This window comes from Streptomyces sp. LMG1-1-1.1 (genome assembly GCF_040815545.1).
GTDB lineage: Bacteria > Actinomycetota > Actinomycetes > Streptomycetales > Streptomycetaceae > Streptomyces.
Genome location: NZ_JBFPNH010000013.1, coordinates 56,410 through 113,375, shown reverse-complemented (window position 1 = coordinate 113,375; position 56,966 = coordinate 56,410). Strand labels below are relative to the sequence as shown.

The 56,966-nt window shown below is 72.6% G+C and carries 50 protein-coding genes (2 of these 50 only partly in view); 36 read left to right on the top strand and 14 right to left on the bottom strand.

What is annotated here, in order from left to right:
• Positions 1-698, bottom strand: partial view of an ATP-grasp domain-containing protein gene (locus tag MRBLMG1_RS05265; RefSeq protein WP_367821203.1) — the 5' portion only. 655 nt of this gene lie to the left of the window's left edge; 698 of the gene's 1,353 nt are visible here — the first part of the coding sequence; it begins with the start codon at positions 696-698; its stop codon lies off the left edge, out of view.
• Positions 699-1,310: 612 nt separating this feature from the next.
• On the opposite strand from MRBLMG1_RS05265, the gene MRBLMG1_RS05260 reads away from it, so the two are divergent.
• The 18 genes from MRBLMG1_RS05260 (at position 1,311) to MRBLMG1_RS05175 (ending at position 22,306) form a co-directional block, all read left to right on the top strand.
• The gene (locus MRBLMG1_RS05260; protein ID WP_367821201.1) at positions 1,311-2,330 is read left to right on the top strand and encodes an ATP-grasp domain-containing protein; all 1,020 of its coding nucleotides are present in this window, start codon (positions 1,311-1,313) and stop codon (positions 2,328-2,330) included.
• 315 nt (positions 2,331-2,645) lie between these two features.
• Entirely contained in the window at positions 2,646-3,785 is a 1,140-nt protein-coding gene (locus MRBLMG1_RS05255) for a transcriptional regulator (RefSeq protein WP_367821200.1), read from the top strand.
• A gap of 67 nt (positions 3,786-3,852) precedes the next feature.
• On the top strand, positions 3,853-4,773 hold the full coding sequence (locus MRBLMG1_RS05250; protein ID WP_367821199.1) for a phytanoyl-CoA dioxygenase family protein: 921 nt from the start codon (positions 3,853-3,855) through the stop codon (positions 4,771-4,773).
• Positions 4,774-4,910: 137 nt separating this feature from the next.
• A complete protein-coding gene (locus MRBLMG1_RS05245) occupies positions 4,911-5,414 on the top strand; it encodes a GNAT family N-acetyltransferase (protein WP_367821197.1) in 504 nt (167 codons plus the stop codon).
• On the top strand, positions 5,414-6,343 hold the full coding sequence (locus tag MRBLMG1_RS05240) for a TauD/TfdA dioxygenase family protein (RefSeq protein ID WP_367821195.1): 930 nt from the start codon (positions 5,414-5,416) through the stop codon (positions 6,341-6,343). Before MRBLMG1_RS05245 ends, MRBLMG1_RS05240 begins: the two co-directional genes overlap by 1 nt.
• 92 nt (positions 6,344-6,435) lie before the next feature.
• The gene (gene argE / locus MRBLMG1_RS05235) at positions 6,436-7,635 is read left to right on the top strand and encodes an acetylornithine deacetylase (protein WP_367821193.1); all 1,200 of its coding nucleotides are present in this window, start codon (positions 6,436-6,438) and stop codon (positions 7,633-7,635) included.
• Between the two features lie 65 nt (positions 7,636-7,700).
• A complete protein-coding gene (locus MRBLMG1_RS05230; protein ID WP_367821192.1) occupies positions 7,701-9,143 on the top strand; it encodes a hypothetical protein in 1,443 nt (480 codons plus the stop codon).
• Positions 9,140-10,396 carry a hypothetical protein gene (locus MRBLMG1_RS05225; RefSeq protein ID WP_367821190.1) on the top strand — a complete coding sequence of 419 codons (1,257 nt, stop codon included), beginning with the start codon at positions 9,140-9,142 and terminating at the stop codon, positions 10,394-10,396. Before MRBLMG1_RS05230 ends, MRBLMG1_RS05225 begins: the two co-directional genes overlap by 4 nt.
• Positions 10,393-11,709, top strand: a complete 1,317-nt coding sequence (locus MRBLMG1_RS05220) for a cation:proton antiporter (protein ID WP_367821188.1) — start codon at positions 10,393-10,395, stop codon at positions 11,707-11,709. The genes MRBLMG1_RS05225 and MRBLMG1_RS05220 overlap by 4 nt, the downstream gene beginning before the upstream one ends.
• Positions 11,710-11,755: 46 nt before the next feature.
• Entirely contained in the window at positions 11,756-12,496 is a 741-nt protein-coding gene (locus MRBLMG1_RS05215) for a hypothetical protein (protein ID WP_367821187.1), read from the top strand.
• Positions 12,497-12,577: 81 nt separating this feature from the next.
• Positions 12,578-14,344: a hypothetical protein gene (locus tag MRBLMG1_RS05210; protein ID WP_367821185.1), complete on the top strand. Its 1,767-nt coding sequence runs from the start codon at positions 12,578-12,580 to the stop codon at positions 14,342-14,344.
• 51 nt (positions 14,345-14,395) lie between these two features.
• On the top strand, positions 14,396-16,042 hold the full coding sequence (locus tag MRBLMG1_RS05205; protein WP_367821183.1) for an AMP-binding protein: 1,647 nt from the start codon (positions 14,396-14,398) through the stop codon (positions 16,040-16,042).
• Positions 16,039-16,638, top strand: coding sequence for a GNAT family N-acetyltransferase (locus tag MRBLMG1_RS05200; RefSeq protein ID WP_367821182.1), 600 nt, complete (start codon positions 16,039-16,041; stop codon positions 16,636-16,638). The genes MRBLMG1_RS05205 and MRBLMG1_RS05200 overlap by 4 nt, the downstream gene beginning before the upstream one ends.
• 85 nt (positions 16,639-16,723) lie before the next feature.
• Positions 16,724-17,491: an alpha/beta hydrolase gene (locus MRBLMG1_RS05195; protein WP_367821180.1), complete on the top strand. Its 768-nt coding sequence runs from the start codon at positions 16,724-16,726 to the stop codon at positions 17,489-17,491.
• A gap of 5 nt (positions 17,492-17,496) precedes the next feature.
• The gene (locus MRBLMG1_RS05190) at positions 17,497-18,453 is read left to right on the top strand and encodes a cupin-like domain-containing protein (RefSeq protein ID WP_367821178.1); all 957 of its coding nucleotides are present in this window, start codon (positions 17,497-17,499) and stop codon (positions 18,451-18,453) included.
• A gap of 50 nt (positions 18,454-18,503) precedes the next feature.
• Entirely contained in the window at positions 18,504-19,709 is a 1,206-nt protein-coding gene (locus tag MRBLMG1_RS05185) for an ATP-grasp domain-containing protein (RefSeq protein WP_367821176.1), read from the top strand.
• Positions 19,706-20,965, top strand: a complete 1,260-nt coding sequence (locus tag MRBLMG1_RS05180) for an MFS transporter (protein WP_367821174.1) — start codon at positions 19,706-19,708, stop codon at positions 20,963-20,965. Before MRBLMG1_RS05185 ends, MRBLMG1_RS05180 begins: the two co-directional genes overlap by 4 nt.
• A gap of 114 nt (positions 20,966-21,079) precedes the next feature.
• Positions 21,080-22,306, top strand: a complete 1,227-nt coding sequence (locus tag MRBLMG1_RS05175; RefSeq protein WP_367821172.1) for an ATP-grasp domain-containing protein — start codon at positions 21,080-21,082, stop codon at positions 22,304-22,306.
• Between the two features lie 97 nt (positions 22,307-22,403).
• On the opposite strand, the gene MRBLMG1_RS05170 is transcribed toward MRBLMG1_RS05175, so the two are convergent.
• A complete protein-coding gene (locus tag MRBLMG1_RS05170; protein WP_367821170.1) occupies positions 22,404-23,189 on the bottom strand; it encodes an SDR family NAD(P)-dependent oxidoreductase in 786 nt (261 codons plus the stop codon).
• A gap of 151 nt (positions 23,190-23,340) precedes the next feature.
• Here MRBLMG1_RS05170 and MRBLMG1_RS05165 point away from each other — a divergent pair, with 151 nt between their 5' ends.
• Both MRBLMG1_RS05165 and MRBLMG1_RS05160 read left to right on the top strand, forming a co-directional pair.
• Positions 23,341-24,714 carry a hypothetical protein gene (locus tag MRBLMG1_RS05165; protein ID WP_367821169.1) on the top strand — a complete coding sequence of 458 codons (1,374 nt, stop codon included), beginning with the start codon at positions 23,341-23,343 and terminating at the stop codon, positions 24,712-24,714.
• A 65-nt stretch (positions 24,715-24,779) separates the two neighbouring features.
• Complete coding sequence (locus MRBLMG1_RS05160) at positions 24,780-25,250, top strand: hypothetical protein (protein WP_367821167.1); 471 nt, start codon at positions 24,780-24,782, stop codon at positions 25,248-25,250.
• A gap of 177 nt (positions 25,251-25,427) precedes the next feature.
• On the opposite strand, the gene fusA is transcribed toward MRBLMG1_RS05160, so the two are convergent.
• Complete coding sequence (gene fusA, locus MRBLMG1_RS05155) at positions 25,428-27,428, bottom strand: elongation factor G (RefSeq protein ID WP_367821165.1); 2,001 nt, start codon at positions 27,426-27,428, stop codon at positions 25,428-25,430.
• A 290-nt stretch (positions 27,429-27,718) separates the two neighbouring features.
• Positions 27,719-28,126, bottom strand: coding sequence for a VOC family protein (locus MRBLMG1_RS05150; RefSeq protein ID WP_367821164.1), 408 nt, complete (start codon positions 28,124-28,126; stop codon positions 27,719-27,721).
• Positions 28,127-28,518: 392 nt separating this feature from the next.
• Between MRBLMG1_RS05150 and MRBLMG1_RS05145 the strand changes: the two genes are divergently transcribed.
• Together MRBLMG1_RS05145 and MRBLMG1_RS05140 are read left to right on the top strand one after the other, a co-directional pair.
• The gene (locus tag MRBLMG1_RS05145; protein ID WP_414721489.1) at positions 28,519-29,154 is read left to right on the top strand and encodes a nucleoside/nucleotide kinase family protein; all 636 of its coding nucleotides are present in this window, start codon (positions 28,519-28,521) and stop codon (positions 29,152-29,154) included.
• A 145-nt stretch (positions 29,155-29,299) separates the two neighbouring features.
• Entirely contained in the window at positions 29,300-29,662 is a 363-nt protein-coding gene (locus tag MRBLMG1_RS05140) for a peptidoglycan-binding domain-containing protein (protein WP_367821160.1), read from the top strand.
• A gap of 20 nt (positions 29,663-29,682) precedes the next feature.
• On the opposite strand, the gene MRBLMG1_RS05135 is transcribed toward MRBLMG1_RS05140, so the two are convergent.
• Positions 29,683-30,420, bottom strand: a complete 738-nt coding sequence (locus MRBLMG1_RS05135) for a CTP synthase C-terminal region-related (seleno)protein (protein WP_367821158.1) — start codon at positions 30,418-30,420, stop codon at positions 29,683-29,685.
• Positions 30,421-30,516: 96 nt separating this feature from the next.
• Here MRBLMG1_RS05135 and MRBLMG1_RS05130 point away from each other — a divergent pair, with 96 nt between their 5' ends.
• The 4 genes from MRBLMG1_RS05130 (at position 30,517) to MRBLMG1_RS05115 (ending at position 34,164) form a co-directional block, all read left to right on the top strand.
• Positions 30,517-31,041, top strand: a complete 525-nt coding sequence (locus MRBLMG1_RS05130; RefSeq protein ID WP_367821156.1) for a tetratricopeptide repeat protein — start codon at positions 30,517-30,519, stop codon at positions 31,039-31,041.
• 12 nt (positions 31,042-31,053) lie between these two features.
• Positions 31,054-31,935 (top strand): LysR family transcriptional regulator, encoded by an 882-nt coding sequence (locus MRBLMG1_RS05125; RefSeq protein WP_367821154.1) that lies wholly within the window; start codon positions 31,054-31,056, stop codon positions 31,933-31,935.
• 49 nt (positions 31,936-31,984) lie between these two features.
• Positions 31,985-32,944, top strand: a complete 960-nt coding sequence (locus tag MRBLMG1_RS05120) for a hypothetical protein (RefSeq protein WP_367821152.1) — start codon at positions 31,985-31,987, stop codon at positions 32,942-32,944.
• Positions 32,945-33,021: 77 nt separating this feature from the next.
• Positions 33,022-34,164: an aminopeptidase P family protein gene (locus tag MRBLMG1_RS05115; RefSeq protein ID WP_367821151.1), complete on the top strand. Its 1,143-nt coding sequence runs from the start codon at positions 33,022-33,024 to the stop codon at positions 34,162-34,164.
• Positions 34,165-34,215: 51 nt separating this feature from the next.
• Here MRBLMG1_RS05115 and treZ read toward each other — a convergent pair whose 3' ends face one another.
• A complete protein-coding gene (gene treZ, locus MRBLMG1_RS05110) occupies positions 34,216-35,967 on the bottom strand; it encodes a malto-oligosyltrehalose trehalohydrolase (RefSeq protein ID WP_367821149.1) in 1,752 nt (583 codons plus the stop codon).
• Positions 35,968-36,028: 61 nt separating this feature from the next.
• Complete coding sequence (locus MRBLMG1_RS05105; RefSeq protein WP_367821328.1) at positions 36,029-36,979, bottom strand: GNAT family N-acetyltransferase; 951 nt, start codon at positions 36,977-36,979, stop codon at positions 36,029-36,031.
• A 292-nt stretch (positions 36,980-37,271) separates the two neighbouring features.
• Here MRBLMG1_RS05105 and MRBLMG1_RS05100 point away from each other — a divergent pair, with 292 nt between their 5' ends.
• The 3 genes from MRBLMG1_RS05100 (at position 37,272) to MRBLMG1_RS05090 (ending at position 39,805) form a co-directional block, all read left to right on the top strand.
• On the top strand, positions 37,272-37,820 hold the full coding sequence (locus tag MRBLMG1_RS05100; protein WP_367821147.1) for an FHA domain-containing protein: 549 nt from the start codon (positions 37,272-37,274) through the stop codon (positions 37,818-37,820).
• Positions 37,821-38,041: 221 nt separating this feature from the next.
• Positions 38,042-39,217, top strand: a complete 1,176-nt coding sequence (locus MRBLMG1_RS05095; RefSeq protein WP_367821145.1) for a cytochrome P450 — start codon at positions 38,042-38,044, stop codon at positions 39,215-39,217.
• A 105-nt stretch (positions 39,218-39,322) separates the two neighbouring features.
• Positions 39,323-39,805 carry a hypothetical protein gene (locus MRBLMG1_RS05090; RefSeq protein WP_367821143.1) on the top strand — a complete coding sequence of 161 codons (483 nt, stop codon included), beginning with the start codon at positions 39,323-39,325 and terminating at the stop codon, positions 39,803-39,805.
• 34 nt (positions 39,806-39,839) lie between these two features.
• Here MRBLMG1_RS05090 and treY read toward each other — a convergent pair whose 3' ends face one another.
• On the bottom strand, positions 39,840-42,209 hold the full coding sequence (treY, locus tag MRBLMG1_RS05085; protein ID WP_367821142.1) for a malto-oligosyltrehalose synthase: 2,370 nt from the start codon (positions 42,207-42,209) through the stop codon (positions 39,840-39,842).
• Between the two features lie 90 nt (positions 42,210-42,299).
• Here treY and MRBLMG1_RS05080 point away from each other — a divergent pair, with 90 nt between their 5' ends.
• Complete coding sequence (locus MRBLMG1_RS05080; protein ID WP_367821327.1) at positions 42,300-43,538, top strand: MFS transporter; 1,239 nt, start codon at positions 42,300-42,302, stop codon at positions 43,536-43,538.
• On the opposite strand, the gene glgX is transcribed toward MRBLMG1_RS05080, so the two are convergent.
• Complete coding sequence (gene glgX / locus MRBLMG1_RS05075; protein WP_367821140.1) at positions 43,507-45,627, bottom strand: glycogen debranching protein GlgX; 2,121 nt, start codon at positions 45,625-45,627, stop codon at positions 43,507-43,509. The two genes, MRBLMG1_RS05080 and glgX, sit on opposite strands and share 32 nt — an antisense overlap.
• 140 nt (positions 45,628-45,767) lie before the next feature.
• Between glgX and MRBLMG1_RS05070 the strand changes: the two genes are divergently transcribed.
• The 4 genes from MRBLMG1_RS05070 (at position 45,768) to MRBLMG1_RS05055 (ending at position 50,187) form a co-directional block, all read left to right on the top strand.
• Positions 45,768-46,619, top strand: a complete 852-nt coding sequence (locus MRBLMG1_RS05070) for a Tat pathway signal sequence domain protein (protein ID WP_367821138.1) — start codon at positions 45,768-45,770, stop codon at positions 46,617-46,619.
• A gap of 53 nt (positions 46,620-46,672) precedes the next feature.
• On the top strand, positions 46,673-48,013 hold the full coding sequence (locus MRBLMG1_RS05065; protein ID WP_367821136.1) for a copper amine oxidase: 1,341 nt from the start codon (positions 46,673-46,675) through the stop codon (positions 48,011-48,013).
• Positions 48,014-48,123: 110 nt separating this feature from the next.
• Positions 48,124-49,374, top strand: a complete 1,251-nt coding sequence (locus MRBLMG1_RS05060) for an SAV2148 family HEPN domain-containing protein (protein ID WP_367821135.1) — start codon at positions 48,124-48,126, stop codon at positions 49,372-49,374.
• Between the two features lie 87 nt (positions 49,375-49,461).
• Positions 49,462-50,187 (top strand): 3'-5' exonuclease, encoded by a 726-nt coding sequence (locus MRBLMG1_RS05055; RefSeq protein ID WP_367821133.1) that lies wholly within the window; start codon positions 49,462-49,464, stop codon positions 50,185-50,187.
• Positions 50,188-50,210: 23 nt separating this feature from the next.
• On the opposite strand, the gene MRBLMG1_RS05050 is transcribed toward MRBLMG1_RS05055, so the two are convergent.
• The 3 genes from MRBLMG1_RS05050 to MRBLMG1_RS05040 form a co-directional block, all read right to left on the bottom strand.
• Positions 50,211-52,058 carry an alpha/beta fold hydrolase gene (locus MRBLMG1_RS05050; RefSeq protein ID WP_367821131.1) on the bottom strand — a complete coding sequence of 616 codons (1,848 nt, stop codon included), beginning with the start codon at positions 52,056-52,058 and terminating at the stop codon, positions 50,211-50,213.
• A gap of 339 nt (positions 52,059-52,397) precedes the next feature.
• Positions 52,398-53,228 carry an alpha/beta fold hydrolase gene (locus tag MRBLMG1_RS05045; RefSeq protein WP_367821129.1) on the bottom strand — a complete coding sequence of 277 codons (831 nt, stop codon included), beginning with the start codon at positions 53,226-53,228 and terminating at the stop codon, positions 52,398-52,400.
• 45 nt (positions 53,229-53,273) lie between these two features.
• Entirely contained in the window at positions 53,274-54,131 is an 858-nt protein-coding gene (locus MRBLMG1_RS05040; RefSeq protein ID WP_367821127.1) for a phosphotransferase enzyme family protein, read from the bottom strand.
• Positions 54,132-54,389: 258 nt separating this feature from the next.
• Here MRBLMG1_RS05040 and MRBLMG1_RS05035 point away from each other — a divergent pair, with 258 nt between their 5' ends.
• On the top strand, positions 54,390-54,944 hold the full coding sequence (locus MRBLMG1_RS05035; protein WP_367821125.1) for a DUF1697 domain-containing protein: 555 nt from the start codon (positions 54,390-54,392) through the stop codon (positions 54,942-54,944).
• Positions 54,945-55,019: 75 nt separating this feature from the next.
• Positions 55,020-55,658 carry a DsbA family protein gene (locus tag MRBLMG1_RS05030; protein ID WP_367821123.1) on the top strand — a complete coding sequence of 213 codons (639 nt, stop codon included), beginning with the start codon at positions 55,020-55,022 and terminating at the stop codon, positions 55,656-55,658.
• 24 nt (positions 55,659-55,682) lie between these two features.
• On the opposite strand, the gene MRBLMG1_RS05025 is transcribed toward MRBLMG1_RS05030, so the two are convergent.
• Both MRBLMG1_RS05025 and MRBLMG1_RS05020 read right to left on the bottom strand, forming a co-directional pair.
• The gene (locus MRBLMG1_RS05025) at positions 55,683-56,570 is read right to left on the bottom strand and encodes a D-alanyl-D-alanine carboxypeptidase family protein (RefSeq protein WP_367821121.1); all 888 of its coding nucleotides are present in this window, start codon (positions 56,568-56,570) and stop codon (positions 55,683-55,685) included.
• 181 nt (positions 56,571-56,751) lie between these two features.
• Positions 56,752-56,966, bottom strand: the 3' end of a protein-coding gene (locus tag MRBLMG1_RS05020; RefSeq protein ID WP_367821120.1) for a sirohydrochlorin chelatase. Its footprint extends 529 nt past the window's final position; only the last 215 of its 744 coding nucleotides appear in the window; its start codon lies off the right edge, out of view; its stop codon occupies positions 56,752-56,754.

Below are 56,966 nucleotides of genomic sequence, written 5' to 3'. Positions count from 1 at the left end.
TTGGCGGTGACGTTGCGGAAGCCGACCACGCCCTGGTGGACGAGGGCTTCGACGCTGACCTCGGGCCCGTAGACGCGCTGCTCGACCAGGTAGCGGTCGGCGCCCTCGTACGGGGCGCGCTGGCGGGACTCGCTGGCCCCGGCGGTGTGCTCCCAGAGGGCGTGGGCGTCGTCCTCCGGTTCGAGCAGCTGAACTCCGAGGCTGGCTTGGCGGTTGGCCGGCTTGATCACGCAGGCGGCGCCGTGTTCGGCGCGGAAGCGCTCGACCGCGTCCGGGCCGTGGACGGAGGCCCACCGGGGCTGGGGGATACCGGCCTCGTCGGCGACGGTGCGCAGCCGGGCCTTGTCGCGGAAGACCCGGGCGGCGGGGAGCCCGGCCCCGGGCAGGCCCCAGGAGTCGGCGAGCGCCGCGGCGGCGACCACGGCGTACTCGACGGCGGGGATGACGGCCCGCACGTTCTGCGGCCGGGGAAGGGCGGCGACGAGCCGTTCCGGGTGTTCCTCGTCCTGGGTCGGGGCCTCGATCAGGGCGGCCACGCAGCGGAAACGGGCGGCCAGTTCCTGTGCGCCGCGGGCGGCGATGACGCTCGGCTCCTCCAGGATCAGCACCGACCGCTCCGGGAGGCGTTCCTCGAGCTCGGGCAGGATCCAGGCGCCGTAGCCGACCAGGACATGGGTGACGGTGTCGGTCAGGGACATCAGAAGTGCCTCGGTCACTGGGAGGAAGGGCGGAGATCGGTGAAGAGCGGCCGGAAACACGCCGAGACGAACAGCAGTGGAACGGAGCAGGCAGTGGAACGGAGCAGGGCGCGAACACTGCGACGAAGGGAATGCTGCATCTCGGGCATGACGGTACGCCGGATGCGCCCCCCGCGATCGTTCAGGACGGTACCTGAAACGGCCTGATCTTTAACCGGTTCGGTCAAGTTCCGCAAGCGTGCGCCCCATCTCTGTCAACTCTCGGTCGAGGGCGTGGATCCCGTGGCCTCCCGGGCTTCCGCGCACAGGCCGGCGGTCGTTGACACCCGTCGCGCGCCGCTGCTCTCATGACGCCGCGTCAACGGCTTTGAGCGATCGCTCGGCCGGACGGATCTCAAGAAAGCGTGCGTGGGGGATGTTCCGCATTGTCCGAACCCGGCGGGTGTCGCCGTGACCCTGATCGTCATCGGGGCCAACCCGGAGGTCGCCCGGGCAGCCGAGACGCTGCCGGGTGACGTTGTTCACGTCCAGCTGCCCGGTGCTCCTGCGGGGGAGGGGACTTCGCCGGTTCTCACCGTCGACTTCCGACGGGATTCGGACTTTCTCGAGTTCGTGGATTCGACGCTCCGACCGCTGGCTCCGACCGCCGTGGTCTCGCTGACCGAGCTGGGCCTGGAACCGGCCGCGGCCGCGGCCGAGCGGCTCGGCTGCCTCGGCGTCTCGCCGGCCGTGGTGCGCGCCACCAGGGACAAGCTGGAGATGCGGCGCATCCTGGAGCGCAGGGCGCCGCACCTGAACCCGGCCTTCGCCGCCGGCGACGACGCCGAAGCGGTGGCTCGGCTGTTCGCCGGGCATCCGCTGGTGGTGGCCAAGCCGGTGGACGGCGCGGGCTCGATGGCGATCCGGCTGCTGGAGCGGCCCGAGCAGCTCCCGCCGGAGAACCGCACCGGCGGGACCCTCCTGGAACAGTTCGCCGGCGGACGTGAGTTCAGCGTCGAGGCCTTCTCCGAGGGCGGCCGGCACACCGTGGTCGGGATCGCCGAGAAGGGCACGACGGACGGCTTCGTCGAGGTCAGCCACCTGATGCCGGCGCCCTCACTGGACGCCGCCGGGCGGCGGCTGGTGGAACGCGCGGTCGCCGAGCTGCTGGACGCGGTGGGCCTGACGGACGGGCCGAGCCACACCGAGGTGAAGCTCGACGGTGAGCGGGTCGTCGTGATCGAGACGCACAACCGGCCCGGCGGCGACGGCATCGCCGAACTGGTGCGGCTGACCACCGGGATCCACTGGCGGCGGGTCGCGCTCGGCTGGCCGATCGGCGAGGGCCTGCGCCGCGAGGAGGCCGCCGCGGGCGCCGCGGCCAAAGTGTTCTTCACCGCGGCGCCGGGCCTGGTGGAGCGGGTCGCCGAGCAGCCCGAGCTGGGCCGCGGCCGGGTGGTGGACTGGGAGGTCTCGGTGTCGGTGGGGGACCTGGTGCAGCCGCTGCGCTCCTCGGCGGACCGGCTCGGGGTGGCCACCCTGGCGGCTGACGGGGTGGCCGAGTGCGTTGCCGCAGTGGCCGAGCTGACTGCCGTTCAGGTGGTCGTCACCCGACCGGTGGAGTCGGCGGGAGCAGATCAGGCCGAAAGCTGACTTGACGCGGCTTTCAACTCGGGCCAGAGCCCGTCTCGGTGTGCAGGATCGCGGCATACACCTCGACAACTTCACCACGGGATATGAACATGTGCAGGCTTCGTGCTCATCACGTGACACTGCGGTGCGGGCCGATCGGCAGCAGACCAGCGCTACGTGACCGGGCGTGCCGGCCAGATCTTCGACCCATATGACCCGTCGGTCCCACAAGGCCCGACGGGCGCAATCCCGCAATCGGCGGAAGAAAGGCGACAGCAATGCCGTGCCCCGAACTCTCGTGGCAGCCAGCCCGTACCGACTCGCGGGGTGCGTGAGATGTCGCAGTCGCACGCCGGGGCGCTCGTCCCGGCCTCTCCCGTACCGACGGGCCATCAGGCCGCCGTCGGCACACTGGCCGAGGTGCCGGCTCCGCGGGTGACCGCCGTCCCGGTGGCCGCCCTGCTGCCCGGTGAGTCGCCGCGCTCGGACGGGCTCGACCGGGAGCACGCGGTTCGGCTCGCCGACGTGGACGGGCCGCTGCCGCCGATCCTGGTGCGCCGATCCGACATGCGTGTCATCGACGGCATGCACCGCCTGCTGGCCGCCTGCGTCCGGGGGCAGGAGACCATCGACGTCGAGTTCTTCGAAGGGTCGGCCGAGGACGCCTTCCTGCGTGCCGTGGAGGCGAACACCGCGCACGGCCTGCCGCTTTCGCTGGCGGACCGGCGGGCGGCGGCCGAGCGGATCATCGCCTCGCACCCCCAGATGTCCGACCGGGCGATCGCCCGGGTGTCCGGGCTGGGCGCGAAGACGGTGGCCGGAATCCGGCTGCGTTCAACTGACGCGGATCCGCAGTTGAACACCCGGGTCGGACGCGACGGGCGGGTCCGCCCGCTCAGCAGCGCCGAGGGCAGGCGGCGGGCCGCCGAGGTCATCGCCGAGAAGCCGAACGCCTCACTGCGGGAGATCGCCCTGATCGCCGGGATCTCCCCGGCCACCGCGAGCGACGTGCGCAAACGTCTCCAGGCCGGTCGACTGCCGGTCGGCGGCGGCGAGGCGGGCACCTCGGCGCGCAGCGGCGGACCGCGGGCCGAGGCGTCGGACGGCCCCGCGCCGACCGTGCTGCGGCCGAAGGACACCTGGGTCCTCCGGGCGGCCCCGGCGCCGGTGGCGCTCGCCCCGGCCGCGCCCACGCTGGCTCCGCCCACTCCCGCCCAACTGCTGGAGAAGCTGCTGCGCGACCCCTCGCTGCGGCTGAAGGAGGAGGGCCGGCACCTGCTGCGCCTGCTCCAGCAGAACGCCGCCGCCGAGTGGTCCGGACTGAGCTCCGCCGTCCCGCCGCACCGCGCCGCGCTGGTGGCCGATCTGGCCTGGCAGTACGCCGCCAGTTGGCTGGAGTTCGCACAGGAGTTGGCTCCCGCACGCCCGGCCGTCGATTTCCGGAAAATGCAGCGTCCGGGGGCGTTCCGAGAATAAACACGGAACCTTTTGTTCCCCTTGGGTCCGCTGATAATGTCGCCGAAGCGCCGGAAAATAATTGGACGTGGGAGCTGCAATGATCAACCCCGACTTCGCGATCAGCGACGAGGATGTGGAAAGCTTCAGGGAGCACGGCTTCCTGAAGCTCAAGGGAATCTTCTCCCAGGAACTCGTCGAGCACATGCGGAGCCTCAGTGGTTCTCAGGTGACGTCGCCCACCGACAACTACGGTGCCGGCTTCAGCAAGCTGAAGTACGACATCGGGAACGACGACCCGACGATCCTCTCCCTCATGGGTGACCCGGCCTTCTCCGCCGCGATGAAGCAGCTCACCGGTGCGCAGCTGTTCTTCACCCAGGGCCTCGGTTTCGAGCTGGAGAAGAACAAGAGCACTGGTTTCCCCTGGCACGTCGGGACCCAGAGCTTCGGCTTCCAGCGCCGCGAGGACCTCGGCTTCACCATCTGGACGCCGCTCACCGAGATCCGGGCCGAGGAGCAGGCCGGCGGCATGAAGTACGTCTCGAAGAACGTCTTCTCGGGCGAGTTCGTCTACCAGCACATCAACATGCTGCCGGGCTTCATGCGCAACGAGATCGCGGCCGGCAAGGAGATCGGCTACGACGACTTCCACAAGCTGAAGAACAACCTCCTCAACTCGCCGGAGATCAAGCCGCTGCTCGACTTCTCCGCGGTCGAGGACGACTTCGAGCCCGGCGACGCGCTGATCTTCGACAAGTACGTGCTGCACCGCAGCGTCCCGCTGGGCGAGGGCCCCATCTCGTCCCGGCTGGCCTACGCGCTGCGCTTCTCCTCGATCGACGCCCGCTGGGACGAGTCCCGGGTCGAGGCGCTCGCCTTCCCGCGGGTGACCTTCGACTACAACGTGGGCAGCGACTTCAACGAGGTCGTCGGCAAGGCGGACGGCGACCGGGTCTACGAGAGCCCGCACTTCGACGGCACCCGTGAGGCCCGCACCCTGGCCTGAGCCGCGCCTCCCGCACGGGCATCGGGATCCCCTTCGGACCCCGGTGCCCGTGCGGGCCGTCGCGCTGTCCGCAGAACGCCGCGGACCGTCGCCGAACGCCGCGGACCGCCCCCCCAGAGACAAGGACTCGAAGACCCATGGCAAGCGTCGGGAACGGCACCCGGATCACGCTGCGACCGGCCCTGCCTGCCGACGGCGGGCAACTGGCCGAGATAGCGCGCGAGGCGTACGGGAAATACCTGGCCGAGCTGGACGAGCCGCCGGCGCCGATACTGCTCGACTACGAGAAGGTCGCCGCCGCGGGCCGCACCTATCTCGCGGTGGAGGCGGACGAGGTGCTCGGAATGGTGACGGTCGAGCCCAGTGATCCCCATCTGATCCTGCGCAATCTCGCCGTCCGGCCGTCCCATCAGGGGCGCGGAATAGGTCGGCGGCTGGTCTCCCTGGTCGAGGAAATGGCGCGGGACGCGGATCTGCGCGGAGTCCGGCTGTGGACCCGCGCCGAAATGAGCGACAACATAGCCTTTTATAAAGGGCTCGACTACGTGTACACGCATTCCGAGGAGACCGTGAATGCGCGTCGCGTCTTCTTCATCAAAGACCTGAACCCGGCTGCAGACCGAAACGGGAGTGCACAGTAGTGGCCCTCGAATACACGCCCATAGCGAACCGCCTCGCCGCCACCTTCGCCGCGGAGGTGAAGTCTCCGAACCTCACCTCGGAGACCATCCGAGAATCGGGCCGGGCGATCTACGAGACGTACCTGGAGCACAAGGTCCTGGTGTTCCGTGCCCAGGACATATCGGCCCGCACTTTCGCCGATTTCGGCACCATCTTCGGGCGCCCGGAGGAGCACCACGTGCTCAAGCTCCGCCACCCCGAGGAGCCGACCCTCACCTGGCTTTCCAACCAGAACGAGCCCGGCCGGAACAAGGAGATGAAGACCTCCGGCCAGGGCTGGCACTCGGACTACTCGTACAAGCTGGTGCCCGGCAGCGCGACCATGCTGCACGGCCTGGAGATCCCCGAAACCGCCGGCGGCGACACCCTGTTCGCCGACGCCGAGGCCGCCTTCGCGGCGCTGCCGGAGGAGCGCAAGGCGTACCTCCGCACGCTCCGGGTGCGCCACCAGTACCGCTGGTCGCCGGACCGCGAGGACCCGTGGGCCCGCTGGAAGTACATCGGCCCCGAGGAGCGCAAGCAGACCCCGGAGATCACCCACCCGCTGGTCCGCCGCCACCCGGACACCGGGCGCGAGACGCTGTTCATCCAGCCGCGCATCATCGGCAGCGTGATCGGCATCGACGGCCTGCCGGAGGACGAGAGCACCGCGTTGATCGAGGAGCTGATCGCGCACATCACGAGTGACCCCTTCGTCTACCGCCACAAGTGGAGCCCGCTCGACGTGGTGGTCTGGGACAACCGCTGCGTGCTGCACTCGGCCACCACCAAGGACCTCGACGAGAAGCACGTCCGGCGGCTCCTGCGCCTGACCACGGCCGGTTCCGCGGTCACCCCCTCGCTCCCCGAGGTGGGCCACAGCCGGCGTTCGCCGAACTCCTCCGACTGACGGTCCGTCGGTCACCCGTGCGGGGCGCCCGGTTACGGGCGGGCGTCCCCGCTCCCGCCCCAAGTCCGTCCTCGACGCGTCAGCGAGTCATCATGTCTTCGGGATTCCCGGTCAAGAGCACCGGCAACGAGTTGTACGCCCACATGCTGGGCATCCTCGACCGGCTGGTGGGCTTCGACACCACGAGCCACAACTCCAACCTGGAACTGATCGGCTACGTCCAGCGCCTGCTGTCGGCCAACGGCATCGACAGCCACCTGCACTTCAACGAGGACCGGACCAAGGCCAACCTGGTGGCCACAGCCGGGCCGGCCGGTGACGGGCGGCGCGGCATCCTCTGGTCCGGCCACACCGACACCGTCCCGGTCACCGGGCAGGCCTGGACCGCCGACCCGTTCACGCTGCGGGTGACCGAGGACCGGGCGATCGGCCGCGGCACCGCCGACATGAAGGGCTTCCTGGCCTGCTGCCTGGCGCTGCTGTCCACCGTCGACCAGCAGGCGCTGCCGATCCCGGTCACCCTGGTCCTCACCTACGACGAGGAGGTGGGCTGCGTCGGCGCTCGCAGCCTCGTCGAGGAGATGCGGACCTGGACCGGCGAAGTGACCGGCTGCGTGGTGGGCGAGCCCACCGGCATGCAGGTGGTGGTCGGCCACAAGGGCAAGCAGAACTACCGGCTGCGGCTGACCGGCGAGCCCAAGCACGCCGCGCTCGCGTCCCAGACCGCCAACCCGATCGTGTCGGCCGCCGAGTTCATCGGCTTCGCCGAGTCGCTCAACGAGCGCTTCCGTGACTCCGGCCCGTACGACGAGCGGTTCTCCATCGGCCACTCCTGGATCAACGTCGGCCGGATCGAGGGCGGCCTCAAGGCCAACATCGTGCCGGGCGACTGCACGGTGGAGCTGGAGATCCGCAACGTGCCCGACCACCCCTGCGCGGACATCGCCGACGAGCTGCGCCGGTACACCGAGGGCGAGTTGCTGGCCGCCATGCGCAAGCGCTACGCGCCGGCCGAGGCGGTGCTGGAGCAGCTCTCCGACACCCCCTCCTTCGCGATGGAGCCGGACCACGCCTTCATCGCCCGCGCCACGGCGGCGGCCGGGCAGGACGCCGAGCCGGAGTACGTGCCGTTCGGGACCGAGGCCGGGTTGATCCGGGGCATCGCCGGGCTGCCGACCGTGGTGTGCGGCCCCGGCTTCATCAGCGAGGCCCACACCGCCGACGAGTTCGTCCCGCTGGATCAGCTGCGGCGCTGTCTGGCGCACCTGCAGGCGATCGCGGCGACTCCCTGAGCGGAGCCCCCGCGCCGCACCCCGGTGCCCCGTACCGCCAAAGCCGACCGAGAAGAGAGCCCCCCATGACGCAGCCTTCGCACGCCCCGCTCGTACCCCGCTCCGGGCTGGGTGCGGACTACCTGGCGCACCTCGCCCGGCGCGGCACCGGCCCCGAGGAGCTGATGCGGCAGGTCGTCGCCGACGAGCTGGTCGCGGTCGCCTACCGGGGCCGCTACCTCCCCGCCCCGGTCTTCGTCACGGCCGCCGAAAGGGCCCGGCTGGCCGCCGACCTGGGCACCGTGCACACCCTGCTGACCCAGCTCCCGGAGCGGCTGTTCGGCGGCGACGCCGGCGCCCTGGCCCGCGGGGTCGGGATGACCGAGACCCAGGCGTCGGTGGTCGAGCGGGCCACCAAGGCCGGGCAGCCGCTGCTCCCGTTGGCCCGCTCCGACTGCTACCGCGACGCGGACGGCTTCAAGCTGCTGGAACTCAACATCACCAGCGCGCTCGGCGGCTTCGAGAACGCCGACATCTGCCGGGCGATGCTGACCCACCCGGCGCTGGCCGAGTTCGCCGCCGAGCACCGGCTGGACTACGTCGACACCCTGCGCGGCATCGTGCAGACCCTGTTCGCCGAGTGCGCCCCGCACATGGGCGACGGCAGCCGCCGGCCGGTGGTCGCGCTGGCCGACTGGCCGGAGAGCTTCAAGAGCTACGAGCCGCGGCTGAAGGTGATGGCGGCGCTCTTCGACGGCTTCGGCATCGACGCCGTCCCCTGCCACGTCGGCCAGATCAGCGAGCGCGGCGGGCACTTGGAGGTGCACGGCCGGACCATCGACGTGGTCTACCGCTTCTTCCTGGTCGAGGAGATCGCCACCCCCGCCGACGCGGAGCTGGTCGCGCCGGTGCTGCGCGCCTTCGAGGACGGCCGGATCGGCCTGTTCAGCCGCCTCGACGCCGAGCTGTACGGCAACAAGGGCGCGCTGGCGATGCTCTCCGACGACGAGAACCGGCACGCCTTCTCGGCCCAGGAGCGGGAGGTCGTCGACCGCTTCCTCCCCTGGACCCGGCACGTGCGGCGCACCGCCACCGACCAGGCCGGCCAGGAGATCGACCTGGTGGCGCACGCGGTGGCCGAGCAGCACGACCTGATCCTCAAGCCGACCCTGCTCCACGGCGGCACCGGCGTGGTCCCCGGCTGGACGGTCTCCGCCGAGGAGTGGCGGGCCCAGCTGACGTCCGCCGTGGACGGCCCGTACGTGGTGCAGCGGCGGATCCGCCCGGTGCCCGAGCTGTTCCCCGCCAACGAGGGCAGCGGCTCGCAGGAGCTCTACCTCAACTGGGGCGTCTTCGCCACCGACCCCCAGGTCACCGGCGGTGACGGCTACAACGGCTGCCTGGTGCGCGGCAGCACCAACCCGGAGGTCGGCGTGGTCAGCATGAACGGCGGGGCCCGGGTCGCCTGCTCCCTGTACCAGAAGGCCGACGAGGACGAGTCCTCGGAGCCGGGCGGGGCGACGTCATGAGGATCGCGGTCGTCGACGGCTACTCGACCGGACGCGCGCTGGTCTCCGCGCTGCGCAACCGGGGGAGCGCCTGCATCCATGTGCAGAGTTCGCCGGAGATGTCGGAGTACTTCACCCGCGGCTTCGAGCCCGGGGACTACGAGACCACCCTGGCCGGCGGCGGCGAGCCGTCCGAGCTCGCCGCCGAACTGACCCGGTTGGGCGTCCGACGGGTCGTGGCGGGCACCGAGTCCGGGGTGATCCTGGCGGACACCCTGGCCCACCTGATGGGCTTGCCGGGCAACCGCCACGAGACCATCGCGGCCCGCCGCGACAAGGTGCTGATGGGCCGGGTCGCGGCCGCCGCCGGGGTGGCCACCCCGCTCGGCGAGGCCTTCGACGACGCGGCCGAAGCCGAGGCCTGGTACCTGGAGCGCGGCCTGAGCGAGGCCGTGGTGAAGCCGCCGAGCAGCGCCGGCACCGACAACGTCCGCTTCTGCCGCACCCCGGCCGAGGTGCGCGAGGCCTGCCGGGTGGTGCTCGCCGCCGCCAACCTGTACGGGCAGCGCAACTCCGTGGTGCTGGTCCAGGAGCGGGTGCACGGCGTCGAGTACTACGCCAACACCGTCTCGCACGAGGGCGTGCACCGGGTGGCCGAGCTGTGGCGCTACACCAAGCGGACCGGCGGCTCCGGCTTCCCGATCTACGACTACGAGGAGCCGGTACCGGTCGGTTCGGCCGAGGCCGCGCCGCTGCGCGCCTTCGTCGGTGCGGCACTGGACGCGCTGGGCGTGGTCTCCGGGGCCGCCCACACCGAGGTGATGATGACCGCCCGCGGGCCGGTGCTGATCGAGACCGGCGCCCGGCTGGGCGGCGGCACCTCGCCCGCCCTGGTGGAGAAGTTCTCCGGGACCTCGCAGACCGCGCTCTTCGCCGACTCGCTGATCGACCCGGCCCGGCTCGCCGCCTTCGACGACAGCGCGGTCACCTGGTCCCGCGCGGTGCGCAACGTCGCTCTGATCAACCACGAGGCGGGGATGGTGCGTTCACTGGACTGGACGGCGGAGCTCGAAGCGCTGCCCACGCTGGTCGGTCTCACCCACGGAGTCCGGCCCGGTGCGCTGCTGGAGGCCACCACCGACCTGATCAACTCGCCCGGGTACGTCTACCTCGCCGCCGAGGACCCGGCGGACGTGGACCGCGACTACCGAGCGCTGCGGGCCCTGGAGCAGGGCGGCCTGTACCTCGGCGCGCCGGTGCGGAGAGGGGTGTGACGGTGCTCGCCATCGCGCCGGTCCCCGGCATCGACAACCACCAGATGCTGGTGCTGCTGCTGCAGATCGGCCTGTTGCTCGGGGTGGCGACCGGCCTCGGCCGGCTGGCCGTCCGGTTCGGCCTGCCCGCCGTGGTGGGCGAGCTCACCGCCGGCGTGCTCCTCGGACCCTCACTGCTCGGCAACCTGGCCCCCGGCCTCTCCGCCTGGCTGCTGCCCCGCGAACCCGGCCAGATGCACCTGCTGGGCGCGGTCGCCCAGTTCGGCGTGCTGCTGCTGGTGGGGATCACCGGCGCGCACATCGATCTGGGGCTGCTGGTCCGCCGCCGGCGGGCGATCGCCTGGGTGAGCGCCGGCAGCGTGCTGCTGCCGCTGGCGCTCGGCTTCGGCCTCGGCTTCGTGCTCCCCGCCGCGATGATGGGGAACGCGGGGGACCGGCCGACCTTCGCGCTGTTCATGGGCGTGGCGATCGCGGTCAGCGCCCTACCGGTGATCGCCAAGACCCTGCTGGACATGGGGCTGCTGCACCGCAACGTCGGCCAGATCATCATCGGTTCGGCCGCGGTCAGCGACATCGTCGGATGGCTGCTGCTGTCCGTGGTCGCGGCCATGGCCACCTTCGGGCTGCGGATGACCGTGGTCGCCGAGTCGGTCGGCTACCTGCTGCTGGTGCTGGCCGTCGCCGCCTTCGTAGCCCGCCCGCTGATCCGGCGGATCCTGCACCCTGTGGAGCGCGCGGCCGGACGGGAGCTCAGCCTCGCGGTCATCGTGGTGCTGATCGTGCTGTCCGCCGCGGGCACCCACGCGCTGGGCATGGAGCCGATTCTCGGCGCCTTCCTGTGCGGCATCGTGGTCGGCTCGCTCGGCAGTGAGAGCCGCCGCTCGCTGGACTCCATGCGCACCTTCGTGATGGCCACCCTCGCCCCGCTCTTCCTCGCCACCGCCGGCCTCCAGGTGGACCTCTCGGCGCTGCGGGACCCGCAGGTCATGCTGGCCGGCGCGGTCACCCTGGCGGTGGCCATCGGCGCGAAGTTCGCCGGCGGCTACCTGGGCGGCCGGGCCGGACGGCTCGACCGCGGTGAGTCGCTGGCCGTCGGCGCCGGGCTGAACGCGCGCGGCGTGGTGGAGATCGTGCTCGCCTCGGTGGGCCTGCGGCTCGGCGTGCTCACCTCGGCCTCCTACAGCGTCGTGGTGCTGGTCGCGGTGGTCACCTCCGTGATGGCGCCGCCGATCCTGCGCCGCACCACCGGGCGGATGGCCAAGACCACCGCCGAGATCGAGCGGGAGCGGGAGTTCACCGCCCAACCCGCCTGAACATCCGTCGGCCCCACCCGACCCGCCTGCAAGGAGCCGTGACCCCGTGACGGTCGAGGACATCGCGTACGTAGAGCTGTACACCAAGGACAAGGTCCGGGCGGTCCGGCACCTGGTGTCGGCGCTGGGGTTCACCCGGGTCGCCGACTGCGTGGAGGTGGACCGCAGTTCGGTCCTGCTCCGGCAGGGCGCGGTCCAACTGGTCGTCACCTCCGGTCGGGGCACCTGGCGGTTCCTGTCCGACCACGGGGAGGGCGTCGCCGACATCGCCCTGAACTGCCGCTCCGTCGAAGCCGTCCAGCGCGCCGCGCTGGTGGCCGGCGCGAGCGTGCGCCGCTCGGCGCACGGAAACCCGGTCGTGGCCGGACCCGCCGTCTTCTCCCACACCCTGCTCCCGGCGAGCCCGGACGGCGGCCTCGCGCTGCCCGCCGGGCGGCGTTGGGCCGCCACCCCGGGCGCACCCGCCCACCCGACCGGCCAGGTCCACGGGTTCGACCACCTGGCGATCCGCTGCCCGGCCGATCGCCTCGCAAGCTACGCGGCCTTCTGCGAAGGGGCGTTGGGCCTCGTGCCGAGCTCCCCGGCGGAGCGGGAAACCGGTGGTTCCACCGTGCTCAGCGGCGGATCGGGCCGGGCGAGCCTCGTCCTCAGCGCCGCGGCCTGGAGCGAGCCCGGAGTCCACCGGATCGTCTTCAGAAGTGCACCTTCCGATCTTTCAACTCCACTGGAAGGCAAGGAATATGGTGACCCCTGGAGTTACCTGTTCGAGCGTCATGCGCTCGTGTAGCCTCGTCGACGTGGCCGATCGCATCGCGACCGGCCCTTCTGCTGATACTCCCGTCGGGTCGCACGCGCGGGGAGGAGGGTCGTGATATCGACGATCTCCGGCGACGCTTTCACCGCCGCCTCGGCAGCGACCGACACCCTGCTCGCCGAACTCACCAGGAGCGGACGCATACCCCTCCGGCTCGCCTGGTCCCGGCTGACCCCGTGGGAGTCGATCCTGGTGCAGCACGTGCTGGGCCGGTCGGACGTCGAGTTCGTCGCCACCGCCGAGCCGCCCGCACCGGGCCTGGTGCCGGTCACCCGGTCACCGCTGGCCGGACTGAACCTCTGGGGGCCCGGCGAGCTGCCCGAAGCGGGCGCCGAACGGCTCGGCGGCCTGCGGGTGCCGCAGGAGCTCCTCGACATGGTGGCCGAAGAGACCCGGGTGATCGAGGCCCGGGAAGCCGCCGACCGTGCCGAGGTCGAGGCGCTGCTGCGCGAGTGGGAGAAGAACGGCGAACTCGACGGCCGACTGGTCCGGCTCGCCGACTGGGTCGAGCGGGTCGAGACCGTGTACATCCTGATCGGCCGCGAGGTCTTCTCGAAGTCCGACGCGGGAACGAACACCCTGACGCGGGAAGGCCTGCTGGCGAACCTCCGGGAATGTCCGGTCGACACCTGGCGGCCGGCCGACCGGCTGTTCGTCGTCCTGGCCTACGCGCTGTTCCTCAGCGGCCGATCGGTGCGGTTCGAGGAGTTCAACGGACGCCAGCTCTCCGCCACCGGCGTGCGGCAGTTCCTGCTCGACCGCAACGCCCAGTACTGCGCCGCCCTGGAGCGCGATCCCGGCAACCCCGCGGCCCTGCCGCTGCTGGAACTCGCGCAGCTGATACGTGAGTTGATGCACCAGGTCGACCGCTCGCAGCTGATGCGCTACCGGCGCATCAACGGCCTGACCTTCGTCAAGAACGAGCACATGCTGGAGTTCCCGCTCCCGCGCGACCCCCAGGCGATGCCCGACCTGATCGCCCGCCACGGGCAGTCGAACCTCGGCGTCACCCCGAGCGGCGACGTCCGCGAGGACCTGCGGGCGATGACGGTGGCCGCCGTCGCCCTCGACGCCGAGGCCGCGTCCGAGGAGGTCCGCCGCGAGCACAGTGCGGTCGGCGAACTGCTCGGCGCGATCGTGCTGTCGTCGATCGTGACCACCGACTCCGACTACGGCATGAGCAGCTCGGTGCGCGACCTGAACGCCCTGCGCGGCGCGCAGCCGGGCGGGCCGGACGGCGTGTTGGCGCTGAAGAAGGGCGACTTCTTCTGCTGCTGCCTGCCGAACCCCACCCGGATGGCGCACGTCGGCGAGGAGACCGGCCCGATCATCTGGCGGGCCGCCCAGCGGATGATGTACAACCGCTGGCACTTCGCGCCCGGCGAGTACGACCGGACCGAGATCCCGGAGAAGCGGCACTACTTCTTCCCGCCGCAGATCCCGGACATCGCCGAGCACTCCGAGTTCCACCACGGGGGCCATGTCGCCTCCCGGGTGCGCTACACGCTCCGTGCGCCCGGCGCGCAGGTCTGGCACCCGCCGTTCAGCGCGTTCGGCCGCGGCTACCGGGGCTGCTACGACATCCGGCTGGTCCGGATGGAGGGCCCGCCGTTCACGATGACCGAGCTGGTCGACGCCGTCCGGCACTGCTCGCTGGTCGACGAGATGTGGCGCACCCTCGCCGAGGGCCTGCAGGACGGCACCCTGCCGGTCGGCCCGGTCGGCGGCTTCGACAAGGCCTGGTACGCGTCGCAGGCCTGGGAGCGGCTGCGCCCGTATGCTCTGGCCGCCGGCGACCTGGCCGGTGTCTCGCCTGCCTGACCGCAGCACCGTCATCCCATCCTCTCCCCACCCTCCAGGAGGACCAGCACCGTGGCTGATCAGAGCGCGGGCTCCACTCTCGACCTCAGCGCGCCCGTCCCCGACACGCTCAGCACCGTCGCCATGACGGAGTGTCAGGACAGTGTGCACCGGATCAGGTTCCGGGTCGGCGACGAGCTCCGTTCGCTGACCCTCGCCGAACTGGACCGCGGTGCGGCCCGGGTGGCCTGCCACCTGCACGCCGCCGGGGTGAAGGCCCGCGACCGGATCGGGATCACGTCCCGCAACCGGATCGAGTGGGTGCTGCTCGACCTGGCCGTGACCAAGCTCGGCGCGGTGGTGGCCGGCCTTGAGCCCGGCCGCCACCGGCCGGAGCAGGTGATCGCCGACTTCGGTCTCACCCTGCTGTTCGCCGAGGACGGGCCGGAGGAGGACGGCATCCTGGACATCGCCACGGTGGCGGCCTGGGCCGAGGACGCCCAGGCCGACCCGGCGTCACTGCCGGCCCGCCTGCCGTACGACCCGGCGGACGTCTTCGCGATCAAGCAGACCTCGGGCTCCACCGGCGTGCCCAAGGGCCTCGAGGTGACGGTCGCCAGCGTCAACCGGTCGATCGCCGCCGTCCAGGAGATGTTCGACCACCGCGACGGCGACAACGTGCTGGTCTTCCTGCCGGTGCGCTTCCTCCAGCAGCGCTACTGGATCTACTCGGCGCTGGCCCACGGCCACGACCTGACCCTGGCCGACCGGGCCAACGTGATCGAGGTGGCGCAGGCCACGAGTCCGACCGTGATCATGGGCGTGCCGGGCTTCTACGAGCAGGTCAAGGCCCGGCTCGAGGCAGCCGGCGCGCCCGCGGACCCGGACGGCCGACGGGCCGCGGTGCAGGCCGAACTCGGGGGCCGCATCCGCTACCTGTGGACCGGCTCGGCCCCGGCCGGCCGGGCCATGCTGGACTTCTTCAACGACTGCGGCGTCCCGCTCTACGAGGGCTACGGCCTCAACGAGACCTGCATCGTGGCCAAGAACCACCCCGGCGCGTACCGGGTCGGCAGCGTGGGCAAGGTGCTGCCGCACAAGCGGATCCGCTTCGACCGGGACGGCATCCTCATCGTCGGGGGCCTCGACCCGGTGAACACCCGCTACACCTGGTGCGGGCCGGGCGCCAACGAGAAGACGTACCTGCCCACCGGCGAGGTCAAGACCTTCGACATCGGCCACGTCGACGAGGACGGCTTCCTCTACATCGACGGCCGCGTGGACGACATCGTCACCCTCAGCGGGGCGCTGAACATCCTCGTCCCGGCGGTCGAGGAGCGGCTGCGCGAGCTGCCCGAGGTGCACGACTGCGCGGTCTTCGGCGACGGCAAGCCGTACCTGACGGCGGTGGTCTCGCCGGCCGCCGCCGACACCGACCCGGAGGCGCTGGCCGCCGCGATCGGCCGTCTGAACGACGAACTGCGCTACGAGCAGCGGATCTACGGCGCGGTGGTCGCGGGGGAGCGGTTCTCCGTCGACAACGGCCTGCTGAACGCGCAGTTCAAACTGGTGCGCAAGGAGATCAGCCGAGTGTACGGCGACGATCTCGACCTGGTGTACCAGAAGCACACCGTGTACAACGACGGCACCGAGGACGGACTGCCCGTCCTGGTGACCGCAGCGGTCGGCCGACCGCGCACCGACAAGTCGGAGGAATGATGGGCTGGGAGAAGCTGGCGGACACGGTGCTGTCCAACGACCGGGTGACGCTGCGTCGGGTCCGGATCGGTGACGTCGAGGAGTTCTCGCGGATCGTGTACGAGCCCGAGACCTGGGAGTACTTCGTCACCCGGATCGCCACCCCGGAGGACCTCGAAGGCTTCGTCGAGACCGCGGTCAAGGACAGCCTGAACGGCACGCGGATCGTCTACGCCATCGTCGACAACGCCACCGGCCGTATCGTCGGCTCCAGTGCGTACGGCAACCTGGCCAAGGCCGACCGGCGGGTCGAGATCGGCTGGTCCTGGGTCTGCTCGGCCGCCCGGCGCACCGGTATCAACCGGGCCGCCAAGCTCGCCCTGCTCGACCACGCCTTCGGCGAACTCGAATGCGAGCGAGTGGAGTTCAAGACGGACGTGCTGAACGCCGGGGCCCGCCGCGGGCTGGCCGGGATCGGCGCGACCGAGGAGGGCGTGCTGCGCAGCTTCAACTACATGCCCGGCGGCCGGCGCCGCGACGTCATCTACTACAGCATCCTTCGCGACGAGTGGCCCACCGTGCGCACCGAGCGCTTCGGCGGCCTCACCCGGGGCTGACCGGGCTCCTGCCGGGCATCTCCGGCCCCATCCGGAGACGACCCGGCTCCTGCCGGGCATCTCACCGCAGTTCACCAAGGGGGACATGCACACCGTGGACACCGAGGACTTCGTCTTCGAGGGCAACGGCCAGAAGCTGACCGCGACCCGGACGGCTCCGGCCGACGGCTCGCGACCGGCCCTGCTGGCCCTGCACGGCCTCGGCGAGACGTCGAGCCGCCACCGGATCCGCTACCTGCTCGAAGAGCTGGAGCCGACCGGCCTCGGCTGGCTCAGCTTCGACTTCTCCGGCAACGGCGACAGCACCGGACTGCTGCGCGAGTCCACCCTGCGCGGGCGGCTGGCGGAGACCCGGGCCGCCGCCGCCCACCTGGACCAGGACCGCGGACCCGTGCTGGTCGGCACCAGCATGGGCGCGCACCTGGCCGCCACCCTGGTGCCGCACCTGCGGCCGCGCGCCCTGGTGTTCTTCTCTCCCGCGGCCTACCCGGCGTCAGCCGCCGACTCGCCCTTCGACGGCAGCAGCCTCGCCCGGCCCGGCAGCTACCCCGACTCGCCGGCCTACGCCGGCCTGGCCGACTTCGACGGCGACCTGCTGATCATCGGCGCCGCCGAGGACCAGGTGGTCGCCCGGACCGTCGTCGAGGGCTACCTGGACAGCGCCAAGCGGGCCCGCTCGGCCGAGGTCCTCTGGCTGGAGGGCTACGACCACTTCGTCCACCGCCGGCTGCCCGACGAGCCCGCCGACCGGGAGCGCGTGGTGCGGACGATCCTGCGCGTGCTGTCGGCCTCGGTCTCGATCCCGTCGCCCAGGCCGGCGACCGACCCGGCAATCGACCCGCAGAGGAGCTGAACACGATGGCGATCGAACCCAACTACCTGAAGCGGCGGGACCTGGACAGCCTTCGAGCGGTGGAGGCGGCGTTCACGTCCGGACCGCTCGCCGACGCGCTGGAGACCGCACCCGACATCGAGCGCCGCACCGGCCTCACCCGCGAGGAGTTCGCCGGCGAGTACCGCGCCAAGGGCCGCCCGGTCGTCCTCGAGGGCTACGCCGCGAACTGGCCGTCGGTGCGCGGCTGGAGCTTCGACAGCCTTGCCGAGCGCTGCGGGGACGTCCCCGTCGTGGTCGACAGCTACAGCAGCGCGGCGGCGAAGAAGACCACCTTCGCCGAGTTCGTCACCATGCTCAAGGAGAGCGCCGGCACCGGTGCGGCCCCGATCTACCTCCAGGAGTGGTACTACAAGACCACCACCCCGGAGCTGGCCGACGACATGCCCGAACTGGACATCGCCCAGTACGACTTCCGGCGCAACCTGTACGGCGACGCGGCCTCCATCAACCACCAGCTGTGGCTCGGCCAGCAGGGCGGCATCACCCGACTGCACCAGGACTCGTACTCGGTCGACGTGCTGCACGCCCAGATCGTCGGCGAGAAGCTCTGGTACGTCATGGGCCCCGACGCCGAGCTGCTCCCCGGTCCGGACGGCGAGCTCGACGTCCAGGCCCTGCTCGACTCGCCGGCCACCCAGCTCACCCGCTTCGTGCTCAAGCCGGGCGACGTGCTCTACCTGCCGGCCTGGTGGTTCCACCGGATCGTGCTGCTCAGCGACTCGATAGGGCTCGGCCGCAAGGCCCTGGACGAGGCCAACCTGCAACTGCACGTCCGCCAGCGGATCGGCGAGCTGCTCGCCCTCGCCCTCAACCCCGAGGAGCTGAAGGTGACCCACTCGGAGCTGTTCGACGTGGTGATGGCGCGCGGCCGGGCCCTGGCGCACCAGATGGACATCGATCTCTCCCGCCTGCGCCAGTAGGACCCGGGATCCCGAGGTCCGAGTACTCGAGTTCTGGAAAGGCAGTTCCCGTGACGGGACGACACGTACTGTTCGTCGGCGGGCCTGGGCACGAGGTGCCCAAGGCCCGTCGGCTGGGCCTGCGTTACTCGATGGTCCAGATCCCCGAGCGGGACGACGCCGACCACCGGGCGGGCGCGGAGCACTACGCCGTGCTCGACTACCGGCAGTGGGAGGAGATCCTGCCGGTGGTCCGGGAATGGCACGCCGCCGACCCCTTCGACGCGGTGCTGTCCTTCACCGAGTACGGCCTGGAGCCGGCCTCCCGCTGCGCGATCGACCTCGGCGTGGCCGGCGACAACCTCCAGGCGGTCCTGGCGACCCGGGACAAGACCCGCACCCGGGAACTGCTCGACCGCCACGGCCTCAGCCCGGTCCGCCACCGGGTGTGCGCCGATCCGGCCGAGGCCGGCGCGTTCATGGCCGCCCTCGGCGGCGGACCGATCGTGCTCAAGCCCACCGCCGGCGGCCTCAGCGAGGGCGTGTACCTGGTCACCGAGGAGAGTCAGGTCGCCGAGCGCTGGACCTGGACCACCCGCTGGACGGACGGGCCGGTCCTCGCCGAGGAGTTCCTCGACGGGCCCGAGTACAGCGTCGAGTCCATCTCCCGGGACGGCAGCCACGAGATCGTCATGGTGACCGAGAAGCTCACCACCGGCGCCCCCGGCTTCGTGGAGCTCGGCCACCAGCAGCCCGCCCGGCTCGCCCCGGAGGTGCGCGAGGCGATCGACGCGCTGGTGCTGCGCTTCCTCGACCTGATCGGGCAGCGCACCGGCCCGGTCCACACCGAGCTGCGGGTGACCGCGGCAGGCCCCCGGCTGATCGAGGCGCAGACCCGGGCCGGCGGCGACCAGATCTGGGAGTTGACCGAACTGGTCACCGGCGTGGACGTGATCAGCGAGACCTTCGCCGGTCTGCTCGGCCTGCCCGCGCCCGCCCGTACCCCGCGCGCCCAGGGTGCCGCGATCCGCTTCCTCGCTTTCGAGCACACCACCGTCGGCGAGGTCCACGGACTTGAGGACGCCCGGCGGGCACCCGGCCTGGTGCGCATGGCCTCCACCCTGAGGCCCGGCCGGGTGCTCACCGACCTGGCCTCCTCCGACGCCCGGCAGGGCTACGTGATCTGCGCGGGCGAGTCCACCGCCGATGCCGTCGCCAAGGCCGAAGCCGCCCGCGACCTGGTCCGGCTCGAGCCCGCCGCGCAGCAGGCCGTATGAGCGAGCCGACCCCGGCCGACGCAGCCACTGCGGCCCGCAGCAGCACCCGTTCCATCACGCTGCACTACTTCATGACCAACATGGGCCTGTTCGGCCTGCTCTCCACGCTCGCGGTGTCGCTGACGGCGGCCGGCTTCAGCGGCGGGCAGACCGGCTTCCTGATCCTGGTCTTCACCATCGCCAACAAGGTCTCCAAGGTGCCGCTGGCGCGTTGGCTGGACCGGATCTCGGCGGCCCTGTCGGTACTGCTCGGCTGCCTCACCGCGGCGGTCGGCTTCACCGGACTGCGGATCGCCGGCGGACTGACCGCCACCGCCGTCACCCTCGCGCTGGCCGGCCTGGGCGTCTCGGTCAACGCCCTCGCGAGCAAGCAGCTGGCCGCCGAAGCCAGCGACCGCAGTGGGGACCGCGCCCGGCTGTTCTCGCTGATCAACATCGCGGTCAACGTAGCCTCCGCACTGGCCGCCCCGGTGGCCCTGTTCTTCGTCCAGCGCCACCAGCACGACCTGGTGCTCAGCGGAGTCTCGGCGGTCTACTGCCTGGCCGGCCTCACCACCTTCCTCAACTACCGCCGCCTGCGGATGGACGGCCGGGTCCGCGCGCCCGACTCGTCGCTGCGCGGCTACCTCGACATCCTCGCGCTCCCTGGCATGCGCTCGTTCATGCTGATCAACCTGCTCGGCTGGTGCTGCTACGGCCAGCTCTTCAACGCGCTGGCCCTGCACGTCTCCTCCGACACGAAGGCCACCGACCGCCTCGGCTGGCTGTACACGCTGAACGCGCTGCTCATCGTGGTCGCCCAACTCGGCGTCACCCGGCTGACCGAGAAGCTCTCCAAGGGCCGACAGACCATCACCACCGTCGCCGCCTACACCACCTTCGCGCTGGCCTTCACCACCGTCTACCTGATCCCCGGCTTCGCCGGCGCGGTGGTCGGCGTGGTGCTGTTCACCGTCGGCGAGATGATGTTCGTACCCACCATGGACGTACTGCTGCTCCGGCTGCTCGGCGACCGGAGCCGCGCCCTCGGCTACGGCGTCTTCTCGATCGGCAACGCCCTTGGCGAAGCCGTCGGCGGCGGCCTCGGCGTGGCGGTCTACCGCTGGCTCGGCGACGACGGGCGCGGCGCCGACTTCTGGCTGTTCGCCGCGGGGCTCGCCCTGCTCTCCGCGCTGCTCACCCAGCGGCTGCGGGTGAGCAGCCCCGGCCTGCGCGCGCTCACCGGCCACGTGAAGCCCGCGGTGGCCGTCGACTGACGATCCGGTCCGGGGCGGGCCGTCCGGGGCGATCCGTCCGGGGCGGGCCGTCCGGTGAACGGCCGACTCATGCTCCTGCGGCACCGAACAGTTCCACAAGGCGAAGGACGCGAGATGCGAGTACTGGTGGTGGGCACCAACCGGATGTGCCACGACCGACTGCACGACCTGGGACACGAACTGGTCCTGCTGATGCCCCGGGGCCGGGCCCGCCCCGAGGACGCCACCGGCGCCTACCGTCACACGGTCATCCTCGACGCCGCGGCCCCCGAGCTGTGGGTCGCCGTCGCCGAAGTACTGCACGCCGCCGCCCCGTTCGATGCCGTGGTCGCCTTCAACGAGCACACCTACCGGATCGTCGAGGCCGTCGCCGACCGGCTCGGCGTCCCGACCGTGGTCGACGTCGAACTCTTCGAGCGGGTCCTCGACAAGTCCCGCACCCGGGAGATCCTCGACCGGCACGGCGTCCCCGGCTGCCGTCACCGGCTCGCCCGCGACCGCGAGTCGGTCCGCACCGCGGTCGCCGCGATCGGCCTTCCCTGCATCGTCAAGCCGGTGGACGGCGAGGCCAGCGCAGGCGTGGCCCGGATCGACACCGCCGACGACCTGGACGCCGCCCTGCAGCGCCTCGGCGAGCAGCAGCTCGGGCGCGGAGTCATCGTCGAGGAGTTCCTGGTCGGCGAGGAGTTCAGCGTCGAGGCCATCTCGACCGGGACCCGTCACCACGTCCTCGCGATCACCAAGAAGTACAAGGACGCCCGGACCTTCGTCGAACGCGGCCACCTCGTCCCCGCCCCGCTCGCCCCGGCCGCCGAGGCCGCGATCACCGCCTACGTGGAGCGGGTGCTGGACGCCCTCGGCTTCCACGACTGCCCCTCGCACACCGAGCTCGTCCTCACCGCCGACGGCCCGCGGGTCATCGAGACCCACAACCGGATCGGCGGTGACTCGATCATGGACCTGGTCGAGCTCGCCACCGGCGTCGACGTGCACGAGCTGGTGGCCCGGCAGGCCGTCGGCGAGGACGTGTCCCCGCTGCTGGCCGCCGCCGGCACCGAAGCGCGTGCGGCCGCCGTCTGGTTCGCCGACCCGTCCGGACCGCCGAGCAACACCCTCACCGAGATCCGGGGAGTGGAGGAGGTCCGCGGCCTGGCGCACGTCCACCGGGTCGACCTGCTCAAGCAACCCGGCAGCCCGCAGACCACCGTCCGGCAGAGCTCCGACCGCTCCGCCGCCGTCCTGACCGTCGGCGCCACCGCGGCCGAAGCCCTGCACCACGCCCAGGCCGCGGTCGCCGCCCTCCGCTTCCACTACACCTGGACGCCCGAGGCGACCGACTGACCCCCGTACGCCTCCACCTGCGGGGCTACCGCCCCCGCTACCCGCCCACCGCCCGGCATCGTCCCAGCTCGGACCCCAAATTCCCCTGCTGGAGTACCTAGTGGACCGAGAAGCCGCCGTCCACGAAGAGAGACTGGCCCGTGACGTACGCGGAGGAGGCGCTCGCGAGGAAGACGGCGGCGCCGGCGAAGTCGTCGGCGAGGCCGTTGCGGCCGACCATGGTGCGGGCGGCGAGGGCGGCGACCTTGTCGGGGTCGGCGGAGAGGCGGCGGTTGAGGGCGGTCATCACGAAGCCGGGGACCAGGGTGTTGGCGGTGACGCCGTACGCGGACCAGGCCTCGGCCTGGGAGCGGGCGAGGGATTCGAGGGCGCCCTTGGAGACCCCGTACGCGCCGCTCTGGACGAAGGCGCGGTGCGCCTGCTGGGAGGTGATGTGGATGATCCGGCCGAAGCCGCGCTCGGCCATGCCGGGGCCGAAGCGCTGACCGAGGAGGAAGGGGGCCTCCAGGTTCACGGTCATCGTGGTGTCCCAGACCTCCTCGCCCAGCTCGCCGAAGGGCGGGCGGAGGTTGATGCCGGCGGAGTTGACGAGGATGTCCGGCTCCCCGAAGACCGCCGCGGCCGCCTCCGCCCCGGCCTTGATCCCCTCGCGGGTGCTCAGGTCGGCGCTCACCCAGTCCGCCCGACAGCCGTCGGCCGTCAACTCGTCCACGGTGGCGGCGAGTTCCGCCTCCTTGCGGGCCACGATCACGACGCTCGCCCCGGCGCGGGCCAGGGCGCCGGCGATGGCCCGGCCGATGCCGGAACTGCCACCGGTGACGAGGGCGGTGCGCCCTTCGAGGGAGAACAGCCCGGAGAGATAGCCGCCGGGGGTGGTGTCCATGGTGTCGCTCCTCGTGTCGTACGGCCCCGGCCCGTCCGCGTGCGGTGGAGGGCGGGTACACGCATCTTGGCACACGGCCGCCCGCCGCCCACCCGTGTGATGATCTTCCTTTCGTGAGGTGGATCCGTCGGGGATCCCGGGGGAGGGAACCATGGGAAAGACGGACGCCAACGGCGTCGACCTGTCCGGCGTCACCGGCAGGCTCGTCCAGACGGTCGACCTGGAGAAGGGCCCCGCGCCGCAGGCGATAGCCACCGACACCCGCAACGGGTACGTCTTCGTCCTCCAGATGGAGAGCGGCAGCCAGACGGACACCGAGCAGGGCAACATGCGGCTCAACCGCATCGACCGACTGACCGGCGAGTTCCTCGACTCGATGCAGCTGAAGGGCTTCGGGCACGGCATCTCGATGGGCGTGGAGCCGCAGGGCACCGACACGTACGTCTGGACCGAGGTCGGCCCGCTGCACCTCACCAAGAGGGCCGACGGCACGGTCAAGGCCGCCTTCGGCAAGGCCGTCACGCGGTTCCTTTACAAGAAGGACGCGATCCTCGACGGGAACTCCACGGAGCTGAGGAAGTTCACGCCGCCCGGCAGCACGGCGGGCACCGGGCCGTCGATCGACCCGGTGAACAACCTCCTGTGCGTCATGTACCACCAGAGCGGAAAGCGGCGCTTCACCCGCTACGACCTCGCCGCGGCCGCCGCCGGCAACTGGGTCCCGGTCGGCACCACCTTCGTCATGCGGGACTGCGACGGCCTCCCCGAGACCTGCGTGGACGAGGAGGCGACGCCCGCCGTGCCGTCGCGCTACCCCCTGGAGCCCACGCTCACCTCCCAGGGCTACACCGTCCTCGGCGACGTCCTCTACTGGTACCAGTGGGCGCCGTACCTCTACGACGACGACCCGGCGACGCTCCCCGTCGACGGCTTCCCCGGGGTCGCCTTCCTCACCTCGTACTCGTGGACGACCGGCGAGCGGTTCGACCGGCAGGTCGTCACCAGCGCCGACGGCCTCACCCGGCGCGAGCCCGAGGGCGCCGCCGTCGAGGTCGACCCCGCGACCGGGGAGACCCGACTGCTCTTCGGCTTCAGCAACACCGTGCCCGGCAGCACCACCGCGCGGGACGTCACGATCAGCTGGTACCCGACGAAGCCCGCCGTCGACGGAGTCAAGGTCCTCGCCGACTGGGAGGACCTCACCCTCGCGCCCGGCGTCTCGCCCGGCACCCAGCCCCCGCGCGGACGCCTCATCGCCCTCGCCGGCACCACCTACCTCCAGCTCCGCGGCACCCTCACCTGTGACGCCCCCGGCCTCACCGCCGACAGCGGGATCGCGACCCTGCCCCACCGGCTCCGCCCCACCCACCGCACGCGCGCGAACGTGCCCCGCAACAACAACACCGGACGCTGCGTGTGCCGCATCGAGGCCGACATCACCGGCGAGCTCCGGGCGTACGGCGCCTACAGCGACAACCCCATCACCTGGATCGACCTCGACGGCGTCTCCGTCGCCTGGCGATGAGCCCCCGCCCCACCGCCGCCCCCGCGCCCCCGTCCGCCCGCCCCACCCGACCCGGAGAACCGACCATGACCCAGCACACGACCAGCCGCCGCTCCCTGCTCGCCGCCGCCCTGACCACCCCCGCCGTCGCCGTCGCCGCCCCCCTGCTCTCCGCCACCCCGGCCGCCGCCGTGGACCCCGCGGAGGGCTGCCAGATCGTCGTCGACTGGAAGCCGATCACCCTCAAGACGGGCGTCCAGAACGACCCCCTCGCACCGGCCGAGGCCCGCGTGATCCGCCTCGCGGGCACCGAGTTCCTCCAACTGCGCGGCCTCGTCACCTGCGCCTTCGAAGCCGACAGCCCCCTCGGTACGCTCCCCGACGAGATCCGCCCCACCAAGCTCACCCGCGGCGTCTGCCCCCGCAACAACAGCCAGGGCATCAACGCCCTCCGCGTCGAAGCCAACACGACCGGCCTCGTCAACGTCCTCGGCCCCCAGCCGACCAACAAGGTCACCTGGATCCAGCTCGACAACTTCTCGTCCGTCCTGCGCTGACCCCCGACGGCGACCGGGTGGGTTCCTCGATCAGCCCCCGGCGCGTCGCGTGCGAGCCGGGGGCCGACGGGGTTCTTCGCGTCGCGGACGTGGATGGTGAAGGGGCAGATGGCGACTTCGAGGCGTTCGGCCCGCACGCGGTGGGAGTGCGGGCCGAACGGTGTCGTTCAGGTGGTGCTACGGCGCCGGGGCGTACCCCGCCGGTCGGGTGGTGAACGTGCCGCGGCCCTGGGTGCGGCCGCGGAGGCGGGACGCGTAGCCGAAGAGTTCGGCGAGCGGGACCGTGGCGGAGACCACGGCCGCGCCGGAGCGGGTCGTGGAGTCCGTGACCCGGCCGCGGCGGGCCGCGAGGTCGCCGAGGACGGAGCCGACGGAGTCGGCGGGGACGGTGACCGTGACGTCGGCCACCGGCTCCAGGAGGGTGACGAGGCTCGCGCGGAGCGCCTCGCGGAGGGCGAAGCGGCCGGCCGTGCGGAAGGCCATCTCCGAGGAGTCCTTCGGGTGGGTCGCGCCGTCCGCGAGGGTGACGCGGACGCCGGTGACCGGGTGGCCGCCGAGGGGGCCCTCGGTGAGGGCGTCCCGGCAGCCGGCCTCGACCGCGCGGATGTACTCCTGCGGGACGCGGCCGCCCGTGACGGTGGAGCGGAACTCGAACTCCGTATCGGACTCCAGTGGTTCGACGTCGATGACGACGTGGGCGAACTGGCCCGCGCCGCCGTCCTGTTTGACGTGGCGGTACAGCAGGCCGGTGACGCCCTTCGTCACCGTCTCGCGGTAGGCGACCTGGGGGCGGCCGACCGTGACCTCCAGGCCGCGGTCGCGCCGGAGCTTCTCCACCGCGACCTCCAGGTGGAGTTCGCCGAGGCCGGACAGGACGGTCTGGCCCGTCTCCGGGTCGGACCGCACGACGAGGGAGGGGTCCTCCTCCGTCATGCGGGCGAGGGCGGTCGCGAGACGGCCGGTGTCCGTGCCGCGGCGTGCCTCGACGGCCACCGAGACGACCGGGTCGGCGGTCGAGGGCGGTTCGAGGACGACCGGCGCGTCCGGGGCACAGAGGGTCGCCCCGGCGCGGACCGTCTTCGGCCCGACGACGGCGACGATGTCACCGGCGCGCGCCGCGTCGACCTCGGTCGCCCGGTCGGCCTGGACGCGCAGGATGCGGGCGATCCGCTCCGTACGTCCGGCGGTCGTGTCCAGCACGGTGTCCCCCTTTCCGATCGTGCCCGCGTAGACGCGGACGTAGGTCATGCGGCCGGTGGCGGTCGCGCTCACCTTGAACGCGAGCGCCGTGAACGGGGCCTCCGGGTCCGCCGGGACCTCGCCGCGTACCGGCGGCATGTCCGACGGCGCCGGGAGGTACGCGACGACGGCGTCGAGCAGCGGCTCGACACCCCGGTTGCGGTACGCCGAGCCGCACAGGACGACCACGGCCTCGCCGGAGAGGGTGAGGTCCCGGAGCGCGCCCGTGAGGGTCTCCTCGGTGAGCGCGCCCCGCTCGCAGAACTCCTCCAGGGCGCCGGGATGCAGCTCCGCCACCGTCTCCTCCAAGCGTCGCCTGCGGTGCCGGGCCTCGTCCCGGAGGTCGTCCGGGACCGGCTCGTCCGTGTACGTGTCGGCGCCGTCGGCCCACACGTACGCCCGCATCCTGACGAGGTCCACGACGCCGGTGAAGGCGTCCTCGCGGCCGATGGGGAGCTGGACCGGGAGCGGGACCGCGCCAAGGCGGGTACGGATCGACTCGACGGCGCCGTCCAGCTCCGCGCCCGCGCGGTCGAGCTTGTTGACGAACGCGAGGCGGGGGACGCCGTGCCGGTCTGCCTGTCGCCACACGGTCTCGCTCTGCGGCTCGACGCCCGCGACGGCGTCGAACACGGCGACGGCGCCGTCGAGCACGCGCAGCGAGCGTTCGACCTCGTCGGAGAAGTCGACGTGGCCGGGCGTGTCGATCAGGTTGATCCGGTGGCCCGCCCAGTCGCAGCTGACGGCCGCGGCGAAGATCGTGATGCCCCGGTCCCGCTCCTGCGGGTCGAAGTCGGTGACGGTCGTGCCGTCGTGGACCTCGCCGCGCTTGTGGGTGGCACCGGTGAGGAAGAGGATCCGCTCGGTGACGGTGGTCTTGCCGGCGTCGACGTGGGCCAGGATGCCGAGGTTGCGGATGACGGGAGTGGTGGTACGCACGGTGTCGTGCCTTTCGCTGCTGCGTGGAGAACGGGGCAGCGCGATTCCCGGACGGATCCCCGGAGAACCGGGATCAGTACGTCACGGGTCGGCGATGGCGGGCGCGCAGCCGCCACCGGCCGGCACGAGAGGCGAGGATCACGTCGAAGCGGCGGGCACGGGGAACGGACTGGCGGCAACGCACGGTCGGCTCCCCTCGGTTGACGTGACGGCACGGCCCACCGGTCGGTGCGCCGTGCCGTGAGTGTAGGGAGCGCCGCCGTGCGGGCGACACCGAATTTCGAGGGGTGTTACGCGGCGGGCTGGAGGAGGTCCCAGCGGTTGCCGTACAGGTCCTCGAAGACGGCGACCGAGCCGTACGGCTCGTGGCGCGGCTCCTCCAGGAACTTCACCCCGGCGGCCGTCATCCGGTCGTGGTCGCCGGCGAAGTCCTCGGTGTGCAGGAAGAAGCCGACCCGGCCGCCCGTCTGGCTGCCGACCGAGGCCGCTTCGGCGTCGTTCTTGGCCCGGGCCAGGAGCAGGCCCGCGTTGCCGAGACCGCCGAATCCGGTCGCGCTGCGGGGCCGGACGACGACCCAGCGGCTTCCGTCACCCCGGTCGGTGTCCTCGACCAGCTCGAAGCCGAGGGCGTCGGTGTAGAAGGCGATGGCCTCGTCGTATTCACGGACGACGAGGGTCACAAGTGCGATGGACGGCATTAACCCAACGTAATACGCGGAACCGGCGGGAACCATCCGCGTCGACCCGCGTCACCCCCGGCCGGACCCTCTCCCTATCGAGGGTCGGACCGAGGGTCGGGGGAGGGGCGGGGGAGAGGGTCGTGAGAGGTGTGGCGGAAGGGACGGAGGGAAGCCGAGGGGCCGGTGGAGCGGCTCGGGGGTCCTGCCGGGCGTACGGCCGAGCGGCTGGGGGGCGCGGACCGGAGTGCTGCCGCCCGAGCGGGCGAGGGGTCGGTGGAGCGGCTCGGGGTCCTGCCGGGCGTACGGCCGAGGGGCTGGGGGAGGCGCGGCCCGGGGGTGTCGCCGCCCCGGCGGCCGGGGCGCGGGGGAGCGGCCCGGGGCACTGCCGGTCGGGCGGTGGCGGTGGGACAATGCCCCGCATGGGCGCACAGGGGTTCGACCGGCTGGTGGCTCGCGCGCGAGCTCTCGCCGAGCCCGGCGGGCGCCGGGTCCTGGGGCTGGCCGGAGCGCCCGGTGCCGGGAAGTCCACACTGGCCGCGCGCCTTGTCGCCCGGCTCGACGGGATCGCCGTCCTCGTGCCGATGGACGGGTTCCACCTGGCGCGGGCGGAGCTCGAGCGGCTCGGCAGGGCGGGCAGGAAGGGCGCGCCCGACACCTTCGACGTCGCCGGGTACACGGCGCTCCTGGCCCGCCTCCGTACGCCGGTCCCCGGGACCACCGTCTACGCTCCCGCCTTCGACCGGACCCTGGAGGAGCCGGTCGCCGGGTCGATCGCGGTGGCCGCTGACGTGCCGCTGGTCGTCACGGAGGGCAACTACCTCCTGTACGACGAGGGCCCCTGGGCGGCCGTCCTGCCGCTCCTGGACGAGGCCTGGTACCTGGAACTGGACGCCGTCCGCCGCGTCCAGCGGCTCGTCGAGCGCCATGTGCGCTTCGGCAAGGACCGGGCCCGCGCCGAGCGCTGGGTCCACGACTCCGACGAGGCCAACGCCCGCCTGGTGGCGCGCGGTCGGGGCCGGGCGCACCTGGTCGTGACGATGCAGTAGCCGGCGGCCGGCGCGTGGACGGTGCCCCGCCCCGTCCCGCGCGTCCCGGGGACGTCCCGGTTCCGCGTCCGGGACGGCGGAGCGCCGTGCGGCGGCTCCGGGCCGTGGAACACTCCTGGCGACATCCCGTCAGGAAAGGATCCTCGTGATCAAGAAGCTCGCCCTCGTCGCCGCCGGTACCGCCCTGCTCGCCGGCGCGGGTCTGTCGACCGCCACGTCCGCCGCCGCGGCGACCAGCCCCATGAACTGCGGAATGTACTCCACCTCGGAGCCGATGCTGGAGTACGGCGACACCGGTCCGTCGGTCAAGGCCCTGCAGTGCGAGCTGAACACCGCCATGACCAACACGCACATCGCCGTGGACGGCATCTTCGGGCAGCAGACCTACGACGCCGTGATCAAGTTCCAGGGCGGCGGCTGTGCCAACACCGGTGTCGACGGCATCGTCGGCCCCAAGACCTGGGCCGCGCTGGACTTCTGGAGCAACTACGGCGGATACGCCTGCTGATCCACGCGTCCCGCCGGCGGCTAACCCGCCGCGTGCGTCGCCGCCGCGACGGCCAGGGCGCGGACGAGCGGGTGGGGGCGGGTGCCGTCGCCGGCGAGTTCCGGCTGGAAGAGGGTGGCGAGGAAGAAGGGGTGCGAGGGCAGTTCGGCGATGCGGACGGCGCCGTCCTCGTCGGTGCCCGTGAAGCGGAGGCCGTGGGCGGTGAGGGTGTCGAGGTGGCGGGTGTCGGGGCCGTAGTCGCAGTGGTAGCGCTCGATGGTGCGCTCCGCGCCGAGGGCCCGTTCGGCGCGGGAGCCGGGGGTGACCCGTACCGGACCCTCGTGGCCGACCAGGGTGCAGGACAGCGGTGCGACGAGCAGGTCGCCCGGGTCGGCCGCCGGATCGTTCTCGGCGTGCGCCGCCCGCTCCAGACCGCAGACGTTCCGGGCGAACTCCAGGAGGACGTGCTGGAAGCCGGCGCAGGTGCCGAGGAAGGGGATGCCGTCCTCGCGGGCGGTGCGGATCGCCGCGAGCGCCCCCGTCTCGCTGGCGTACGGGCTTCCCGGCAGCACCCACACCGCGTCGAAGCCCTTCACCGCGCCGGGCGCCTCCGCGTCGCCGGTCGGGATCCAGTAGGCGTCGAGGACGAGGCCGTCCCGCTCGGCGAGGGCGTCGAGGAGGGCGGGGACGCGGACGTGCGACCTGACGTGCGGGGAACGGTCGCCGACCAGGGCGATGCGGGGCGTGCGGGGGGCGTGGGGAAGCGTGTCGGTGGTCATGGCGACCATGCTCGGCGGCTCCCGTGGTTCACGTCCAACGATGATTCCTGCACTGCGCATTACGAATGCTTATGCCCGGCTCGGTAGGCTGGCCGCATGACGAACGACCAGGACTGGGAGAACCGCGTCACCGCGCTCTGGGAGCGGCTCGACGAACACGAGCCCGCCGCCTTCCGGGCCCGGGTCGCCGAACTCGTCGCCGAACGGCCCGAGGACGACGCCGCCGCCCTCTTCGAGTCGGGCGCGGCCCACGACTCCACCGGCCTGCCCGAGGAAGCGGTCGCGCTCTACCGGCGCGCCCTCGACCAGGGCCTCACCGGACTGCGCCGGCGCCGGGCCGTCATCCAGCTCGCCAGCAGCCTGCGCAACCTCGGCCGGCCCGACCGCAGCGTCGAACTGCTCACCGCCGAACGGGACATCCCCGCCGACCGGCTCGACGCCGACGAAGCCGCCCTCGGCGGAGCCGTCGACGCGTTCCTCGCGCTCGCCCTCGCCGACACCGGCCGCGACCGCGAAGCCGCCTCCCTCGCCCTCGGCGCCCTCGCCCCGCTGCTGCCCCGCTACAACCGCTCCCTCGCCCACTACGCCCGCGCCCTCCTCACCGCCCCCGACGGGTCCTGAGCGCCGCACCCCATGGACCCGCACCTGCTCCGCACGTACGTCACCGTCGCCCGGCTCGCGTCCTTCTCGGAGGCGGCCCGCGCACTCGGCTACACCCAGTCCGCCGTCTCCCAGCACGTCGCCGCACTGGAGAACGACCTCGGGCTGCCGCTCCTCACCCGGCGGCCCGTCGCGCCCACCCCGGCCGGCGAGCGGCTCCTCGAACACGCCACGGCGCTGCTGCTCCGCCTCGACGCGGCCCGCGCCGACCTCGACCGGTTCGCGGCCGCGCCCCGCGCGACCCTGCGCGTCGCCGCCTCCCCGCTCGCCCTGCACCCCCGTACCCTCGCCGCGCTCCCCGCCACCGGCGTCACCCTGCACGGGCTGCCGCGCGAGCGGGTGCCCGCCGCCGTCGCCACCGGAGAGGCCGACGCCGGGCTCGTCGACGGCATCGCCGCGCCCAGCGACCCGCTGCCGCTGCCCGACGTCGCCCCGCTCGCCGCGACCGGCGTCGCCGAGGAACCCCTCGCCGTCGTCCTGCCGGCGAGCCATCCGCTTGCCGGGCGCGCCGGCCTCCGCCTCGACGACCTCGTCGACGCCCGCTGGCTCGACGCCCCCGCCGCCGGCCTCCCGCTCGACCGGCTGCGGGCCGTCCACGGCGGGCCCGCGGGCGGGGGCTTCCGTACCGCCCTGCGCTACGAGGGCACCGACACCCGCACCCTCGCCGCGCTGGCCGCCGCCGGCCACGGCCTCGCACTGCTGCCCCTGCCCGTGGCCGGCGGGGTCCCCGGCGCCGCAGCCGTCCCGCTCGTCGCCCCCCGCCTCGTGCACCGCACCGAACTCCTGCTCCCGGCCGGCGAGCGGCGCGAAGCGGCCGGACCCGTGGCCGAGTTCACCCGACGGCTCAAGAGCTGACACCCGCAGTCGCTACCCTGTGCGCAACGGCGACGGAAGGCGGGCAGGCGTGGGGTGGCTGCGACGAGGACCCAGGCGGGACGGCGACGACGCACCGAGGGACCCCGAGTTCGCCTACTTCTCCCAGCGCGAGGCGGCGGTCTTCCGCGGCCGGGTCCGTGAGACGTTCGCCGAACTCGGCCTGGAGGTCACCGTCTTCGCCGACCACGTCGTCGACGACAAGGGGCGGCGGTTCGGGCTCGGGAACCTCGCCGCCGTCTGCCACCAGGACCGCCGCGGCCCCCGCGTCTGGCCCGGCATGATCCACCGGCACATCGGCCTCGTCGTCCGCGCCATGGACGGTCCCTCCGCCCTCGACACCCTGCCGCCCGAGCAGATCCGCGCCCAGCTCTACCCCCGGGTCGTCAGCGGCGACGGCATCGACGCCGCCGCCTTCGGCTACGCCAGGACCGTCGCCCCCGGACTGTACGAGATCCTCGCGCTCGACCTCCCGGAGAGCGTCATGATGCTCACCGACGACGCCCTCGAACGGCTCGGCGACCACGCCCAGCTCCGCGACCGGGCCCTGCGGAACCTGCGCGGGCTGCCCGTCGAGGAGCACGAGACCGTCCGCGACGCCGACGGCATGTGCTTCGAGATCATCCTCGGCGACTCCTTCTACACCGCGAGCCGCGTCCTCGACCTCGACGGCGTGGTCCGCCGCGTCACCGGCGTGCCGCTCGGCGAGCACGGCGCCCTCGTCGCCCTGCCCTTCCGGCACCAGCTCGCCTTCCACCCCATCCGCGACACCTCGATCATCCCGGCCCTCGGCGCGATGGCCTCGTTCGCCGCCTCCGGATACGAGGACGTGCCCGGCGCCATCAGCCCGTACGTCTTCTGGTGGCGCGACGGCACGCTCACCCAGCTCAGCGAGCACGACGAGGAAGAGGGCGACCTGCGGATCGTCGTCGGCGACGACTTCCACGACCTCCTGGAACGGCTCATCGCCCAGGGCCCGGACCGCCGCTGATCCCGGTCGCGGGCCGCGCCGGCGCCCGGCAGGATGCTGTACGACGCATCGGACGAGGACGCCGAGGAGAAGCACCCATGCCGAGCAGCCACGCCACCGAAGAGGTCGTGCCCTTCACCGCGGACGACTACCGGGCGCGGATGGCCCGGGCCGCCGAGTCCGCCGCCGACGCCGGGCTCGCCGGAGTGCTCGTCGCCCCCGGACCCGACCTGGTGTACCTCACCGGCTACCAGCCCACCGCGATCACCGAACGGCTCACCGTCCTCGTCCTCGCCGCCGGACGGGAACCGGTCCTCGTCGTCCCCACCCTGGAGGCACCCGACGCGGAGCGGGCCACCGGAGCCGGCGCGCTCACCCTGCGCGACTGGACCGACGGCAAGGACCCCTACGCCGTCACCGCCCCGCTCCTCGACGCCGACGGCCGCTTCGGCGTCAGCGACAACGCCTGGGCCATGCACCTCCTCGGCCTCCAGCAGGCCCTGCCCGGCACCTCGTACGTCTCCCTCACCGAGGCCCTGCCGATGCTCCGCGGCGTCAAGGACGCGCACGAGCTGGCCCGGATCGCCGCCGCGGGGGCCGCCGCCGACCAGGCGTACGGCGAGATCCTCAAGGTCCGCTTCGCCGGCCGCAAGGAGACCGACGTCGCCGCCGACCTCGCCGCGCTCCTCATGCGCTTCGGCCACTCCCAGGTCGACTTCACCGTCGTCGGCTCGGGCCCCAACGGCGCCAACCCGCACCACGAGGCCGGCGACCGCGTCATCGAGCGCGGCGACATGGTCGTCCTCGACTTCGGCGGCCTCAAGCACGGCTACGGCTCCGACACCACCCGCACCGTCCACGTCGGCGAGCCCACCGACGAGGAGCAGCGCGTCCACGACCTCGTCCGCGAGGCCCAACAGGCCGGCTTCGAGGCGGTCCGCCCCGGGGTCGCCTGCCAGGACGTCGACCGCGCAGCCCGCAAGGTCATCACCGACGCCGGCTACGGCGAGTACTTCATCCACCGCACCGGCCACGGCATCGGCGTCACCACCCACGAACCGCCGTACATGATCGAGGGCGAGGAACTCCCCATCGTCCCCGGCATGTGCTTCTCCATCGAACCCGGCGTCTACCTCCCCGGCCGCTTCGGCGTCCGCATCGAGGACATCGTCACCGCGACGGACGACGGCGCGGGCCACCGCTTCAACAACACCCCGCACGAGATGGCCCTCGTCGAATAGCCCCTACCGGGCCGGGGCCCCGCGACCAGCGCGGCGACCCGCCCCGGGCGGTCAGCCGTCCGTCAGGACGATCGCGGACTCGCCGGGGAGGTGGAGGACTCCGTCCGCGTCAGGGCCTTCGGCCGGGTCCCAGGAGGCGAGGACGCGGTCGCGGCCGTTGGTGCCGAGGGGGATGACGGCGGGCTCGGGGCCGAGGTTGACGGCCACGCGCAGGTCGCCGCGGCGGAAGACGAGCCAGCGGGCCTGCTCGTCGTAGGCGACCTTGATGCCCGACAGGTCGGGATCGGTGAGGTCGGGAAGGGTGCGGCGGAGCGCGATGAGCTGGCGGTGCCAGGTGAGGAGACGGTTGTGGGGGTCGCGCTCGCGTTCGGCGCGGTCGAGGACCGAGCGGTCGCGGGACGTCGGCGACTGCGGGTCGGGGACGTCGGCGGCGGCCCAGCCGTGCGCCGCGAACTCCCGCCGCCTGCCCTGGCGTACGGCCTCCGCGAGCTCCGGGTCGGTGTGGTCGGTGAAGTACAGCCAGGGCGTCGACGCGCCCCACTCCTCGCCCATGAACAGCATGGGCACGGACGGGCCGGTGAGCACGAGGGTCGCCGCGCAGGCGAGCAGGCCGGGGGAGAGGGACGCCGAAAGGCGGTCGCCGAGGGCCCGGTTGCCGATCTGGTCGTGGGTCTGCGCGTAGCCGAGGAAGCGGTGGGCGGGGGTCCGCTCACGGTCCACCGGCCGGCCGTGGTGGCGGCCCCGGAACGAGGAGTACGAGCCGTCGTGGAAGAACACATGGGTGAGCGTCTTCGCGAGCGCCGCCAGCGGCGTCCGGGCGAAGTCGCCGTAGTAGCCCTGGGACTCGCCGGTGAGGGCGGTGTGCAGCGCGTGGTGGAAGTCGTCGTTCCACTGCGCGTGGACGCCGAGGCCGCCGAGTGTGCGCGGAGTCGTCGTACGCGGGTCCGCGAGGTCGGACTCGGCGATCAGGAAGTGCTGGCGGCCCTGCTCCTTCGCCAACTCGTCGACGGCGGCCGACAGTTCCTCCAGGAAGGTGAGCGCACGGGTGTCCGCGAGCGCGTGCACCGCGTCGAGCCGCAGCCCGTCGATCCGGTAGTCCCGCAGCCAGGCGAGCGCGCTGCCGAGGAAGTACGCCCGCACCTCGTCCGAGCCCGGCGCGTCCAGGTTCACCGCCGCGCCCCACGGCGTGTGGTGGGTCTCCGTGAAGTACGGCCCGAAGGAAGGGAGGTGGTTGCCGGAAGGGCCCAGGTGGTTGTGCACGACGTCGAGCACCACCCCCATGCCGAGCCCGTGCGCCGCGTCCACGAACCGCTTCAGCGCCTCGGGGCCGCCGTACGGCTCGTGCACCGCCCACGGCGCCACCCCGTCGTACCCCCAGCCCCGCACCCCGGGGAACGGGCACAGCGGCATCAGCTCCACATGGGTGATGCCGAGGCCCGCCAGTTCCCCGAGCCGCGCGGCCGCCGCGTCCAGGGTCCCCTCGGGGGTGAAGGTGCCGACGTGCAGCTCGTACAGGACGGCGCTGCGCAGCCGCAGGCGCGGAGACTCGTTGCGCCAGGAGTACGCGGAGTGGTCCACGACCGCGCTCAGGCCGTCGGGCCCGTCGGGGAGCCGGCGCGAGCGCGGGTCGGGCAGGACGGACCGGTGGTCGAGGGCGTAGCCGTACCGGTCGCCGTCCTCGGCGGGCACGACGCCGGACCACCAGCCGTCCCGTCGGGGGTCCCGCTCCAGGAGATGGTCGGTGCCGTTCAGTGCCAGCACCACCCGGTCACGGGCGCTCGGCGCCCACACCTCGAAGAGCACGGGAATCCCCTCGTCGACGGACCAGCCACTCAGCGTATGACTGCCGCGTCCATCCTGGCAGTCAGGACCCCGACGCGCCCGGCACGTCCCACACGTAGTTGATCGCGCGCTCGAACGTGGCATAGCCCGACCGGGCGAACGCCGCCGCCATCGGCACGTTTCCGAGATCGGTCGCCGCCCGGATGCGGGGCACGCCGACGGCCGCCAGGACGCGGGTCCCCTCCGCCAGGATCTCGTCGATGTGGCCGTGGCCGCGGTGCGCGGGCAGCACGCCGATGTACGCGATCGTGTGGTTGTAGTTGTTGCGCGCCGGGACGACGAAGCCGACGGGCTCGCCGCTCTCCGGGGCCAGGGCCACCCGCCACCACGCCCGGGGCGAGGAGTACTGCGCGAGCTCCTCGTCGTAGTGCAGCTCCGCCGCCTCCCGCGCCGACAGGCCCGACGCCAGATCGGCCTTCCCGTGCGCGTCGAGCGTGCCCTCCAGTACCGGCGTCATGAGGGCCACCAGGTCCTCGCGGTCCCGTACCGGACGGAACTCCAGGCGGCCCGTCGGCTCCGGTACGGGCGTGCCGGGCAGCCACTCCAGGCGCAGCCGCTCGACCAGCGGGCGGGCCCCCGTCCGCTCCAGGACGCCGAACACCGACTCCAGGACGGAGCGGGTCTCCGGCACGTCACGCCAGTCCGCCGGCATGTACCGCTCGAACTCCGGCCACCGCGCGCCGGCCGGTATCACGGCGGCCGTGGCGGTCTCCAGGAGCCGCAGGCCGACCTCGACGCGTTCCTCCGGCGGAAGCCCCGGGTCGAGGTCCAGGAAGTCGAGCGCCTGCGGTGCGGAACCCGCCGCCTTCGCCCACCACGAGAGCCGGCCCAGGAGCCGGTCGCCGTCGAGCGCGACCCACATCCACTCCGGCAGCCGGCGCCCGACCGCGAGGTCGTCGGCGAGCTCGTGGTCGAGGGAGTAGGAGAGCCGCAGGAACAGGTCGAGCTCCTCCGGCCCGGCGAGCGGACGGATGACGAGGTCGCGCGCGGCCGGGGATGCGGACGCGGCCGCAGCCGAGGAATCGGAGGCGGAGGCAGCCGAGGAAGCGGACTCGGAAACCGCTGCGGAGGCGGACTCGGACGCGGACGAGGAAGCGGACGAGGAAGCGGACGAAGAAGACGTGGTCACGTCGGGTTTTCCCCCTGGGGATCCGTGGTGTGGAGACAGCGGACCGTAGCAGCGAACAGGGGGCGACCGGTACGGATATTCGCTGGCCAGGGCCGCTTCTGGACACTGCGGCACCGGCGGACGGACAATCACGTGTGTGACGACCCCTTTCGAGCTTCCGGCGAACTCCCCTCGGCTGACCGACGCCGAGCGGGACCGTGCGCTGGTGCTGCTCCGGGAGGGCGCCGCGCAGGGCCGCATCTCGCACGACACCTTCGTCTTCCGGATGGAGCGCGCGCTCCAGGCCCGCAGGTCCGACGAACTCCAGCTGCTCACCGCCGACCTGCGGACCGAGGGGACCTGGACCAAGCGGGTGGTGGGCGCGGTCGAGCGGATGTCGGCGTTCACGGCCCGCCTCGGGCGCGCCTGGCACGCGGAGCGGCTGCCGAAGCTCCTGATGCCCCGTCCCGGCCCGCACCCCCTGCGGATCGGGCGCGACCCGGTGAACGGGCTGCGGCTCAGCCATGAGACCGCGTCCCGGCTGCACGCCGAACTCTCCCTCCAGGGCGGGATGTGGGTGCTGCGCGACCTCGGCTCCACGAACGGCACCACCGTCAACGGGCGCCGGGTCACCGGCGCCGTGGTCGTCCGGCCGGGCGACGTGGTCGGCTTCGGCCAGATGTCGTTCCGCCTGTCCCACGACTGAACCGGCCCCGAGCCCGAACCGGGCCCCCGCCGGACCCGGCCCCCCGGCCCCCGGACCTGATCCGGGCCCCGACCCGAGCGCGACCCCGACCCCGACCCCGTTCACCCATTCACCCGTTCGGCCGTACGCGGCGGGCGGCCCGGCCCGTCCGGTGGTGGTCTTGGGGGACGCGCGCCACCTTCTCCGGCCGCGGCACCCACCGCCGATCGACAGGGGGCGCGATGAGCGACGAGCCGAACCGGGGCATAGGGAACGACCTGCCGGAACGGGCGGGTGACCCGTGGACGCGCCGGTCCGAGGCGTCGGGCGACCCGTGGACCCGGCTTCCGCCGATGGCGCCGGCGGCGCCGTCGACCGCCGGACCCGTAGCGGCGCCCGGCGTGCCCCGGACCGGCGCTGCGCCCCGTACCGCCGCCGGCTCCGCGCCGGGCCGGGTGCGGACCGTGGCCGACCCGACGGCGGGCTGGCCCGCGGGGCCGACCGGGCGGACCGTCGCGCCGAGCCCCCTCGACCCGGGCGCCTCGCGTGACCCGTACGCGATCCACCGCACCCTGCGCGAGGACTTCCCGCTCACGTACGACCCGCTGCTGAGGGCCTGGGTCCTCAGCCGGTACGCGGACGTCGCCGCCGCCCTCACCGACAGCCGCTTCACGCACGGGCACCGGCCGGGGGACCCGCCCTGCGACGAGGCGCACGTCGACATCGGGGTCAACGCGCTGGGCGCCGTCGCGGAACGCACCGCGTACGTCCTCGCCCGCCGGATCGCCGAACGCCAACAGGCGGATCTGGTGGCCGACTTCTGCCACTGGCTGCCCGCCGGCACCGTCGCCGCCGCCATCGGTGTGCCGTACCGGGACATGATGCGGCTGGTGCGCGGCCGGGCGGCCGGAGCGCTCGCGGGGGAGTGCGGCGGGCAGATCGCCGTACGGGAGAAGGCGCTCGCGTCCTTCCTCGCCAACGTCCTCACCGACCCCGACCTGGTGGCCGCGCTCCGCGACGCCCCCGCCGGGCTCGTGGCCCGCGCCTGGACGGAGTCGCTGCGCCGCGACCCGCCGGTGCAGATCGCCATGCGCCGGACCCGCGAGGAGGTCGGGGTGAGCGGCGGTACGGTCCCGGCGGGCGCGTCCGTCGCCCTGCTGATCGGCTCGGCGGGCAGGGATCCGGAGCGCTTCCGCGAGCCGGACCGCTTCGATCCGTTCCGTGACGACCCCGACCAGCTCACCTACGGCAGTGGCCGCTGCCCGGCCGTCCTCCTCGCCGGTCTCGAAGCCGAGTTCGCCCTGCGCGCCCTCTTCGAGGCGATGCCGAGGCTGCGCCTCGCCGACGGCTTCCGGCCCGTCTTCGCCGGCCTCATCACCCGTGCCCCGCGCAGCCTGATCGTCCGTCCGGGCGGCTGAGGCGGGTCCCGGGTGGGGGGCGGGAGGCCCCCGCGACCGCTGTTAGGGTGACGTGCGCTCGTCAAAGAGCGCTTTTGCGCCACCACTTCCAACGGGGATCCACACATGAAGCTTCGTCATGTCCGCGCCATCGCTGTGTTCGGTATCGCGGTCGTCGCCCTGACCGGTGCCCGCGGCTCGCACGGCGGCAGCTGCGGCGGCAGCAGCTCGGGCGGCGGCTCGCACAGCAACGGCAACCACAGCGACGACGACGGCACCTCCGGCACCTCCGGCGGCTCCGTGCCCGGCGGCTCCAGCAGCGCCAGGAAGGCCGAGCGCGACGTCACCATCAACGAGTGCACGTACGACGCCGCGTCCAAGAACCTCGTCGCCCGGATCACCGTGAACAACGACGGCGTGCTCGACTACGACTACAGCGTCACCATGAAGTTCACCGGCGGCACCGCGACCCCGGCCTCCGCCACGAAGACCGCCATCGCGGTGGCCGCCGGCGCCTCCGAGAAGGCCGAGCTCACCACCCCGTACACGGGAACCGGCGACGGCTCCGAGTACACCAAGTGCGAGGTCTCGCGAGCCTCCCGCTCCTGACCCTCCGGGGCCGCCCGAAGTCACCGGCGGCGCCTCACCCCGTCCGTACGAGCAGCGCCACCGGACGGTCCGCGAAGAGCTCCGCGAGTTTCAGCTCGGTCGCCGGGCCGCCGATGAACTCCCGTACGCCGTCGAGGAGATCCGCCCATCGGCCCTCCGGGAGCACCAGCTCGGTGTCCTGCCAGCCGCCCGCCTCGGCGAGGCGGAGGGACAGCCGGGTGACGGCCGTCACCACCGCCCCCGAGCGGGCGAAGGCGAGGCAGTGGGACGCCGCCGGGCCGTCGGCCGCCAGCGGGGTGTAGGTGCCGCCCGGGCCGAACACCTCCGGGCGGTCCCGCCGCAGCCGGAGCGCCGCGCGGACCAGCGCCGTCCGGTCGTCGTCCGGGCCGATCGCGAACGGGGCCCGGTTGTCCGGGTCGACGAGGGCGCGGTACTCCCGCTCCGTGTTCTGGTAGAGCTCCGGCACCCCCGGCATCGTCAGCTGGACGAGGGCCGCGCCGAGCGCGTGCGCCTGGATGTGGGGCTCCAGGGCGAAGGCGGCCTCCGAGGCGGCCCGCAGCGGGATCCGGCCGGGGCCGGCCGCGGCGAAGTCGGCGACCGCCCGCTCGTACCCGGCGTCGGGCTCGGTCCAGCTGGTCCGAAGCCCCGCCTCGCGCACGGACTTGAGGATCGCGGGCACGAGCCGGTCCGGGTCCGGGGTGCCGAAGCCGAAGGCCGTCTGCCAGGCCGTCCACGCCACGTGCGGATCCGGCGCGGGCACCTCCGCGACCTCCGCGAGGAGGCCCGCCCACACCCGCGGGCACTGGGCGAGCACCGCGATGGCGGCCCGGACGTCGGCACTGCGTTTCGTGTCGTGCGTGGACAGCACGGTGCCGGCGGCCGGCCAGTCCCGGGCGATCCGCTCGCAGTACGCGTGGAACTCCGCCACCGTCACCGCCGGGCGCCCCGCGTCGCCGCCCACCTCGTTCGCCGACAGCAGCGGGGTGTACCGGTAGAAGGCGGTGTCCTCCACGGACTTGGCCCGCAGCGCCGACGACGTCTGCGCGAACCGGGCCCGGAAGGCCCGGTGTTCGGGTCCGTCGCCGCGCGCGCCGAGCGCCAGGTCCCGTACGACGTCGACCGCCGTCGCCTCCTCCGGCACCGCGAACGCGGCCTTCGCGCCGCGCGCCGCCTCCGGGGTCAGCACCTCCTCGCCGCCGGTCCGGTAGGGCCGGTAGACCGGCACGCGGACGAGGAGTTCGCGGACCGCGGTGGCGAGCGCCCAGGGGGCGTGGTCCCGGAGCGCGGGATCGGCGGCGCAGATCCTGCCCGCGATCCGGGTCAGGGCGGCCGTCTCGGAGGCCAGGTCGTGGGTGACCACCTCGTACGCGGCGCGCCGGGCGGTCGCCTCCCAGCGGCCGCCGCGGTCGGCGGCCTTGCCGACGAACTCCCGGTACACGTCGGCGAGTTCGTCGGCACCGGCTGGGTCGGTGAACACGCCGTCGAGCTGCCGGAGGGCGTCGTACCCGGTGGTGCCGGCGACCGGCCAGGCCGAGGGCAGGGTCTCGGGGCCGGTGAGGATCTTCTCCACCACCGTCCAGCAGCGCCCGCCGGTCGCCGCCGCCAGGTCCTCCAGGTAGCCCTGCGGGTCGGCGAGTCCGTCCGGGTGGTCGATGCGCAGCCCCTCGATCACCCCGTCCGCGACCAGCTCCACGATCTTCGCGTGGGTGTCCGCGAACACCCCGGGGTCCTCGACCCGCACTCCGATGAGCTCCGAGACGGTGAAGAAGCGCCGGTAGTCGAGCTCGGTGCGGGCCAGGCGCCACCAGCCGAGCCGGTACCACTGGGCGTCGAGCAGCTCGTCGAGCGGCAGCCCCTCCGTGCCCGGGCGGAGCGGGAAATCCTGCCCGTCCAGGTGCAGGGACCCGCCGGAGACCCGCAGCCGGTCCCGTACCTCCGGGAGCCGCGCGGGCAGGACCGGGAGCAGCAGCCGGCCGTCTCCGGCCCGCCAGTCGATGTCGAACCAGCGGGCGTACGGCGAGTCGGGCCCGTCGCGGAGCACGGCGCGCAGCGCGTGGTTGTGCCGCGGGGAGGCCGCCATGTGGTTGGGCACGAGGTCCACGACGAGGCCGAGCCCGTGCGCCCGGGCGGTCGCGGCCAGCGCCCGCAGCCCCTCCTCGCCGCCCAGTTCGGCCCGTACGGACCGGTGGTCGGTCACGTCGTAGCCGTGGGTCGAGCCGGGCACCGCCTCCAGGACCGGCGACAGGTGGAGGTGCGAGACCCCGAGCCCGGCGAGGTGCGGCACGGCCCGCTCGGCGGCCGCGAAGGGGAACTCCGGCTGGAGCTGGAGCCGGTAGGTCGCGGTGGGGACGGAGGAGGGGGTGGACGGCGCGGACGGTTCGGGCGGGACCGGGAGAGAGGTCATGCGAACGTACGTACCCCGTCGGAGGGCTTCTGTGTCATCGCCCCATGCACCCGTTCGTGTGCATCGCGTTACGTTCGCGTGATGCTCCGGATGTATCGCGACACGCTGTCGCTGCTCGGCCCGGCCCTCCCGGTGGTGTCCTTCCTCGGCCGGCTGCCCACCGCCATGTGTCAGCTCGGCAGTCTGCTCCTGGTCGCCGAGACGAGCGGCTCCCTCGCCACGGCGGGCCTCACGGGCGGCGCGCTCGCGGCCGGACAGACCGTCGCCGGACCTCTCGTCGGCCGCCTCGCCGACCGGCACGGACAGCGCGGGGTCGTCCTCGCCGCCTCCCTCGCCAACGCGGTCGCCGTCACCGCCCTCGTCCTGGCCGCGCTCGCCCAGGCGCCCACCGTGGGGCTGATGGCGCTCGCCGTGCTCGCCGGTGCCACCGTCCCCCAGGTCGGGCCGCTCGCCCGGACCCGGTCGGTGGCCCTCGCCCGGAGGTCGGGGGCCGACGACCGGCTGGTCGGCGCGGTGCTCTCCTTCGAGGGCACCCTCGACGAGGTGTCGTTCGTCCTCGGCCCGGCCTTCGTCGGCCTCGCCGCGGCCCTCGCCCACCCGGCCGCCGCCCTCCTCGCGGCCGCGCTCCTGCTCGTCGTCTGCGGCTCCGCCTTCGCGCTGCACCCCACGGCCCGCGCCACCGCCCCGGAGCAGTCCGCTTCCACCCGGAAGAGTGCCGCCGAACGGACGCGGCTGCCGGGATCGGCGTACGCCCTGCGCGGCACGATGGTGCTCCAGGGCGCCATGTTCGGCGCCTCGCAGGCCGGGATCACCGCGCTCACCGAGGAGCTCGGCGCGCCCGCCCAGGCCGGCCTCGTCTACGCGGCCATGGGGGTGATGAGCGCCGCCGTCGGACTGTCGATGGCCGCCGTGCCCGCCCGCGTCGGGCTGACGACCCGATGGCGCGCGGCCACCGCCGGGCTCGTCGTGCTCTCCGTGCCCCTGCTGTTCGCCGGCTCCCTCGGTGCGCTGTACGCGGTGGTGGTGGTCCTCGGCGCCGCCTACGCCCCGCACCTGATCACCGTCTTCGGACTCACCGAGCGGACCGTGCCGGCCGCCCGGCTCGCCGAGTCCATGGCCTTCCTCACGAGCGGGATCGTCGGCGGTCAGGCCCTCGCCCTGGCGCTCTCCGGCCGCCTCGCCGAGGCCCACGGAGCCCCCGCCGCCTTCGCGGTGGCGGTGGGGGCGGCCGTGGCCTGCGCGGTGCTCTCCTGGTCGGTGCGGGTGACGGCTCCCGCCGCCGTCGCCCTACGGGAGGTCAGGCCGGCCGGCGCAGAACGGTCAGGCTGAGCGGCGCCAGTGTCACCCGCTCGCCGGCCGCGAGCTCCGGACCCTCCTGCGGCGGCATGCCCTCCGGGTCGGAGGTGTCCACGACCATCCGCCAGCAGCGCCCGTGACTGTCCGGGACAGCGAACTCCAGCTCCTTCGACGAGGCGTTGAACATCAGCAGGAACGAGTCGTCGGCGATCCGCTCGCCCTGGGTGCCGGGCTCCGAGATGGCGTTGCCGTTGAGGAAGACGGTCAGCGCCTGGGCGTGCGCCGCCTGCCAGTCGCGGGACGTCATCTCCTCGCCCTCGGGTGTGAACCAGGCGATGTCGGTGAGCTCGTCGTGGGTGCCCTCCACCGGCCGCCCGTGGAAGAAGCGGCGGCGCCGGAAGACCGGATGGTCGCGCCGCAGCCGGACCATCGCGCGCGTGAAGCGGAGCAGCGTGCCCTCCGTCTCGCTGTTCTCCTTCGGCCACCGCACCCAGGACACCTCGTTGTCCTGGCAGTACGCGTTGTTGTTGCCGCCCTGGGTCCGCCCGAACTCGTCGCCGTGGCTGAGCATCGGCACGCCCTGCGACAGCATCAGGGTGGCGAGGAAGTTGCGCGTCTGGCGGGCGCGCAGCTCGGTGATCCCCACCTCGTCGGTCTCGCCCTCCGCACCGCAGTTCCAGGAGCGGTTGTGGCTCTCGCCGTCCCGGTTGCCCTCGCCGTTCGCCTCGTTGTGCTTGTCGTTGTACGAGACGAGGTCGCGCAGCGTGAAACCGTCGTGGCAGGTGACGAAGTTGACCGAGGCGAGCGGGCGCCGCCCGTCGTCCTGGTAGAGGTCGGAGGAGCCGGTGAGTCGGGAGGCGAACTCGGCGAGGGTCCGCGGCTCGCCCCGCCAGAGGTCCCGGACGCAGTCGCGGTACTTGCCGTTCCACTCCGTCCACAGCGGTGGGAAGTTGCCCACCTGGTAGCCGCCCTCGCCGACGTCCCACGGCTCGGCGATCAGCTTCACCTGGCTCACCACCGGGTCCTGCTGCACCAGGTCGAAGAACGACGACAGCCGGTCCACCTCGTGGAACTGGCGGGCCAGGGTGGCCGCCAGGTCGAAGCGGAAGCCGTCCACGTGCATCTCGGTCACCCAGTACCGCAGACTGTCCATGATCATCTGGAGCACGTGCGGGGAGCGCATCAGCAGCGAGTTCCCGGTGCCCGTGGTGTCCGTGTAGTACCGGGGGTCGTTCGACAGCCGGTAGTACGAGGGGTTGTCCAGCCCCCGGAAGGAGAGCGTCGGGCCCAGGTGGTTGCCCTCGGCGGTGTGGTTGTAGACCACGTCGAGGATGACCTCGATGCCCGCCTGGTGCAGCGCCCGCACCGCCGACTTGAACTCCAGGACCTGCTGGCCCCGGTCACCCCACGACGCGTACGCGTTGTGCGGGGCGAAGAAGCCGATCGTGTTGTAGCCCCAGTAGTTGGACAGCCCCGCGTCCACCAGCCGGTGGTCGTTCACGAACTGGTGCACCGGCATCAGTTCCAACGCCGTGACGCCCAGTTCCTTCAGATGGCCGATCACCGAGGGGTGCGCGAGCCCCGCGTACGTGCCCCGCAGCTCCTCGGGGAGGTCCGGGTGGAGCATCGTCAGGCCCTTCACATGGGCCTCGTAGATCACCGTGTGGTGGTACTCGGTGCGCGGGCGGCGGTCGTCGCCCCAGTCGAAGTACGGGTTGACGACCACCGAGGTCATCGTGTGCGGGCCCGAGTCGAGGTCGTTGCGGGCGTCCGGCCGCCCGAACGGATAGCCGTACACCGCCTCGCCCCACTTCACCTGCCCCGACACCGCGCGCGCGTAAGGGTCGAGGAGCAGCTTCGCCGCGTTGCAGCGCAGCCCCCGCTCCGGGGCGTACGGGCCGTGCACCCGGAACCCGTACCGCTGACCCGGCATCACGCCCGGCAGATAGGCGTGCCGGACGAACGCGTCCGTCTCGCGCAGCTCCACCGCCGTCTCCGAGCCGTCGTCGTGGAGCAGACACAGCTCGATCCTGTGGGCGGCCTCCGAGAAGACCGCGAAGTTGGTTCCCGCTCCGTCATAGGTGGCGCCCAAGGGGTACGCCTGTCCCGGCCAGACCTGCATGGATACGAATCTTCCTCTTCTGTCCGGGTTCAGGTGGTGTTCTTTGGCCAGATCCTGCCCGAAAGAGGGGCAACCTCCTAGGACTTCGCCCCGTCCTACCGGGTGACCGCAGGACCAAGAGGGGGGAAAGAGGGGGAAGTGTGTACGAAATAGCGCGCCGCCACCTGGGGAAGGTGGTGGCCGGAGCGGCCATGGCGGTGACGGGAACCGCCGTCGCGGTCGCGATCACCCTGCCGGGAACGGCGGGGGCCGACGACACGCCGGGCGGGCGCGGCACCGTGTCCGTGGGGGCGGACGGAGCGAACGCGGCCGCGGGGGAGTCCGGCGCGTCCGCCGGACAGGACGGGACCGGAGCGCAGGCCGTCGGCTCCGCGCCGCCGCCCGCGACCGTGGTACCCGCGCCGGCGGAAGGCGCGAAGGGCGTGGGCAGCGATCCGCTCACCGACGCCGAGCTCGCCCGGGCCGAGGCACTGGCGCTGACCCCGCCCGGCGCCTCCGCCCAGCAGGACGTCGAAGGCGGCCCGGGCCCGCAGCACCTCGCCACCGAGCTCGCCGAACCCCGGCCGGGCGACCCCACGCGCCGCGCCGACGTGCGCTTCTACGACTACGCGCGGGACGAACTCGTCACCCGGACCGTCAACCTCGACACGGGGAAGGTCGAGAAGTCCGGTACGCAGAAGGGCGTCCAGCCCTCCGCCCACCCGGAGGAGCTGCGCGAGGCCCTGGAGCTGATCCTCGCGAGCCCGCTCGGCAAGGGCGTCAAGGAGGACTACGAGGACGCCACCGGCAAGGAGCTCACCTCCACCACCCAGCTGTGGTTCAACGGCGACGCCTACCGCCCCTACCGCGAGGCCGCCGTACCCGCGCAGCTGGCCGAATGCGGCGAGCACCGCTGCGTCCGGCTCGTCACCAAGGTCCTCAACGGGGCCTGGATCGACACCCGGAACCTGATCGTCGACCTCTCCGCGAGGACCGTCACCCGCGTCGGCTGACCACCGCCGCCCCGGTCCTCCTGCCGCATCTCCGTACGAGGGAGTACGTTCCCATGTCCACCCAGCGCAGCCATTCCACCCGGCAGCGGCGTGTCCGCGGGCGCGGCGCCGCCCTGACCGCGGCCGCCCTGCTCGGCACCGCCACCGCCGCCGCCGGCCCCGCGACCGGCGCCACCGCCGCACCCACCCCGCCGCCCCCGCGCACCGCCTGGGCGGCGGGCCCCGACTGCTCCTCCGCCTACCGCATCACGCAGAAGCTCGACGGCGGCGCCAGTTGGCGCATGTGCTGGCGGTACAGCACCGACGCCGGCCTCGTCCTCGACAAGATCACCTACCAGCCGCCCGGCACGGCCGCCCCGGTGAAGGTCCTCGCCAGCGCCCGGCTCGCCCAGATCCACGTGCCGTACGACGACGGCGGCGCCGAGTACGACGACCTCACCGGCGCCGGCTTCGGCTGGGGCCTGCAGGCCCTCAAGCCCGCCGAATGCCCCGGCGGCACCCTCACCACGATCAAGGTGCCCGAGGCCGGCGACGTCAAGGGCCTGTGCACCACGACCCGGGCCCGCGGCCACGCCTACCGCATGGCCAGTGACAACGGCGCCAAGGTCTGGCACGCCCAGGCCAAGGACCTGCTCGTCTACACCGTGAACAAGGTCGGCTGGTACGAGTGCATCACCGAGTGGCGTTTCGCCGCCGACGGCTCCATAGGCGCCAACGTCGGCGCCACCGGCAGCCTTTCGCCGGTCGACTACAACGCCACCGACGGCCGCGGCTGGCCCATCGGCAAGGGCGCCCGCTCCTACGCCACCAGCCACGCGCATAACGTCTTCTGGAAGCTCGACTTCGGCCTGGACGGCTCCACCAAGGACCGGATCGAGCAGTACGACTCCACCGTCACCCCGCCACCCGCGGGCGGCGGCGGCCCCACCGTGACGACCAAGCGCACCCTCGTCACCAAGGAACTCGCCGGCGACGCCAAGAACATGCGCTGGTGGCGCGTGGTCAGCGACACCGGAAAGAACGCCGACGGCCACGCCCGCTCGTACGAGATCGTGCCCGGCCACACCGACACCCACGCGGGGCGCGGTTTCACCAAGCACGACGTCTACTTCACCCAGTCGCGCGCCTGCGAGCAGTACGCGAGCGACAACATCGGCAACTGCGCGCCCAACGCCGGTAACAGCGTGGACAAATGGGTCAACGGTGAGACTCTGACCAAACCGTCCGTGTGGGTCAACATCGGGTTCCACCACATCGCCCGGGACGAGGACCAGCAGCCCATGCCGGTCCACTGGCAGGGCTTCCAGCTCGCCCCCAGGGACGTAACCGCTATGAATCCGCTCACTCCGCCCGATCTCGCCTCTCAGAACGGGCAGCCCGATCTGGGTAGTTGAGCAAGCAGCCTGACGATCCTGCTGCACCGCCTCCCGCTCCCGGAGTACCCTTCCTTGATCGTTGTCGTAGTGGTCGAAACGGGCTTCCAGGAGCAGAAGGCGGTGCGCGGGTGAGCTCGGGAGGTCTGGAGCTGCCCCCAGGTGACGCGGGTCACGAAGGGGGTCCGGCCGACCCCGCCGAGGCGCCGCCCGGCGCGGTCACCGTCGCCCGGCCGGTGGAGATCGGGGCGGAGCTCGACTGGGGCGCCGAGGCCTGGAGCGAGGTCCGCACCCGCGCCCAGCGGGCCGGGCGCGCGTACATCTGGCTGAACCTCGTCGAACAGCGGCTCCGCGCCGTCGTCGCCGCCGTCCTGCGGCCCGTGTACGAACCCGTGCACGGCGAGGAGTGGGTGGTGGCCGCGGCGGGTCCGGCCGGCCAGGAGTGGGTGCAGCGGGCGGTCGCCGTCCGCGAGGTCTCCCGCCGCAAGGGCTACCTCCTCGACCCGGCCGACGACAACGTGCTCAGCTTCCTGACGCTGCCCCAGCTCCGCGAGCTGATGGTGCAGCACTGGCCGTGCTTCGAGCCCTACTTCGACGACCGGCGCGAGGTCGAACTCGCCCTCGACGAGCTGGAGGTCACGCGGAACGTGGTCTCCCGCAACCGGGCGCTCTCGCTCACCGTCCTCGCCCAGTCCGAGCGGGCCTCCGCCCGCATCCTGGAGATCCTCGGCAGCGGCGCCGGAGTGCCCTCCGCCGACCGGCTGCCCGTCGACGCCGTCGAGGACCTCGTCGGCGACCGGTACGCGGACGTCGTCTCCGTCCACCCCGACCGGGTCAGGCTCCAGCGGCAGCTGCCCGCCGAGGACCTCTTCGGCGGAGCCCGCCGCCTCGACGCCACCGGCATAGGCCTGAATCTGCTCGTGCAGAACTTCTCCGGCCGCCGCATGGTCCGGCTCGCCGAGTCCGGCTGCCGCACCCGGCTCCTCTTCCTCAACCCCGCGAGCAGCGCCGTCAAGCGGCGCGAGCGCGAGCTCGGCCTCAAGAAGGGCGAGCTGAGCCGCTCCGTCGAGATGAACATCCTGCACATGCGCCGGGTCCGCTCGAAGCTGCGCGACCCGGGGGCCTTCCAGATCCACGTCTTCGACGAGACCCCCCGCTTCACCGCCTATCTGGTGGACGGCGACGGCCCGGACGGCGTGGGCGTCGTCCAGTCCTATCTGCGCAGGGCCCGCGGCATGGAGGCCCCGGTCCTCGTCCTGCGCGGCGGCGGCCGGAACGTCGTCCGGCAGGGACAGTCCTCCCGTGAGGGAGATCACGGACTCTTCGAGACATACCGGGAGGAATTCGAGTCGGTCTGGCTCGATTCCCGGCCCGTCTCCTGACCCCTCGCCGGGGGCAGCCGGCGGCGTTGTCAGTGGTGCGTGCGAGGGTGTTCAACACCACGGGGGAGATCACGTAAGGAGGACCCGATGGCTTGGCACGGCGACACGCTGGTCGGCTTCGACCTGGAGACGACCGGCACCGAACCGCTGGAGGCCCGTATCGTCACGGCCTCGATCGTCGAGGTCGACGGCGGGGGGCGGGTCACACACCGGCGGGACTGGCTCGCCGACCCGGGCATCCGGATCCCGGAGCAGGCCTCCGCGATCCACGGCATCAGCACCGAGCGCGCGGCGGCCGAGGGCCGGCCGGTGCGCGAGGTCGCCGACGAGATCGCCGAGGCCCTCGCCGCGTACTGGGAGGACGGCGTCCCGGTCGTGGCGTACAACGCCTCCTTCGACCTGACGCTCCTCGCCGCCGAACTGCGCCGCCACGGACTCCCGTCCCTCGAGGAGCGGCTCGGGGGCACGGCCATCGGTCCGGTCGTCGACCCCTACACCATCGACCGGGCCGTCGACCGCTACCGGCGCGGCAAGCGCAACCTGGAAGCGGTCTGCGCCGAGTACGGCGTCGTGCTCGAAGCCGCCCACCAGGCCGCCGCCGACGCGCTCGCCGCCGTGCGGGTCGCCGTCGCGATAGCCGAGCGCCACCCCCAGGTGGCCGGCCTCGACCCGGCCGAGCTGCACGACCGCCAGATCGGCTGGTACCGAGCCTGGGCCGAGAACTTCCAGGCCTTCCTGCGCGGCAAGGGCGACGCCGAGGCGGTCGTCGACCCGACGTGGCCCTTGCGCGAGGCGGTCGCGGCGGCGGTCTGAACCGCCTTGCCGCACCGGCCGGATCAGCCCAGCGGCAGCATCAGGTGGGCGGCCTCGCCGTCGACCGACGTGATCGTCGTCGTGGCGCTGTCGGTGCCGGCGTCCGTGAGGGCGTCGGAGTAGAGCTTGTCCTTGCTGTTGACGGCGAGCATCAGGCGGTGGCCCGCGGCCACGTCGTAGCCCGCGGCCTGGAGCCTCCACGTGGCGGTGTGATCCGCGCCGGGGGTCAGGTCGGTCAGGGTGAGGGGCTCGTGGGTGATGATGCGGGCCGTGTCGTCGGGACCGACGTCGAAGAGGTAGGCCACGAGCGTCACCGAGTCGGCGGTGCTGCGCACGGTGAGCGTGAGCTCGGGGACGCCGCGGACGCGGCGGGCGGCACTGCCCGCGGCGGCGTCGAGGGGGCCGGTGGTCCACACGGCGAGGTGCTGCCGTTCGAACTTGTCCGTGGGGTAGGTCTTCGGGTTGCCGTTCCACTCGGCCTGGCCGGTGGTGATGATCTCGTCGACCGCGGTGGCCTCCGTGAGCCGGCCCGCGGTGAACTCCCGCTTCCAGCCGGTCTCCGCCTCCTTGGCGAGGCCGCCGTCACGGCTGTCGGAGCCGACGGACGTCAGGTACCAGCGCTCCGTGGAGGTGGTGACATCCGCCCAGGAGGAGTGGGGTTCGCGGACGGCGGGCTCGGTGATGACGTTCTCCCCGGTGTCCGGGTCGGTCCGGGTCCGGTAGGTGAACATGACCTGGCTGTTGACCGCGGGCCACTCGGACACGCCGTTGTCGGCACCGAGCACATGGTGGTCGAGCCAGGCGAAGGCCTCTTCGACGGGGAGGTTCGGCCCGCTGAAGGGAATGGTCAGACCGGCGCCCTCGGGCGCGGCGTGGTCGCCGATCCACAGGTTCAGGTGCTTGGGCACGGTCAGCCGCTCGAAGTGCTCGACGACCTGGTTGACCGGGAAAAGCGTCTCGTGCCAGGTGTTGGAGAAGAACGTGGGGATGTTGCGGGCGTTGGTCTGCCCGGTGTACGAGGCGGGCGCCCGCTCCGAGCCCCAGGCCAGCACGGCGTCGATGTTCCGGCCGGCCTCGAAGTCCTCGAGCAGCCGCAGCGTGGCGGGGTCGAACTTCCGCTCCTTGGGGCCGCCGGTGAACTTGACCAGGGCGTCCACGGCCTTGAGGTGCCGGGTGCCGTTGTCGTGGATGCTGGTGGCGAGGTTGCCCCAGGTGCTCAGGGCGACGACGGCGTCGACGCGGTCTCCCGGGTCGTGCGCCGCGACGAGCTGGCTGATGCCGGAGCCGTACGACTCGCCGAGGAAGGCGACCTTGCTCGGACCGAAGTGCTCCAGCGCGTGGTCGATGACCGTGGAGCCGTCGGCCCAGTCGTCGGGGCCGGCGACGTCGATCGTGCCGCCGGAGGTGAACGGCGCGTCGATGTAGGTGCCGTTGGACAGCGGGAACGTCAGGCCCATGCCGCGGGGGGTGTACGCGAGGACGTGGTAGCCGCGCAACGCCAGCCGGAGGTACGCGTACGCGAAGATGGACCAGCCGAGCGGCGTCCAGCCCGACGGCACGATCACCACGGGGCGGGGCTCGTCGCCGTCGAGCCTGATCGAGAACGCCGAGAGCCGCACACCGTCGTGAGCGGTGATCCACGGGAAGCCGATGGTCGCCTTCGCCCGCACCTGGTCCACCAGCTGCTGGAGCTCGGGCGGGAGCAGGGGCTGGTCCGCCGTGCCGTTCAGCGTGGCGACCAGCGCTTCGGCCAGGTTGGCGGCGGCCGGGTCCAGCGCGGTGGCGGAGGCGTAGATGCCGTGGTCTGCGATTCGTGCCAGCTGTGCCGAGGTGACCGCACTGATCTGGTTGTCGTCCTGCGGGTTGCTCACGAAGCCGTCCTCTCATGGGGGCTGGCCGGCCAGCGGGCCGGTCGGCTCAGACGGGCGCATCGTCGCAGCTCAGAGGCCCTGGCAGCGCGGAATCAGGACACGGCTCGCCTCCGCCGAGGGCGCGGCGGAGTCACCCTCCCGGAGGGTTTGAAAGCTCCCTCCGCCAACGGCGCCCGGGGAAACGGTCGCGATCCGCCAGCCGCCGCGCGGAAGCGGTCACACGGGGTCAAGGGTGATCGACCTGAACCCGCCGACGGGCCTCGCCGACGAGCCCCGCGGAAGGGCCTCGCTGACGAGCCCCGCGGAAGGGCCCCGCCGACGAGCCCCGCAGACGGCCCGTCAGGAGTTCTCCTTGAGGAACGACAGCAGCAGGTCGTTCACCCGCTCCGGCTGGTCGAGCTGGAGCCAGTGACCGGCTTCCTCGACGCGCTCGTAGCGCCAGGAGCCGCTCACGAAGTCGCCCGAGCCGGACATCGACCGCTCGGTCAGGAAGCGGTCGCCGGTGGACCACAGGCCCATGACCGGCAGCGCCGTCGGCAGCGGGACCAGCGGCACGTCGGCGCCGAACTGGACCTCCGGCGGGAGGCCGGCGCGGTAGATGTCCAGCGCGGCCGTGAGGGCGCCGGGGGCACGCAGCGGCTCGATGACGGAGTCCGAGTCCGGGTGCTCGGCCAGCATCTCGCGGAGGTTGGCGAAGTCGTCTCGCGAGAGCCAGTCCTCGGCGACCCCCGCCAGCTGGAACAGCAGCATGTACCAGGACCGCTGCTTCTGCTCCCAGCCGGCGGCCCGGATGGCGCCCAGGTGCCCCACCGACAGCAGGCTCAGGCTGCGCACCCGGTCCGGCACCACACCGGCGAGGCCCTGGACGATGCCGGAACCCCAGTCGTGGCCGACCAGGTGGACCCGGTCCAGGTCCAGCCGGGCGAGGAGCTGGAGCAGATCGCCGACGTGCTTCGCGGGGTGGTACGCCTCCGGGCCGCCCTCCGGACGGTCCGACGCGCCGAAGCCCCGCAGCGTGGGCGTGACGCACCGGAAGCCGGCGGCCGTCAGGGCCGCGACCTGATGGCGCCACAGATGCCGGCTGTCGGGGAAGCCGTGCACCAGCAGCACCGCCGGCCCCTCGCCGCTCACCTCGACGTCGAGGGAGACCTCGGACAGTTCGACACGCATCTCGACACCCCGTTCATCAGGCCGGTTTCGGCACCGGTCATGATGTCAGAACGGGTACCAGCGGACCTCCGGGTCGCCGTCCCGCAGCGAGGCCACCCGCCGCTCGAACTCGGCCCGGGCCTTCGGGTCGGCCGGCGCGTGCTGCGCCACCCACGCACAGCTCGCGGTCTCCCGCGCCCCGCGCAGTACCGCGCACCCGTCCCACTCCCTGACGTCCCAGCCGTACGCCTCCGTGAAGGCGTCGTAGGCGGCCGGATCGAGGCCGTACCGGTCCCTGGAGAGGGCGAGCACCACGAGGTCGTGCTCGCGCAGGTCGGACGAGAAGGTCTCCAGGTCCACCAGCACCGGACCGTCCGGGCCGACGTGGACGTTCCGGGGGAGGGCGTCCCCGTGGATCGGGCCCGGAGTCAGGCGCGGGACCAGCGCGGCCGCCGCCGGGGCGAAGGAGTCGCGGCGCTCGCGCAGGAACGCCGCGTCCGCCGGGTCGATCGCGTCGCCCGCAAGCCGCAGCCACCGCTCGACCCCGCCGAGCAGGTCGCGGCGGGGGAGGGCGAGGCCCGCCGGCTCCGGCAGGGCGTGCACCGCGCGGAGCAGCGGGGCCAGATCGCGGGGCTCGGTCGGCCGGACCGCGTCGGGCAGCCGGTGCCAGACGGTCACCGGGTGCCCGTCGACCAGGCGCGGCTTCTCCTCGGCGGCCCGGACGGCCGGAACGCCCGCCGCCTCCAGCCACGAGGCCAGCGCGACCTCCCGCTCGGCCCGCTCGAACAGCTCGGCGTCCCGGCCCACCTTCACCACGAGAGCGTCCACGGCGAAGACCGCGTTCTCCCCGAGGGCGAGCAGCCGCGCCTCCGCGACGGGCAGCCCCGCCGCCCCCAGGATCTCTCGTGCCCTCGCCTCGTCCATCGGCCTCTCCCTCACCTGTGTCCTTGCGCCGAAGTCTCGCATCCGTCGCGGCCGGCCCCCGCGCGGCCGGCCGGTCGCGGCCGGCGACCGTGCGCGCGCCCGCTATCGGCGCAATCGATGGATTCGCGATTACGAAACCTTGTTGAATAAGTCACAGATAAGTGAAGGGTCTTCTCCAGGATCCCCTTCATCGGACAGTGTTCGAACCGGCCACCGTGCCGCCCCCCACGAGGCGCGGTGGCCGCCTACATTGGGCCCATGACGAAGACGTACGCGGCCCTGCTCCGCGGCATCAACGTGAGCGGGCGCCGGAAGGTCCCGATGGCGGAGCTCCGCGAGCTCCTCGAAGGCCTCGGACACGGAGGCGTCCGTACGTACCTCCAGAGCGGGAACGCGGTCTTCACGACCGACTCCGGGGCTTCCGAGGACGCGCTCAACACGGAGCTTGAGGACGCGATCGAGAGCCGCTTCGGCTTCCGCGTCGACTGCCTCGTCCGGGACGGCGACTACCTCGCCGCCGTCGCCGAGGCCTGCCCCTTCCCGGCCGCCGAGCTGGCGGGGAAGGAGCTCCACGCCGTCTACTGCTCCGGACCCGTCGACCCCGAGCGCTTCGCCGCGATCGACCGCGAGGCCTACCTCCCCGAGGACTTCGCGCTCGGAGACCGGGTGCTCTACCTCCACGTCCCCGGCGGCCTCGGGACGTCCAAGCTGGCCCCGGTGCTCACCCGCCCGTCCGTCGTGAAGGGGCTCGTCACCACCGCCAGGAACTGGAACACGGTGGTCAAGCTCATCGAGATGACGCGTGAGGACTGACCGGCGAAGTGGCCCACTGCGACGGCCCGTGATTGGACCAGGACGACAGGCCACCTCCTGGCTAGATTCGACGGTATGACGACCACCGAGACCCGCCCGCCGTCCCCGTCCCGCCCCGCCGTCGACTTCTACTTCGACCCCGCCTGCCCCTTCGCCTGGATCACCTCGCGCTGGATCCTGGAGGTCGAGGAGCGCCGGGACATCGACCTGCGCTTCAAGGTCATGAGCCTGTACCTCCACAACGAGGGCAACACCCTGCCCGACTGGTACCGCGAGCTCGTCGACGCCTCCATCGGCCCGGTCCGGGTGGCGGTCGCCGCCGCCGAGCGGCACGGCGAGGAGATCCTGCGCCCGCTCTACACCGCGTACGGCACCCGCATCCACGAGAAGAAGCAGAAGGACTTCGACGCCGTCATCGCGGAGGCGCTCAACGAACTGGGCCTGCCGCCCGAACTCGCCGCCGCCGCCCACGACCCGTCCTACGACGAGGCCGTCCGGCGCAGCCACGACGCCGGCAAGGAGCCCGAGGCCGACGGGTACGTCGGCACCCCGACGATCCACGTCGACGGCACCGTCTGGTTCGGGCCCGTCCTGCGGGCCATCCCGCGCGGCGAGCGGGCCGCCGAGCTCTTCGACAGCTTCCGGGTCCTCGCGAACCACCCCGACCTGTTCGAGCTCAAGCGGACCCGTACCGGCGGCCTCGACTTCGACTAGGCCGTGGCCGCCGGCCGGTGCCGTCTACCTGCTGAAGCCGTAGTCCAGCAGCTTCTTGACGTCGGCCGCCCGGTTCGCCTCGGAAGGCGCACCGAGGACCGCGCCGATGACCGTCTTGCTGCCGCGGGTGGCCGCGAAGACGAGGCAGTACTTGGCCTGCGGGCCCGAACCGGTCTTCACACCGATCGCGCCGCTGTACGTGCTCAGGAGCTTGTTCGTGTTGGTCCACGACATGTACCGGTAGCCACCGGACTTCGTGGTCACCTTCTGGCTCGTGGACTTCGTCTTCACCACGGTGCGGAACGTGGCGTCCTTCATCGCGCTGCTCGCGAGCTTGGTCAGGTCGCGCGGAGTCGAGTAGTTGCTGCCATTGCTTATTCCGTCGAACGAGTCGAAGTGGGTGTTCCGCATGCCGAGCTTGCGGGCCTCGTCGTTCATCTTCCCGATGAACGACTTGATCCGGGCGTCCCGGGTGGTGCCGGTGCCGAACTTGTCGGCCAGCGCGTAGGCCGCGTCGCAACCCGACGGCAGCATCAGGCCGTAGAGGAGCTGTCGGACCGTCACCTTGTCGCCGACGATGAGCCGGGCGGAGGAGGCGTTCTTGGCGACGATGTAGTCGCTGTAGGCCTTCTGGACCGTGACCTTGGCGTCGAGGTTGAGGCCGCGCTGGGCCAGCACCACCTTCGCGGTCATGATCTTCGTGGTCGAACCGGTCGACCGGCGGGTGTCCGCGGCCTTCCCGTACAGCGTGGTGCCCGTCCCGTTGTTCATGACGAAGCCGCCGGGGGCGGTGATCGACGGGGCGGGCGTCGCGGCGTGCGCCTGACCCGCGAACAGGCCCCCGGCCAGTACGGCCGACGCCGTGAGCGAGACGGTGACGGCACGGCGTACGCCGAGTGTCGAAGTCAGCAAAATGTTCTGCCCTTGGTAGGAGTCGGTGTGCGCGCCGGATCCGGAACGGACCCGGCGCACACAAGACGCGCAAGAGGGCGGAAAGGATGCGCTGTTGGAAGGGTGAATTTCGTCGCGTCGGCCGCGGCGGCGTCGTCGCCGGCACGCGCGGTCGCCTGATCGGCCGCGCTCGCGCCTCGGCTCAGGCGGTGCGCGCCACCGCGTGCCGTGCCGCCCGCGCGCCGTCGTACCGCTCCAGGAGGAGTCGCGCCAGCTCGGGAGAGGGGCCGAGGACGTCCGCGAGGACGTCCGCCCCCGCCGCGCCGGCCGCGATGCGGTCCGGGAGGCGGCCGGGGGCGATGACGTACGGCGCGACGGCCACCCGCCGGACGCCCGGCTCCGCGCGCAGGGCGCGGA

What these genes read in the sequence shown, in the direction of transcription:
- glgX (WP_367821140.1), bottom strand. Translation starts at nt 45,627, where the DNA reads ATGCAGGTCTGGCCGGGACAGGCGTACCCCTTGGGCGCCACCTATGAC.
- MRBLMG1_RS05170 (WP_367821170.1), bottom strand. Translation starts at nt 23,189, where the DNA reads ATGGACACCACCCCCGGCGGCTATCTCTCCGGGCTGTTCTCCCTCGAA.
- MRBLMG1_RS05040 (WP_367821127.1), bottom strand. Translation starts at nt 54,131, where the DNA reads ATGGACGAGGCGAGGGCACGAGAGATCCTGGGGGCGGCGGGGCTGCCC.
- MRBLMG1_RS05165 (WP_367821169.1), top strand. Translation starts at nt 23,341, where the DNA reads ATGGGAAAGACGGACGCCAACGGCGTCGACCTGTCCGGCGTCACCGGC.
- MRBLMG1_RS05245 (WP_367821197.1), top strand. Translation starts at nt 4,911, where the DNA reads ATGGCAAGCGTCGGGAACGGCACCCGGATCACGCTGCGACCGGCCCTG.
- MRBLMG1_RS05130 (WP_367821156.1), top strand. Translation starts at nt 30,517, where the DNA reads ATGACGAACGACCAGGACTGGGAGAACCGCGTCACCGCGCTCTGGGAG.
- MRBLMG1_RS05095 (WP_367821145.1), top strand. Translation starts at nt 38,042, where the DNA reads ATGAGCGACGAGCCGAACCGGGGCATAGGGAACGACCTGCCGGAACGG.
- MRBLMG1_RS05135 (WP_367821158.1), bottom strand. Translation starts at nt 30,420, where the DNA reads ATGACCACCGACACGCTTCCCCACGCCCCCCGCACGCCCCGCATCGCC.
- MRBLMG1_RS05175 (WP_367821172.1), top strand. Translation starts at nt 21,080, where the DNA reads ATGCGAGTACTGGTGGTGGGCACCAACCGGATGTGCCACGACCGACTG.
- treY (WP_367821142.1), bottom strand. Translation starts at nt 42,209, where the DNA reads ATGACCTCTCTCCCGGTCCCGCCCGAACCGTCCGCGCCGTCCACCCCC.
- MRBLMG1_RS05145 (WP_414721489.1), top strand. Translation starts at nt 28,519, where the DNA reads ATGCCCCGCATGGGCGCACAGGGGTTCGACCGGCTGGTGGCTCGCGCG.
- MRBLMG1_RS05090 (WP_367821143.1), top strand. Translation starts at nt 39,323, where the DNA reads ATGAAGCTTCGTCATGTCCGCGCCATCGCTGTGTTCGGTATCGCGGTC.
- MRBLMG1_RS05190 (WP_367821178.1), top strand. Translation starts at nt 17,497, where the DNA reads ATGGCGATCGAACCCAACTACCTGAAGCGGCGGGACCTGGACAGCCTT.
- argE (WP_367821193.1), top strand. Translation starts at nt 6,436, where the DNA reads ATGTCTTCGGGATTCCCGGTCAAGAGCACCGGCAACGAGTTGTACGCC.
- MRBLMG1_RS05115 (WP_367821151.1), top strand. Translation starts at nt 33,022, where the DNA reads ATGCCGAGCAGCCACGCCACCGAAGAGGTCGTGCCCTTCACCGCGGAC.
- MRBLMG1_RS05125 (WP_367821154.1), top strand. Translation starts at nt 31,054, where the DNA reads ATGGACCCGCACCTGCTCCGCACGTACGTCACCGTCGCCCGGCTCGCG.
- MRBLMG1_RS05200 (WP_367821182.1), top strand. Translation starts at nt 16,039, where the DNA reads ATGATGGGCTGGGAGAAGCTGGCGGACACGGTGCTGTCCAACGACCGG.
- MRBLMG1_RS05225 (WP_367821190.1), top strand. Translation starts at nt 9,140, where the DNA reads ATGAGGATCGCGGTCGTCGACGGCTACTCGACCGGACGCGCGCTGGTC.
- MRBLMG1_RS05065 (WP_367821136.1), top strand. Translation starts at nt 46,673, where the DNA reads ATGTCCACCCAGCGCAGCCATTCCACCCGGCAGCGGCGTGTCCGCGGG.
- MRBLMG1_RS05150 (WP_367821164.1), bottom strand. Translation starts at nt 28,126, where the DNA reads ATGCCGTCCATCGCACTTGTGACCCTCGTCGTCCGTGAATACGACGAG.
- MRBLMG1_RS05160 (WP_367821167.1), top strand. Translation starts at nt 24,780, where the DNA reads ATGACCCAGCACACGACCAGCCGCCGCTCCCTGCTCGCCGCCGCCCTG.
- MRBLMG1_RS05195 (WP_367821180.1), top strand. Translation starts at nt 16,724, where the DNA reads ATGCACACCGTGGACACCGAGGACTTCGTCTTCGAGGGCAACGGCCAG.
- MRBLMG1_RS05230 (WP_367821192.1), top strand. Translation starts at nt 7,701, where the DNA reads ATGACGCAGCCTTCGCACGCCCCGCTCGTACCCCGCTCCGGGCTGGGT.
- MRBLMG1_RS05180 (WP_367821174.1), top strand. Translation starts at nt 19,706, where the DNA reads ATGAGCGAGCCGACCCCGGCCGACGCAGCCACTGCGGCCCGCAGCAGC.
- MRBLMG1_RS05255 (WP_367821200.1), top strand. Translation starts at nt 2,646, where the DNA reads ATGTCGCAGTCGCACGCCGGGGCGCTCGTCCCGGCCTCTCCCGTACCG.
- MRBLMG1_RS05035 (WP_367821125.1), top strand. Translation starts at nt 54,390, where the DNA reads ATGACGAAGACGTACGCGGCCCTGCTCCGCGGCATCAACGTGAGCGGG.
- MRBLMG1_RS05030 (WP_367821123.1), top strand. Translation starts at nt 55,020, where the DNA reads ATGACGACCACCGAGACCCGCCCGCCGTCCCCGTCCCGCCCCGCCGTC.
- MRBLMG1_RS05055 (WP_367821133.1), top strand. Translation starts at nt 49,462, where the DNA reads ATGGCTTGGCACGGCGACACGCTGGTCGGCTTCGACCTGGAGACGACC.
- MRBLMG1_RS05045 (WP_367821129.1), bottom strand. Translation starts at nt 53,228, where the DNA reads ATGCGTGTCGAACTGTCCGAGGTCTCCCTCGACGTCGAGGTGAGCGGC.
- MRBLMG1_RS05080 (WP_367821327.1), top strand. Translation starts at nt 42,300, where the DNA reads ATGTATCGCGACACGCTGTCGCTGCTCGGCCCGGCCCTCCCGGTGGTG.